Below are 55,660 nucleotides of genomic sequence, written 5' to 3'. Positions count from 1 at the left end.
GGATTTCATGACACCGCTAACGCGGTAGCCACTGTTATCTACACCAAAGCGATGCCGCCTCACCTGGCGGTGTTCTTCTCGGGCGTGTTCAACTTCCTCGGCGTACTGCTGGGCGGCGTTGGCGTGGCGTATGCCATCGTGCACCTGCTGCCGGTAGAACTGTTGATCAACGTGAACACCGGCCATGGTCTGGCGATGGTGTTCTCGCTGCTCGCCGCCGCGATCGCCTGGAACCTGGGCACCTGGTACTTCGGTATCCCGGCCTCCAGTTCGCACACGCTGATCGGTTCGATCCTCGGTGTCGGCCTGGCCAACGCCCTGATCAACGAAATTCCACTGGCCGACGGGGTCAACTGGCAGAAAGCGATCGATATCGGTGCCTCGCTGGTGTTCTCGCCAATGGCCGGCTTCCTGATCGCCGCGCTGGTGCTGATCGGCTTGAAGTGGTGGCGTCCGCTGTCGAAGATGCACAAGACGCCGGAACAGCGCCGCAAGATCGACGACAAGAAGCACCCACCGTTCTGGAACCGCCTGGTCCTGGTGATCTCGGCCATGGCCGTAAGCTTCGTGCACGGCTCCAACGACGGCCAGAAAGGCATCGGCCTGATCATGCTGGTACTGATCGGTATCGTGCCTGCGCAGTTCGTACTCGACCTGAACAGCACCACCTACCAGATCGAACGTACCCGCGACGCGACCCTGCACCTGAGCCAGTTCTACAAGCGCAACGCCGACACCCTGGGTGAATTCCTGGCCCTGGGCAAAAGCGTGGAAGGCGACCTGCCGGAGAAATTCCGTTGCAATCCGCAACAGACCGAACCGACCATCGCCGCCCTGCTCGACACCCTCAAAGGCGTAGCCGACTACCACTCGCTGTCCGCGGAAAGCCGCATCGAAGTGCGTCGTTACCTGCTCTGCCTGGACGACACTGCGAAGAAAGTCAGCAAACTGCCAGGCCTCGCCCCGCGTGAAAAGGCTGACCTGGACAAACTGCGCAAAGACCTGACCACCACCACCGAATACGCCCCGTTCTGGGTGATTCTGGCGGTCGCCCTGGCCCTGGGCCTTGGCACCATGGTCGGCTGGAAACGCGTGGTACTGACCATCGGCGAGAAGATCGGCAAGCAAGGCATGACCTACTCGCAAGGCATGTCGGCCCAGATCACCACCGCCAGCCTGATCGGCATGGCCAACATCTTCAGCCTGCCGGTGTCCACCACCCACGTCCTCTCCTCGGGCGTGGCCGGCACCATGGTCGCCAACAAAAGCGGCCTGCAAGGCGGCACGGTGAAAACCATCCTGCTGGCCTGGGTCCTGACCCTACCGGCCACCGTGGCCCTGTCGGCCGGCCTGTTCTGGCTGGCGTCGAAGGCGCTGGGTAGCTGATAGATTGATGTAGTGAAGAAGGCGTGATTCGAAAGGATCACGCCTTTTTTGTTGCTTCCAGAAATGGGACGCAGAGCGTCCCGGGCTGCATTCCCACGCGGAGCGTGGGAACGATCAAAGCAAAAGCAAAAGCAGTCGCTTTTCGCCTCTAACCACTCAACACGATGAGCGTTAGCTCGAGTACCGCTCTTGACGTGCCGGCCCCATCGGAAGGCTGAGTGGAGGGATTTATCCGGGGGTGGGAGCGCAGCGACCGTGCGGCGAAGCCGCATGCATCGAGAGGAGGTGCAGCGAAGCAAACCGTAGGCGATGCCCCCGGATGAATACCGGAACGAAGGAACGCCGAGCCTCAGCGAGGCGCCGAACGCCGGGGCCCAGCGTTTTGGTTACTTTGGGGCGTTTGCCAAAGTGACCCGCCGTAAGGGCGGAACCCTAAGAAGCCGTTACCGCAGCATCGGATATTCACCCCAAACAACCCAAAGCATGGTCGGCCCAACGGCCGCCAAGACACAAAAAAAAGGGCAACCGAAGTTGCCCAAAATGCCTTGCGTGCTCATCAAACCCGGAAGAATCAAGGCTTCTTGCGCTTGTTCGCATCCTTCCAGATAAAAAATCCAAACCCTGCAAAAAACAGAACCATCAGGCCCACAGTCAGGACCCCGGCAAACACCACGTTATCGAAAAACATGACTGGCCTCCTGGCCCCTGCTTTGCTGCGATGGAACTAAGTTAACCAATCAGGCAGGCGCAGGAATTGACCGGGATCAATGCCGGTCACAGAGAGGAGGAAAGGAAGGGAAATAACTGACCTGCATCAACGGATGCAGGGGAGATCAACGCTTTTTCGGTTTGTTTTTCGGCTTTTTCTTCGGTTTACCCAACGGCATGGCCTGCTCGAAAGCCTGGCGTACTTCATTCAGGCGCTTCTCATTGAGGTCATGAACCCGCTTGGCGCGTTCGGTGTTGAGGTCGATCAGCTTGTCGTCTTGGCTCATGGCGTTCGGTGCATCGCTTGGACTGAATCACAACTGCCGGATCACCGGCAGGACTGCGCCAATAATGCGGCCTGGCGCGAACGCTGACCAGCCACTCGCCTGAACCCTCTACAACATTTCATGTACCGCCCACCGGATTTGCTTGCACAATCGGCGCCTCGCCCTGAATCCGAAGGATCTGCGCCGTGCCCCTGCATCAGGACCTGCCACCGCTGATGGCCTTGCGTGCCTTTGAGGCCGTGGCCCGCCATTTGAGTTTCATCAAGGCTGCCGATGAGCTGTCGGTGACCCAAAGTGCGATCAGCCATCAGGTGCACAAACTCGAAGAATTCCTCGATCAGCGACTGTTCGTGCGCCGCACCCGGGCGATCGATCTGACGGTCGCCGGCGAACATTACTACCGGCAGATCGAACCGGCCCTCGCCGCGATTGCCGCCGCCACCCACGACCTGCGCGGCGAGCGTCCCACCAACCTGCGCATCGGTCTGCTCGCCTCTTTCGCCACTTTGTGGCTGGCGCCGCGTCTGGCGGATTTCAACGCAACTTACCCGAACATCCACGTCGAACTGCTGCCCGCCGTACAACTGGCGGATGTCGACGCCGGCGAGGTGGATCTGGCGATCCGCTACGGCAAGGGCGGCTGGCCGAAAGTTCAGGCCCGCCGGTTCATGGGCGAGACCCTGACGCCGGTGTGCAGCCCGGCGTTCAAGGCCAAGGGCGTGAGCAAAGGGCCGTTGCTGATGGCCAAGTCGTACCAGCCGTTCGAGTGGATCGACTGGCAGCAACACAGCGGCATCGATCTGACTCATGTGCCCAGCGTCATGCTGCACGACTACAACATCGTCGTCGAAGCCGCGGTTGCCGGCCAGGGCGTTGCCATGGGCCGCCAGCGAATGATCGAACGGCGAATCAAGGAAGGCGCGCTGGTGCCAGCCTTCGACACGCCGCCGATGCTCGGCGAGATCGGTTATTGGCTGGTAACCCCGCAACGCCCGCCCACACCGGCGGCGCAGAGTTTCTGCGAGTGGCTGGAGGAAACCGCAAACGCATGAGTTTTTTGGATGCGTCGGATTAAATCTATCCGTTTGTCGCCCTTCGCTCGCACTAACATGCTGAAGCCCTCACTCAGGAGGACTTCCCATGACCGATTCCCTCAGCCAACGCGTACAACAACTCGGCCTGCGCCTGCCCGAGCCGAGCCAGCCGATCGCCAATTACGTCAACCATGTGGTCAGCCAGAATCAGTTGTTCATTTCCGGGCAGATTCCTTTGCTCGACGGCAAACCTGCGTTCATCGGCCGACTGGGCGAAGCGATCTCCGACGAAGAAGGCGTCAACGCCGCTGAACTGGCTGCCTTGGGCCTGCTCGCCCAGTTGAGCCATGCGCTGGGCGATGACCTGTCGAAACTGGTGCGCATTCTGCGCCTCGGGGTTTTCGTGGCCGCCACGCCGGACTTCAAGGCTCAGGGCGTCGTCGCCAACGGCGCCTCGAATCTGCTGGTCAACGCCCTCGGCGACAAGGGCCGACACGTGCGCACCGCGGTCGGCGTGGCGAGCCTGCCGGCCGGCGTCGCGGTGGAAATCGACGCAATCTTCGAGCTCAAGCCGTGAACATCGACGACATCTTGCGTCTGCGCGCCGTCACGCCCGGCTGCGCCCAGGTGATCCACTTCAACCACGCCGGCGCCTCACTGCCAAGCCACGCCACCCTCGATGCAGTGATCGAACAGCTGCAACGCGAAGCACTCGGCGGGCCGATGGAGTCGGCAGACAACCGGGTCCAGGAACGCGCGCGCAATGCGGCCGCCGCCCTGCTCAACGCCCAGCCCGAAGACATCGCCTTCGCCAGCAGCGGCTCGGCGGCCTGGAGCCAGGCGTTCAACGCGCTGGGGCCGTGGCAGCCCGGCGAACGGATTCTGGTGGGTCGCCATGAATGGGCCGGCAATCTGGCGTGCATGGCCGAAGCGGTGAAGGCCGGCGCGCGGCTCGAAGTGATTCCTTGCGATGCCAAAGGTGCGGTCGATCCGCAAGCCCTGGCGCAGATGATCGACGGCCAGGTACGTCTGATCGCCCTGACCTGGCTGCCGGCCAACGGCGGTCTGATCAACCCCGCCGCGCAGATCGGCAATGTCGCGCGGCGCCACGGCATCCCTTATTTCATCGACGCCGGCCAGGCACTGGGACAGTTGCCCTGCGATGTTCAGGCCTTGCAGTGCGACGTGCTCAAGGGTGCCGGACGCAAGTTCCTGCGCGGGCCGCGCGGCACGGCGTTGATGTACATCCGGCCGCAATTCCTGCAACGGCTGCTCCCCGTGCAACGCGATGTACTGTCGGCGCCGTGGGACGGCAAGCGCTTTACCCTGCGTGACGACGCCCGCCGCTTTGAAACCAGCGAGGTATCGCTGGCCCTGCTGGCCGGTCTGGCCAATGCGCTGGAGGAGTACAACCGCCTCGGCGCGATCCCCGTCCGCCAGCGCATCGAACAACTGAGCAGCGGATTGCGCCAACGACTGAAGGCGATTCCCGGTCTGACACTGAGGGATCTCGGCGCGGCCAATCAACAATCCGGGCTGATCGCCTTCACGCTCGAAGGCTGGGACAGCGTGGCGCTGAAGCAGACGTTGGCCGAACGGCGAATCAACATCGGCGCCAATGGCGTGGCCTACACGCCGCTGGACATGCAGGCGCGCGGGCTGACAAATATTGCGCGGGTGGCGGTGAGCTACTTGAACACACAAGAAGAAATCGACGTGTTGCTGGAAAACCTGACAGAGCTGGCCGCCCGACCTCAAATTTCGATGTCGACCCAAAGCCCCTGACGCGGCTGATCTTCCATCAACGGCGCCACCGGCACGGTGTTGTCGGCGTTCAGTTCGGTGCCGGGCACGGCGAGGTGCGCTTCGGGGTCGTCGTCGGCTTCGCGGCGGCGGCGATCGCGTTCCTGCTGGCGGCGCTGCTCTTCGCGCAGCAGATAGCCGTCTTCTTCCGGGTCGCGCTTTTGCAGGTCGATGGTGCTTTCGTTGGAGCTTTCCTGCACCGGCACCACAGGGGGAATATCCGGTCGCTGGCGGATCGGATCCTGCTGGGAGGTGATCGGCACGGCGCTCAGGGGGAGCATCGGTGGCAGCATATGAAGGGTCTCCTGTCAGCAGGTTATCGGCGGCGCCAGGGGTGCCTTGAGCCATCGGTCGCAAACTTGTGACCGGTTTGGCACTCAAGGGTGCCGCAACATCCCGTAAAACCGATGCATGACCTAATCTTCCCTGCAATTGGCCGATTGCGGTTAAAAGCCGGGCCGAGGCTCCTTATCCTTTGGCCTCGGGCCCTCATTCCGTTAAGATAGCCCGCTTTTTCAAGGTGGGAGTCAGGCAGCATGGCGCAGCAGTATCAACCGGGGCAACGCTGGATCAGTGACAGCGAAGCAGAGCTTGGTTTAGGCACCGTTCTGGCACAGGACGGCCGCTTGTTGACCGTGCTTTACCCGGCCACTGGCGAGACTCGCCAGTACGCGCTACGGAATGCGCCCCTCACCCGCGTGCGGTTCTCGCCCGGCGACTCGATCACTCACTTCGAAGGCTGGAAGATGACTGTCCAGCAAGTCGACGACGTCGACGGCCTGATGGTCTACCACGGCCTCAACGCGCAGAACGAAGCGGTCACCCTGCCGGAAACCCAACTATCGAACTTCATTCAGTTCCGTCTGGCCAGCGACCGTCTGTTCGCCGGGCAGATCGATCCGCTGGCGTGGTTCTCCCTGCGTTATCACACCCTGGAACACACCAGCCGCCAGTTGCAGTCTTCGCTCTGGGGCCTGGGCGGCGTGCGTGCGCAACCGATCGCCCACCAGTTGCACATTGCCCGTGAAGTCGCCGACCGCATCGCGCCGCGCGTATTGCTGGCGGACGAAGTGGGTCTGGGCAAGACCATCGAAGCCGGCCTGGTGATCCATCGCCAGTTGCTGTCGGGCCGCGCCAACCGCGTGCTGATCCTGGTGCCGGAAAACCTCCAGCACCAATGGCTGGTGGAAATGCGCCGCCGCTTCAACCTGCAGGTCGCGCTGTTCGACGAAGAACGCTTCATCGAAAGCGATGCCACCAACCCGTTCGAAGACACCCAGCTGGCCCTGGTGGCGCTGGAGTGGCTGGTCGACGATGAAAAGGCGCAGGACGCCCTGTTCGCTGCCGGTTGGGACCTGATGGTGGTCGACGAAGCCCACCACCTGGTGTGGCACGAAGAGAAAGTCAGCCCGGAATACTCGCTGGTTGAACAGCTGGCCGAGGTCATTCCCGGCGTGCTGCTGCTCACCGCCACCCCGGAACAACTCGGTCAGGACAGCCACTTCGCCCGTCTGCGCCTGCTCGACCCGAACCGTTTCCATGACCTGGCCGCCTTCCGCGCCGAGAGCGAAAACTATCGCCCGGTGGCCGAAGCCGTTCAGGAGCTGCTGGACAAGGGTCGCCTGTCGCCGGCCGCGCACAAGACCATCCACGGTTTCCTCGGCAACGAAGGTGAAGCCCTGCTCACCGCCGTCAACGATGGCGACACCGAAGCCAGCGCCCGCCTCGTGCGTGAACTGCTCGACCGCCACGGCACCGGCCGCGTGCTGTTCCGTAACACCCGCGCCGCCGTGCAGGGTTTCCCGGAGCGCAAACTGCACCCGTACCCGCTGCCATGCCCGGACGAATACCTCGAACTGCCCCTGGGCGAACACGCCGAGCTGTACCCGGAAGTCAGCTTCCAGGCCCAGCCGGACGCCAGCGAAGAAGATCGCTGGTGGAAATTCGACCCGCGCGTCGAGTGGCTGATCGACCAGCTGAAGATGCTCAAGCGCACCAAAGTACTGGTGATCTGCGCCCACGCCGAAACCGCGATGGACCTGGAAGACGCCCTGCGCGTGCGCTCCGGCATCCCGGCCACGGTGTTCCACGAAGGCATGAACATCCTCGAGCGTGACCGTGCCGCCGCCTACTTCGCCGACGAAGAGTTCGGCGCACAGGTGCTGATCTGCTCGGAAATCGGCAGTGAAGGTCGCAACTTCCAGTTCGCCCACCACCTGGTGCTGTTCGATCTGCCGTCGCACCCGGACCTGCTGGAACAGCGGATCGGTCGTCTCGACCGGATCGGCCAGAAGCACATCATCGAACTGCACGTGCCGTACCTGGAAACCAGCCCGCAAGAGCGCCTGTTCCAGTGGTATCACGAAGCACTGAACGCATTCCTCAACACCTGCCCGACCGGCAACGCCTTGCAGCATCAGTTCGGCTCGCGCCTGCTGCCGCTGCTCGAAGAGGCCGACGACGGCGAGTGGCAAGCGCTGATCGACGAGGCGCGCACCGAGCGCGAGCGCCTGGAAGCCGAGCTGCACACCGGTCGCGACCGCCTGCTGGAACTCAACTCCGGCGGCGCCGGCGAAGGTGAAGCGCTGGTCGAGGCCATCCTCGAACAGGACGACCAGTTCGCCCTGCCGATCTATATGGAAACCCTGTTCGACGCGTTCGGCATCGACAGCGAAGACCATTCGGAAAACGCCCTGATCCTCAAGCCGAGCGAGAAGATGCTCGACGCCAGTTTCCCGCTGGGCGACGACGAAGGCGTGACCATCACCTACGACCGCAACCAGGCGCTGTCACGCGAAGACATGCAGTTCATCACCTGGGAACACCCGATGGTGCAGGGCGGCATGGATCTGGTGCTGTCCGGTTCGATGGGCAACACCGCCGTCGCGTTGATCAAGAACAAGGCGCTCAAGCCGGGCACCGTGCTGCTGGAACTGCTCTACGTCAGCGAAGTGGTTGCCCCGCGTTCGCTGCAATTGGGCCGTTACCTGCCGCCGGCCGCCCTGCGCTGCCTGCTCGACGCCAACGGCAACGACCTGTCGTCGCGCGTGGCGTTCGAGACCTTGAACGATCAACTGGAAAGCGTGCCGCGCGCCAGCGCCAACAAGTTCATCCAGGCCCAGCGCGATCAGCTGACGCCACGGATCAACGCCGGTGAAGACAAGGTCACCCCGCGCCACGCCGAGCGCGTCGCCGAGGCCCGCCGCCGTCTGGCAGCCGACACCGACGAAGAACTGGCACGCCTGACCGCGTTGCAGGCGGTCAATCCGACCGTGCGCGACAGCGAACTGGACGCCCTGCGCAAGCAGCGTGAACAAGGTCTGGCGATGCTCGACAAAGCGGCGCTGCGACTGGAAGCGATCCGGGTGCTGGTGGCGGGCTAAACCGCCCTGCTCCATCGCCAAAAATGAAAAGGCCCGCAGCGATGCGGGCCTTTTTTGTTTGCCTGATATTTATCCTGCGCGGCTGATTGCCTCTTCGCGAGCAAGCCCGCTCCCACAGTTGGCCGGTTTCCTTCAGGAGGAAATGCGGTCGAATGTGGGAGCGGGCTTGCTCGCGAAGGCGATTACGCAGTCACCGCTGCACCCTCTGGCTCAACCACCGCCACCATCCCGTCCTTCATCCGCTTCGCATCCCGCACAAAACAGCGCGAGGCGAGGAACAGGAACACCATGGTCAGGAACAACGCCACCGGAATCAGGTACATCGCATCATGCAGCCCGACGGCCTTGAACGCCTCGGTCATCTGCTCGGCGCCCGCCGAGGCCATCGCCGACCTGGCGAAGTGATCCGACAAACCACCGACCACCACTGGCCCCAGACCGCCCCCCAGCAAATACAACCCGGCAAAGAACAGCGCCATCGCCGTGGCCCGCAGGCGCGGTTCAACCACGTCCTGAATCGCCGTGTACACACAGGTGTAGAAGTTGTAGGCGAACAGCCAGCCCACACTGAACACCGCGACGAACACCCCGATCTCGATGCGCCCGGCATGCAGCGCCCACGCCGTGCACAGGGTCGAGATGATCAGGCTGAACGCGGCAAACAGCAGTCGCCCGTTAGCCACCCGCTGGTGAATCTTGTCGGCGATCCAGCCACCGAGGGTCAGGCCGATCAACCCGGTCACACCGACGATTACCCCGGTCGCCACCGCCGCGTCCTGCAACGGCATCAGGAAATAACGCTGCAGCATCGGCACCAGGAACGAGTTGCAGGCGTAGGTCGCAAAGTTGAAGCACAGCCCGGCCATCACCAGCCACAGGAAGGTCGGAACCGCGAGGACGCGGCGAATCGGCTTGTCGACTTTCTCCTGGGACACCTGCACGGTTTCCGCCGCGCCGCGCTTGGGTTCCTTGATGAAGAACATGAACACCGCCAGCACCAGCCCCGGCACGGCGGCGATGAAGAACGGCGCGCGCCAGCTGTCGAACGCCTTGACCATCCAGCCGATGGTGAAGAAGGCTAGCAGCAGTCCCAGCGGCAGGCCGAGCATGAAAATGCCCATGGCCCGGGCCCGGCGATGGGCCGGGAACAGATCGCCGATCAGCGAGTTGGCGGCGGGCGCGTAACTGGCTTCACCAATGCCGATGCCCATGCGCACCAGCAGGAAACTCCAGAAACTGCCGACCAGACCGTTGACCGCCGTCAGCGCGCTCCAGGTCGCCAGGCCCCAGCCCATCAGTTTGCTGCGCGAACCGGTGTCGGCCAGGCGGCCCAGTGGTAATCCGGCAATCGCGTAAACCAGAGTGAACGCGGTGCCGACGATCCCCAGCTGGAAGTCGCTGAGGTGCCACTCCATGCGGATCGGCTCGATGATGATCGCCGGGATGGTGCGATCGAAGAAGTTGAACAGGTTGGCAAGGAACAGCAGGAACAGAATGCGCCAGGCATTCGCCGCTTGGGTCGAGTTCTGCATGGGTCCGTCTCTTTATTGTTATTAGGGCTTCACTGCCAACGCATCGAGCCCGGAACCTGCAATCTAGTCACGCTCGTCGGGGCTGTCTGTGATCATTCGCAAGCCTGATGACGGGCCATGGCCGTGTAACGAAACGTAAGCCCTTGAAATGCTTCGAATCCCCCGAAAACCGGGGGTTTTGCGGAAAAATCCGGCAATGAAAAAATACTTTCACGCCCCCCTTCCCAACGCCGTGGCGAAGCCTAGAATGGCCGCCGGATCCGTCCGGATCCTGCCGATCAACCCCTTTGATATCCCGCCCATGTCCGAAGTCAGTCCGTGTCTGAATTGCGGTGCCTGCTGTTCCCATTTTCGTGTGTCATTTTTCTGGGGTGAATGCGCATCCTCCGGCGGGACCGTGCCCGATGAACTGGTCACCCAGATCACGCCCAGCCGGGTCGCGATGATCGGCACCGACCGCAAGGCGCCGCGCTGCACCGCGCTGGAGGGCGAAGTCGGAACAGCCGTGAGTTGCACGATCTACGACAAGCGTTCCAGCCCCTGCCGGGAGTTCGAAGCGTCGTGGGAAAACGGCGAACAGAATACCGACTGCGACAAGGCACGTGCCCGTTTCGGCCTGCCACCGCTGCAACCGCACTGGAACGAAGTCGCCTGAATTCAGGCGCTTCAACGCTTAGAGCCAATCGCTATGACGCTAATGCCGAAATCATTAGCGCCAATGTGCCACTACCGCTTGCACGGCAAAAACCGCCTCTATACTGCAAACATTCGCCTGCGTTGATGACGCAGTAAGGACGTATTCAGAGACGGGGCATGCTATGGAGTGGCTTGGTTTGCAATTTGTTGCCGAGCAGCCGGAGAGCGGGCAGGTCATCCTCAACTGCACACACAATCCCCTGTTGGTGCTGGTGGCCTATCTGGTTGCCTGCGCCGCGAGTTTTGCCACCCTCGACATGGCCGAACGGGTCGCCCATGCTGAAGAGCCCGGTTCGCAACGCCTGTGGCGCTGGATCGGCGCAACCTGCCTGGCCGGCGGCATCTGGGCGATGCACTTCATCAGCATGCTGGCGTTCCAGGCGCCGATCGACATCCAATACGACCTGCCCGTGACCCTGTTTTCCCTGGTGATCGCGTTACTGGCGTCCTGGCTGGCGATGCACACCCTGAGCACGCCCCAACCGAACCTGCTGCAGTACCTCAAGACCGCCATCGTCATCGGCCTCGGCATCGCCGGCATGCATTACGTCGGCATGGCCGCCATCGAATCCGCCGCCACGGCCTACTACGAGCCCACCCTGTTCCTGTCGTCGATCGTGATCGCCATCGGCGCCAGCTTCGCGGCGTTGTGGGTTGCCGGCAACTTGCGCGAAGGCAGTGGCCTGCACATCCAGATGCTCAAATACCTGGCCGCGCTGATTCTCGGCGCCGGCATCCTCAGCATGCATTTCACCGGCATGGCGGCGCTGCAACTGGTGCTGCCCGAGGGGCAATTGCCGACCCTGGCGTCGCAATCCAGTCACTTGCAACTGGGCCTCACCGTCGCCCTGATCACGTTGCTGATCCTGGGCAGCGCGATCAGCGCCGCGCTGGCCGACAAGAAGCTGCAGAACAAGGAACACGATCTGCGCCGGGTCAACGCCCTGCTCAGCCAGCTTGATCAGGCGCGCATGTCGCTGCAGCACGTGGCCAACTACGACGCCCTGACCAACCTGATCAACCGGCGCGGCTTCAATCAGATCTTCGCTGAAAAACTCAGCCAGAAAACCAGCGAAGGCGGGATGCTGGCGGTGATGTTCCTCGACATCGACCACTTCAAACGCATCAACGACAGCCTCGGCCATGACGCCGGCGACGAACTGCTGAAGGTCATCGCCCAGCACATCAAGGGCTCGGTGCGCAGTCATGAAGACGTGGTCGCGCGATTCGGCGGCGACGAGTTCTGCATCCTCATCGGCCTGCGCGACCGCGAAGAAGCGCGCAATCTGGCGCAACGCATCATGCTCAAGATGAAAGAACCGATCGAACTTGCCGGACGACGCATGGTGATGACCACCAGCATCGGTATCAGCTTGTTTCCCGAGGACGGCTCGACCTGCGATGAACTGCTCAAGCACGCGGATCTGGCGCTGTACCAATCCAAAGGCGCCGGGCGCAACGGCGTGCACTTTTTCGATTCCAACCTGAAAAACCGCGCCAGCCTCGAACTGCAACTGGAGGAAGAGCTGCGCCACGCCCTGCGTCAGGAGAACGGTCTGCTGCTGTATTACCAGCCGATCTTCGAACTCAAGACCGGCAAGGTCACCAAGCTCGAAGCGCTGATCCGCTGGCAGCACCCGGTGCACGGCCTGCTCACCCCGGATCGCTTCATCGCCATCGCCGAAAACAACGGCCTGATTGCCGAGCTTGACAACTGGGTCCTGCGCAAGGCCTGTGAAGATCTCGGCGAGCTGTCGCGCCATGGCTGTGAAGAGCTGAAGATCGCCTGGAACTGCTCACCGCTGAATCTGGCCCGGGAAGAGCTGGCCAATGAAATCGAGCACGCCTTGCGCAGCGCCGGGGTCGCCCCGGAACGGCTGGAACTGGAGGTCACCGAAAACGCCTTGATGGGCAACATCGCCAACACCCTGGTGCTGCTGCGGCAGATCCGCGCCCTCGGCGTATCATTGTCGATCGACGACTTCGGCACCGGCTATTCGTCGCTGGCCTATCTCAAGCGCCTGCCGCTCAACACCCTGAAGGTCGACCGCTCGTTCATCCTCGACATCCCCAAGGCCACCGCCGACATGGAAATCGTCCAGGCGATCATCGTCATGGCGCACACCCTGCATTTGCAGGTGGTCACCGAAGGCGTCGAAAGCCTGGAGCAGTACGAATTCCTCGAGCGCTCGGGCTGCGACTTCATTCAGGGCTACCTGCTCAGCCGCCCGGTGCCACTGGCCGAACTGCGCCCGGTACTGGAGGAAATCAATCAGCGCAAACACGCGCACGTGCTCAATCCGCTGAGTCTGGCCCGCGGTACATTTGCACCAGTGTCGCTGGATCCTTCTGCAAAAAGCCTTGCGCCCCATGCAGGCGCATCAGTTGTGCGGCCAATCCGCTGATCGGTGTGGCCGAACCGGTTTCCCGGGAAAATTTCACCGCGGTATCCAGATCCTTGAGCAGCGTGCGCACGTGCCATTTCACCGGCTCGAAACGGCTTTCGGCCATTTGCGGGGCGAGGATCTGCAACGGTCTGGAATCGGCAAAACCACCGGCCAGCGCTTCGGCAATCAGGCTGGCATCGACCCCGGCCTGCTCGGCCAGCGCCACCACTTCGGCGATCACCAAAGCGTTGCAGGCGACGATCATCTGATTGCAGGCCTTGGTCACCTGACCGGCGCCGACGCCACCCATGTGCGTGACGCGCTGCCCGAGTTCGAGCAGTACCGGTCGTACGCGATCAAGATCCGCTGCATCACCGCCCACCATGATCGCCAGGCTGCCGGCCTCGGCGCCGACCACCCCGCCGGACACCGGCGAATCGAGCCAGGCCATGCCTGTCTTGTCGGCCAGTTCGGCGGCCATTTCACGGGTGGCCGTCGGTTCGAGGCTGGAAAAATCCACCAGCAACTGACCGCGCTTCGCCCCTTGCGCCACACCGGCCGGGCCGAACACCACTTCGCGTACCACCGCCGTGTCGGCCAGGCACAGCATCACCACGTCAGCCTGCGCACAGAGCTCAGCGGGCGTCGCCACCCGCCGGGCGCCCGCCTCGACCAGCGGCGCACACTTGGCCGGGTTGCGGTTCCACACGGTCAGCGGGTAACCGGCAGCCAGCAGACGGCGGCACATCGGCAGGCCCATCAGGCCGATTCCGGCAAAACCCAACGAAGGTCGCGTTGACATCATTTAGCCTCCTTTTGATTAAAGATCGCCGAATAATGGCCGATCCATCATCAATCAGGAAAGGATTCCCCCGCGCGACACTCAGGCCAGACCCCTGACGCACGGGCCAAATACGCGCAGAAAAAAGACGCGAGATTCCCATTCCGTGAGGTTCGACGACAGCGGTCGATGAACCAACCAGTCCAGGTAGATGGCGCTCAATGACTTCTAAAAACAATCCGGCCACTGCGGTATCCGATCTGACTCTGAGCCCTGCGGCGAACAGCCCTGCCCCGATGAAGCCATTGCCCCCCTCGCGCCCGCTGGGCACCCAGCAATACCTGTACTTCACCGAAACCAATACCGACCGCATCCTCGACAACCTCGATGGCCTGCGTGACCTGGTGTTCCCGCGCCCGCCGCACCTGGAAGGCGACAACGAACAGCACAACGATCAGGAATTCCCGTCGGTGTGCCTGATCGGCCTCGGTCGCTGCGGTTCCAACATCGCCCTCGACGTGGCGGAGCTGGTGTACAACGCGCGCAAGTTCTACCTCAACGAATTCAACAGCGAAGATCGCGCGGCTGACCGTCGCCTGGCCTCCGACAAAGGCTACGGCCCGGCCCAGTGGATCAAGCAGAACCTGCGGATCGGCCCGAACAAGTCGACCAAACCGGTGTTCCTGGTGGAACCGCTGGTGATGCTCGGCGACCTCGACAAGGACATTGCCGGGCGTATCCGTTTCTCGCGCAAGGGCGAAAAAAGCGGTTTCCTGCGCGACTACAGCAAGATGAAGATCATGGACTTGTCCGAAGTCCACGCCGGTGGCGCCGGTAACGCGCCGATTCTCGGCCAGTACCTGGCGAAGATCATCCTCAACAAGGACACCCAGCGTTTCTCCAGCCCTGACTGGAAAATGATCCACTCGTACCTGATCGACAGCTGCGGCATCAAGGCCAACCAGTCGCGCCTGTATTTCTCGATCTTCAGTGCCGGCGGTGGTACCGGTTCGGGCATGGCCTCGGAATTCGGCCTGGCCCAGCAGCACTCGTACATGAACAAGACGTTCGACACCAAGCCGATGGACGAGCATGACGGCAAGAGCGGTCATTCCTTCGTGTTCGAACCGATCTTCACCAGCGGCATCTGCGTGCTGCCGAACATTTCCGACCACCGCAGCGAAATGTCTGAGGCGCTGCACATCAACGCCGGCCGCCTGCTGTGCAAATACCTCTCGGAAGAATGGGATTTCTCGTACAACTTCGCCAACGAAGACAGCAGCGAAGCCAGCGTCATGGGCCGTATCCGCCCATGGAACGCGATGATGCTGATTTCCAACGACATCATGCGTTACGCCGAAGAGAGCGATGACGGCAACATCCAGAACATTGATGTCAATGCGATGGAGAAGCACGCCAACCAATACATCTCGCAGCAGATCTTCAACATTCTGACGGCCCAGGCGGTCACGACCGACTACGACCAGAACTATTTCCGTCGCGCCGGCATCGACATCGGCGAGACCATTCGCCTGGACGCCAACGACCTGTTCATGAGTCTGGCCGGCCCGGTGGCGATTGCCTACGCCGAATCCGTGGTGCCGGAAACCCCGCCGCCGAGCAGCGACAAGTTCAAGGTGTTCGACAAAGAGCCGCAGCGCCTGAACATCGACGACCTGTTTTTCCGCTCGATCGACCTGCCGCACTTCAATAAAGTGACCCAGGCCATCGAAGGCATCAGCCTGCTGCCGATCGAGTCCAAGCGTTATCGCGCCTCGCTTGAGCAATACAAGAACTCCGGCTACGACGCGGCTGCGCTGCACGACCTGCACTTCTTCAAGAACTGCTCGTCGGTGGTCTCGATCGTTTCGCTGCCGAAAGACTACAAGCTGTCGTACATGGACCTGAACCGGTTGAAGACTCACCTCAACAGCCTGTTCCCCAACACCACGCTCAAGCGCTACGCGCTGGTGATCGGCGCCTCGGCCAACCTGTCGCTGACCACCCTGATCGCCAAGAGCCCGTGCCTGTCGGACGACTTCCTGACGCTGATCGTGGCATTCATCAAGCGTTGCTTTGCCAAGACGCCGTACCGTTTCGACGAGACCCTGGACAACTCGATCCTCGATTTCATCATTCAGGAAGAGTTCGACGAGGACCGCATCGACGACCTGCTCAACGAATTCGAGAACCCGGCGAAGATCCTCGATACCAACTGGTACGCGATCAAGCCGATGTACGAGAAGAAGTACCGCGAGTTGATCAACGACAAAGAGAAGTTTGTCTCGATCAATGACATTCGCCTGTCGCGCGATTGCGTGAAGAAGTCGATCAAGTACCTGCGCGAGATCTACCGTCACCGGATCGGCAAGACCAAGGTTATTTCCCTCAATAACCATACGGGCAAGACTTACTCGGTCTGACATCAGACCGAGGCGCCGCCATCGCGAGCAGGCTCGCTCCCACATTGGAATGCGTTTCCTGTGGGAGCGAGCCTGCTCGCGATGGGGCGCTCAAATTCCCCGATTTATTCAGCCTTTCCAACATCCCGAAACAATTAAGCAGCCGTCAGGCTGCTCAATAAACTGTGCCCGTTACGTTTACGTCACCGTTATGCCACCCCCGCCTGTGGCATTTCTCTACGGCAATCGGCCATCACGCTACTCCGCTACACACTTTTTGCCGGTCAGCGCCCGCACCAATAGGGTGCAACCCGTCAGGTCGCTGCCCTTTCCTGGATCAGGATCCACGGCCGGACCACCACCGCCCACATCTCGGGATCACGCTCGAAAATATCCAGCGCCCGCGTTTCAGACAGCTTGGCGACCTTGTCTTCGGCCAGCCAGGCAGCGACTTTCTCGCCCTGATCCGATGCCACGGCCTCAGCGACCGCGATCAAATCCAGGCTGGCGTCGACCCACAATAGGGCACCCTGGGCATAGAAGCGCTCCAACTCTTTCCAGGTAATAGATGCGGTTTCACCAAGCAGCTTGGCATAGAGGGTGCTAGGTTCTTGATTCATGGGACTGTCCGGAAAAGAAATCGGCGCGAATGATAACGTCGGTGGTCCGGCAGAAAAACCCGGTTGCAAAAGGCCGTACCGAACGAAAAGAGCAGGAACGCCAAGGAATGCTGATGATTGGGGCATAAGCCCTCTGAACGTCCCGCCGCAATTCTGTCTTTTTCTTTCATTAAAGCGACACCCTCAGGTTTTGCCCCCTGGCGCCAGCTTCCCAGGCCAACAACCGGCGCTCTACACTGTACCGGTACAGTTGCCGGGGGCTTTTCCGGAGGGTATCGCCCAGATATCTGTCCCGGTTCTGCTGCTACGGCGTCAGGACTCTAAAAAATACAACAGTAAGAGTGGAGCACTATGACTAAGGCTACTAAGCAGATTTCCAAACTGTTTGCCGCTATGGTTCTGGCCGGGGTTGCCAGCCATTCGTTCGCAGCTGACACCATCAAGATCGGTATCGCCGGCCCTAAAACCGGTCCAGTAGCCCAGTACGGCGACATGCAGTTCAGTGGCGCGAAAATGGCCATCGAACAGATCAACGCCAAGGGCGGCGTCGACGGCAAGAAGCTCGAAGCCGTTGAATACGATGACGCCTGCGATCCCAAACAAGCGGTAGCGGTCGCGAACAAGGTCGTCAACGACGGCGTCAAGTTCGTGGTCGGTCACCTGTGCTCCAGCTCCACCCAGCCTGCTTCGGACATCTACGAAGACGAAGGCGTGATCATGATCACCCCGGCTGCCACCAGCCCGGACATCACCAACCGTGGTTACAAAATGGTCTTCCGCACCATCGGTCTGGACAGCGCCCAGGGCCCTGCCGCCGGTAACTACATTGCCGATCACGTGAAACCGAAAATCGTCGGCGTGCTGCACGACAAGCAGCAGTACGGTGAAGGCATCGCCACCGCCGTCAAATCCACCCTCGAGAAGAAAGGCACCAAGGTTGCCGTGTTCGAAGGCGTCAACGCCGGCGACAAGGACTTCTCCGCGATCATCGCCAAGCTCAAGCAAGCCAACGTCGACTTCGTCTACTACGGCGGCTACCACCCGGAGCTGGGCCTGATCCTGCGTCAAGCCCAGGAAAAAGGCCTGAAAGCCAGGTTCATGGGTCCGGAAGGCGTGGGTAACGACTCGATCACCCAGATCGCCAAGGACGCGTCCGAAGGCCTGCTGGTGACCCTGCCGAAGTCCTTCGACCAGGATCCGGCCAACGTGGCCCTGGCCGATGCATTCAAGGCCAAGAAAGAAGACCCGAGCGGTCCGTTCGTGTTCCCGTCCTACTCGGCCGTTGAAGTGATTGCCGAAGGTATCAAGGCTGCCAAGTCCGAAGATGCTGCCAAGGTGGCTGAAGCCATCCACAAAGGCACCTTCAAGACACCTACCGGCGACCTGAGCTTCGACGACAAGGGCGACCTGAAGGACTTCAAATTCGTGGTTTACGAGTGGCACAACGGCAAACCTAAAACCGAAGTGTCGCCTCAGTAAGGCGCTGCCTGACTGACTGCCAATAAAGCCCACGGCGTGCCGTGGGCTTTGTTTTACGAATGTATTGGGCCGCGCTGGCGTGATCCGCCAGTCTCCCCACCTGAAAATCTCAAAACCGTCATCAGCGGTTCGCTGGCAAAACCCGGATTCGAAGTGGATATAGATCCACGGGACCGGGCGGGAAAATGACTCCACCAGTGAAATGCGTATCAGGTTTTTAGGAGCGCTGTAATGCCTGACATCTATCACTTCTTCCAACAGCTGGTTAACGGCTTGAACGTTGGCAGCATGTATGCCCTGATCGCCATCGGCTACACGATGGTCTACGGCATCATTGGAATGATCAACTTCGCCCACGGCGAGGTGTACATGATCGGCTCCTACGTGGCGTTCATCGCCATCGCCGGGCTGACCATGATGGGACTCGAAAGCGTCCCGCTGTTGATGACCGTGGCGTTCATCGCCAGCATCGTCGTCACCAGTTCCTACGGTTACAGCATCGAACGCATTGCCTACCGCCCGTTGCGCGGCAGCAACCGTCTGATCCCGCTGATTTCCGCGATCGGTATGTCGATCTTCCTGCAGAACACGGTTCTGCTGGCGCAAGACTCCAAGGACAAAGCAATCCCCAACCTGATTCCGGGCAACTTCGCCTTCGGCCCGGGTGGCGCACATGAAGTGCTGATTTCCTACATGCAAATCGTGGTGTTCGTGGTGACCCTGATCGCCATGCTCAGCCTCACGCTGTTCATCTCCCGCTCTCGCCTGGGCCGCGCGTGCCGCGCCTGCGCCGAAGACATCAAGATGGCCAACCTGCTGGGCATCAACACCAACAACATCATCGCCCTGACCTTCGTCATCGGTGCTGCGCTGGCGGCCGTCGCGGCCGTGCTGCTGAGCATGCAATACGGCGTGATCAACCCGAACGCCGGTTTCCTCGTCGGCCTCAAGGCCTTCACCGCCGCGGTACTGGGCGGGATCGGCAGCATCCCCGGCGCCATGCTCGGCGGGCTGGTGCTCGGGGTGGCGGAAGCCTTTGGCGCCGATATCTTCGGCGACCAGTACAAGGACGTCGTGGCTTTCGGCTTGTTGGTTCTGGTGCTGTTGTTCCGTCCGACCGGCATTCTGGGCCGTCCGGAGGTTGAGAAAGTATGACTAGGAATCTTAAACAGGCGCTGTTCAGCGCCTTGCTGGTCTGGGCCGTGGCCTATCCGGTACTGGGTCTGAAACTGACCATCGTCGGCATCAACCTGGAAGTGCACAACACCAGCCCGGCCATTCTGGCGACCATCGCCATCTGCTCGGTGCTGATGTTCCTGCGAGTGCTGTTCAACCAGCAGATCAGCAAGGCGTGGCGTTCTTCGCCGGGCATGCCGCTGATCCCGGCCAAGGCCAGCAACTTCCTGACCCTGCCTTCCACCCAGCGCTACTTCATCATCGCGCTGATCATCGGTGCGCTGGTGTGGCCGTTCTTCGGCTCCCGTGGCGCGGTGGACATCGCGACGCTGATCCTGATCTACGTGATGCTCGGCCTGGGCCTGAACATCGTGGTCGGTCTGGCCGGTCTGCTCGACCTGGGTTACGTCGGTTTCTACGCCGTCGGCGCCTACAGCTACGCGCTGCTGTCGCACTACTACGGCCTGAGCTTCTGGATCTGCCTGCCGATTGCCGGCCTGATGGCGGCGACGTTCGGCTTCCTGCTCGGCTTCCCGGTGTTGCGTCTGCGCGGCGACTACCTGGCGATCGTGACCCTCGGCTTCGGGGAAATCATCCGCCTGTTCCTGCGTAACCTGACCGACATCACCGGCGGCCCGAACGGCATCAGCAACATCGAGAAACCGACGTTCTTCGGCCTGACCTTCGAACGCAAGGCTGCGGAAGGCCTGCAAACCTTCCACGAGTATTTCGGCCTGCAATACAACTCGATCAACAAGGTGATCTTCCTCTACCTGGTTGCCCTGCTGCTGGCGCTGGCGGCGCTGTTCATCATCAACCGCCTGCTGCGCATGCCGATCGGCCGTGCGTGGGAAGCGCTGCGTGAAGATGAAATCGCCTGCCGCGCGCTGGGTCTCAACCCGACCGTGATCAAGCTCTCGGCGTTCACCCTGGGCGCGAGCTTCGCCGGTTTCGCCGGCAGCTTCTTCGCCGCCCGTCAGGGTCTGGTGACGCCGGAATCGTTCACCTTCATCGAGTCGGCGATCATCCTCGCCATCGTGGTGCTGGGTGGCATGGGCTCGCAACTGGGCGTGATTCTCGCGGCCGTGGTGATGATCCTGCTGCCGGAAATGATGCGTGAGTTCAGTGAGTACCGCATGTTGATGTTCGGCGCCCTGATGGTGCTGATGATGATCTGGCGACCTCAAGGTCTGCTGCCCATGCAACGTCCTCACATGGAGCTGCGCAAATGAGCCGCGAGATCCTGAAAGTCGAAAATCTGAGCATGCGCTTCGGCGGCCTGCTGGCGGTCAACGGCGTGGCCCTGACCGTCAAAGAGAAACAGGTGGTTGCACTGATCGGGCCGAACGGCGCGGGCAAGACCACCGTGTTCAACTGCCTGACCGGTTTCTACCAGCCATCGGGCGGCAGCATCCTGCTGGACGGCGAGCCGATCCACGGCCTGCCGGGCCACAAGATCGCCCTCAAAGGCGTGGTGCGCACCTTCCAGAACGTGCGCCTGTTCAAGGACATGACGGCGGTCGAGAACCTGTTGATCGCCCAGCACCGTCACTTGAACACCAACTTCCTGTCCGGCCTGTTCAAGACCCCGGCGTTTCGCAAGAGCGAGCGCGAGGCCATGGAGTTCGCCGAGTACTGGCTGGAAAAGGTCAACCTCAAAGAGTTCGCCAACCGCCCTGCCGGCACCCTGGCTTACGGTCAGCAACGTCGCCTGGAAATCGCCCGCTGCATGATGACCCGCCCGCGGATCCTCATGCTCGACGAACCGGCCGCCGGCCTGAACCCGAAGGAAACCGAAGACCTCAAGGCGCTGATCAGCGTGCTGCGTGAAGAGCACAACGTGACCGTGCTGCTGATCGAACACGACATGAAACTGGTCATGAGCATTTCCGACCACATCGTCGTGATCAACCAGGGCACGCCCCTGGCCGACGGCACGCCGGAGCAGATCCGTGACAATCCTGAAGTGATCAAAGCCTACCTGGGGGAAGCGTAAATGCTGCAGTTCGAAAACGTTTCCACCTTCTACGGCAAGATCCAGGCGCTGCACAGCGTCAACGTCGAAGTCCGCCAGGGCGAGATCGTGACCCTGATCGGCGCCAACGGTGCCGGCAAGTCCACCCTGCTGATGACGCTCTGCGGTTCGCCGCAGGCCCACAGCGGCAGCATCCGCTACATGGGTGAGGAACTGGTCGGCCAGGACTCGTCGCAGATCATGCGCAAGAGCATTGCCGTGGTGCCGGAAGGTCGTCGGGTGTTTGCCCGTCTGACCGTCGAAGAAAACCTGTCCATGGGCGGATTCTTCACCGACAAGGGCGACTATCAGGAACAGATGGACAAGGTTCTCGGACTTTTCCCACGCCTGAAAGAACGCTTCAACCAGCGCGGCGGCACCATGTCCGGCGGCGAACAGCAAATGCTCGCCATCGGCCGTGCGCTGATGAGCAAGCCGAAACTGCTGCTGCTCGACGAGCCGTCGCTGGGCCTGGCACCGATCATCATCCAGCAGATCTTCGACATCATCGAACAGCTGCGCAAGGACGGTGTGACGGTGTTCCTGGTCGAACAGAACGCCAACCAGGCGCTGAAAATCGCTGACCGTGCGTACGTTCTGGAGAACGGCCGGGTGGTGATGCAAGGCACCGGCGAAGCGCTGCTGACCGACCCGAAAGTGCGCGAGGCGTACCTCGGCGGTTGATGGATCGCGCGCGATAACGAACGGCCCTCCGGGGCCGTTTTTTTATGCCCTGAGAATGCCGGCACCTCTGCGGTACCGGCAGCTCAGTGCTGGACACTGCGACCGTCAATAGGGATTGCAATCCATCTTCAGGGCCGTGGCCTGATCGACGTATGGCCGGGCCGGCTCAAGGTTCCAGACCGGTTTGTCCCTCACCGCCCGGCCCTGATAGACATGCTGGAAATGACAAACCATCTGCCGACGCAGCGATCCGCCATTGACGCTGTACTCACGCCATTGCGCATCGTCCTTGTGCTTGTTGTACAGCTCGGCAAACATCCGGTCGGTCTGATCTTCCTTGATCGCCCGGCCGCAAGCGGTAGGCACGACCTGCAACGACCAGGTATTCGGCCCGAGCACAGGGTCGGGGCGCTGACTCCAGGAGCTCGATTCAATGTACTTTTCACAGAATTTCGGGGTCGGTTCGGGTGTGGCCGCTACGCAGGAAAAAGTCGCCTTGGCGGTCGGTGTTTTGGGGAAGTTGATCTTGATCACATTGCGCTCCTTGCCGGTCTTGGCCTTGTAGTCGCGCTGATTGGCCAAGGCATCATTCAAGCCGCGTTGATCGCTGTAGAAGAACGCCAGAATCGGCAATTCATCGGTTTTCGGATTACCCAGGCGCAACTCGGTCTGGGTCTGGAACTCACGAGAGTTGATCACTCGCCGCGCCTCCATGAAGTTGCGGAAGGCATCGACCCGCTCCTTGCTGCTCATGGGGTTGCGCATGTTGAAGCCACATTGCAACTGATCCTGCATCTTGTCGTTGTTGAATCTGGTGAAGTGGGCGACCCAGGCTTTGGCATTGGTTATCGGCGGAACCATAGCCTGGCACACCGCCTCGCTCTGGGCGGTGTTCTGGTTGTTGCCACACCCCCGGTCGTCTCGATAGTCGGTCCAGGCATCGTTGGGGAATGCGCAATAGACGTGCACCGGTGTCTCGGGATTACGCACCCGGTCCACTGGATTGATGATATAGCCGTTCTGAGTACTCATTCCCGGATCGGCGTAGCTGATGGTGTCGGCACGCATGTAGGAAGCAGCGAAAGTGCCCAGCTTCAGGGCGGTGGGACTGGGATTCCAGACATCCCATTGCTGCCCTTTCGCCGGATCGGCACGGTGAGTGCCGCGAATGATCAACCCTGAACAGTCCGACGCCGGGTCCGGCCCGCAACTGGCCACTGTGTTGTTGTACAACTCTTCAACCGTTTTCAGTGTCTCCGCGCACGATTCGGCATAGCTGCCAGTGCTCTGCAACAGCAACGCAAACATACATAACGGGACGAACCTGTTCAGACGTTTTCTCATGGCCTGTATCTCCTTGATACCGAGGGCACACTGAGCACACGCTGATCGGCGCGGCTCCCGTGACAATGGAACGCCGGTGGCACGTCGTTGGCTACTGTCAGAAATTACAGGTTGATGGGCATTTGCGACGAATGGTCGAGCGCGAGATGTGGGTGATGTTCTGGCGCACTGTCAATCCAAAAAAAAATTGTCCGGGCTGTAACGCATCCCGAGGTCGTTTCTCTAGTGGGGCAAGCAAGCGCAATCGCTTGTTCAAACCCAAGTTCAAACCGGAGAAACATCATGACTGCTACCACCCGCACCCTGTCCGCCACCGCCCTGGTTCTGGCCCTCGGTTCCGCCCTGAGCATCGCTGCCGTCTCCACCGCCCACGCCGCTGACGACAACATGGAAAAATGCTTCGGCGTGGCCATGAAAGGCAAGAACGATTGCGCCGCAGGCGCAGGCACCACCTGTGCCGGCACCGCGAAAATGGATTATCAGGCCAACGCCTGGAAGCTGGTTCCGAAAGGCACCTGCGCCACCACCGAAAGCAAAACCTCGCCGACCGGTTTCGGTCAGCTCGAAGCGTTCAAAGCCAAGTCCTGATCCGGGAGCCGCCCGAGTGTCGATCATGATCACATCCCGCGACCATGCCTTGCGCCGCACTCGGGCAGCCCTCACCGGGCTCCCGTCCCGTGCCGGGCTGGGGCTCAAGAGCGAGCACTTCAGCGAAGTGCTCGATTCACGTCCGGACATCGGTTTCTTCGAAGTCCACGCCGAAAACTACATGGTGGCCGGCGGCCCGTTTCATCATTTTCTGGGATTGATTCGCGAGGCGTATCCGCTCTCGCTGCATGGCGTCGGGCTGTCCATCGGTGCCGAAGGCGCGCTGGATGTCCAGCACCTCAAACGCCTGGCGGCACTGATCGAGCGCTATCAACCCCACTCCTTTTCCGAACACCTGGCCTGGTCGAGCCATGGCCCGGTGTTCCTTAATGACCTGCTGCCCCTTGCTTACGACACGCCGACGCTGAACCGCGTCTGCGAACACATCGACCAGGTACAGAACACCCTCAAGCGTCCGATGCTGCTGGAGAACCCGGCGACCTATCTGGCGTTCCAGCGCTCGACCATCGACGAAGCCGATTTCATCCGTGGAGTCATCCGGCGCACTGGCTGCGGTCTGTTGCTGGACGTGAACAATGTCTACGTCTCGTGCATCAACCATCAGCGCGATCCCCTGACTTACCTCGATGCCCTGCCGCTGCATGCAGTGAGCGAAATTCATCTGGCGGGGTTCGCCGAAGATGCCGACAGCCTCGGTGATCGCTTGCTGATCGACGATCACGGCGCACCGATCGATCAAGCGGTCTGGTCGCTGTACCGGCTAGCGCTGGAACGTGTCGGCCCGGTGGCGACGCTGATCGAACGGGACAATCAGGTGCCGGCCTTCAAGGTGCTGTTGGCGGAAGCACAGCAGGCCGATGAGCTGTTGCTGTTCGCGGGAGGTCGGCCATGAGCACTCAAGCCGCATTCAGCGCAGCGTTGCTCGATATCGTTCTGCCCTGCCCCGACGGTTTGTGCAGTGCCAACGGCGCCGATCCAGCCAGCCGTTTCGCGGTGTACCGCAACAACGTGCAGGGTTCGCTGATCAACGCGTTGGCCGACAGCTATCCCGTGGTGAGGCAGTTGGTGGGTGACGAATTCTTTCGGGCCATGGCCGGAGTTTTTGTGCAAAGCCATCCGCCACACAGTCCGTTGATGAGCGACTACGGCCGTGAACTGGCGGACTTCATCAGTGAGTTCGAACCAGCCGCGTGCGTTCCCTATCTGGCCGATATCGCGAGGCTGGAACGCTTGCGCACGCAGGCCTACCACGCTGCCGATGTGTTACCCCTGAGTCAGGAGCGAATCGCCGCTGTATTCGCCGATGCCGATGCGCTCAACGAACTGCGCATCGGCCTGCACCCTTCGCTGCATCTGCTCGATTCAAACTTCGCCGTGGTGGACATCTGGGCCGCGCATCAGCACGACGCGACCCTGGCCGGGATCGATCTGCATCACGCTCAACACGCGCTGATCCTGCGCAACGGACTGGAAGTCGAGGTGTTCACCGTGGATCGCGGCGCCAGCCAGTTTATTCGCCAGCTCAAAGCTGGCCTGTCACTCACGCAAGCGCTGGAATCCGCCGAGGCCTTCGACCTCAGCCAGACCCTCGCCCTGCTCATCAGCCGCCACGTCATCACTCATTTCCACCCAAAGGTGTTGTCATGAACAGTCTCATTGCCCGCGCCATCGCGCTGCTGGAAAAAATCCCTCACAGCCTGATCGCCTTCATCGCGCGTTTTTCCATCGCGGCGGTGTTCTGGAAATCCGGGCAGACCAAGGTCGAAGGGCTGGCCGTCGACCTGATCGATGGCACCTTCGAGTTCGGCTGGCCACGTCTTGCCGACTCGACGATTCCGCTGTTCAAGAGCGAGTACCACGTGCCGCTGCTGTCGCCGGAAATCGCCGCGCACCTGGCAGCGTTCGCCGAACACTTTTTCCCGATCCTGATCCTCATCGGCTTCGCCACGCGCTTTTCGGCGCTGGCATTGCTGGGCATGACCCTGACCATTCAGCTGTTCGTGTATCCGGATGCGTACCCGACCCACGGCACCTGGATGGCGGTGTTGCTGTACCTGATGGCCACCGGGCCGGGAAAAGTGTCGATCGATCACCTGATCGCCCGGCACTACAACCGGTCCAGCGCTTCGCCGCTGAGTTTGAACCAGCCGATCAGGTAATCCGCCAGTACCTGAGTGCGTTTCGGTAGCCCGCCCTGATACGGATGCACCAGATACATCGGCATGCGGCGGGTCTGAAAATCGCGCAGGAGCCAGCGCAATCGGCCGTCAGCCAATTCCGTCTGCAACAGATAGGACGGCAAGCGAGCGATCCCGGCGCCGGCCAGTGCGGCTTTCTTCAACAGGTTGTAGTGATTGCTGGCGAACGGTCCCGACACCCGCACCCGCAGCAGTTCGTGCTGTTGGTGATAGAGCCATTCTTCACGACCGCTGTAATGACTGTTGAGCAGGCAACGGTGCTCGGCCAGCGCCTGCGGCGTCAGCGGTTCGCCAAAGCGCTCCAGATATTCAGGACTGGCGCAGGTCATTTCCTGCCAGGCCAGCAGCGGTCTGGCCACCAGTCGCTCGTCATTGGCGACTTCAGTGCGGATCGCCAGATCGAAGCCTTCGCGGGACAGGTCGCGGTAGCTGTTGTTCAGCTCCAGTTCGATCTGCACCTCGGGGTATTTCTGCGAGAAATCCAGCAACAGGCCGTCGAAGAAGGTTTCTCCCAGCGACACCGGAACCGTCATACGCACCGGACCGGCCATGTCGTCCTTCAATCGTGCCAACGCCTGACGCGCTCGCTCCACCTGGACGACAAGCGCCTGAGCCTGTGGCAACAATGCCGCACCGGCCGCCGTCAGGCTAAGACGACGCGTGGTGCGTTGCAGCAAGACCACGGAAAACCGCGCCTCCAGCTGACTGATGCGCTTGGACAACTGTCCCTTGCTGCACCCCAATTGCTGCGCCGCCAGGGTAAAGCTGCCGGCCTCGATCAACACCGCGAACGCCGCCAGATCATCCATCTCGCTCATGGATTGTTTCCAATTGAAAACCAAAGGTTGCCCATTAGTGCGCTTATCCGCAGAAAAAACCACTCTAGACTGAAACCTCGTTCAATCACTTGAGGCAATCACGATGAAAATTCTGTTGATCGGCGCGGGCGGCACCATCGGTTCGGCCGTGGACAAAGAGCTGTCGCAGCGTCATGAAGTCATTCGTATCGGCCGCAGCAGCGGCGATTATCAGGTGGATATCAGCGACAGCGCATCGATTCGCAAGCTGTTCGAACAGACCGGCAAGTTCGACGCGCTGGTCTGCGCCGCCGGCAACGTGACCTTCGCTCCACTGGGTGACATGACCGAAGACAGCTTCGCCCTCGGCCTGAAGGACAAGTTGATGGGCCAGGTCAATCTGCTGCTGATCGGCCGCGAATTCGCCAACGACGGCGCATCATTCACCTTCACCACCGGCGTGCTCAGCCACGATCCGATCCGCAGCGGCGCCTCGGCTGCACTGGTCAACGGCGCGCTGGACAGCTTCGTGAGGGCCGCCGCCATCGAAATGCCACGCGGTCTGCGCGTGAACTCGATCAGCCCGACCGTGCTGGTCGAAGCCATGGGCAGCTACGCCCCGTACTTCCGTGGCTACAAGCCGGTTCCTGCGGCGGATGTGGCATTGGCCTACGCCAAGAGTGTCGAAGGCTTGCAGACAGGTCAGACATTTCACGTGGGCTAAACCCTTGTGATGAACGGTCAGCCTGCGTAACGTGGCGGCACTTGTCTGGAGAGCCGAAGATGCGTGTTGCCCGTTCCCTGATCGTTGTTGCCCTGCTCCCGTTGTTTGCCGCGTGCCAGTTGTTCGATGGCGCGCGGGAAAGCGCCTCCCACGTCGGCCAGACGCGGATGCAGGGGCAACTGACCGCTGCCGACGGCAAACTGGTGTTCCAGGCCTGCGGCGAGCAGCGCCAATACGTAGTCAATGACATCGGCGGCACCAGCGTCCTGCAAGAGGCCGCCACCCTGGCCGATAAGCAAGGCAAGCTGTTCGCCGACGTGCGCGGGAAGATCGCCGGCGACCGCCTCGACCTGACTCAGCTCTATCGCGTCGAACGCTCCGGCAGCGCCTGCGACGATCCCAACTTCAAACAGCTGATCCTGCGCGCCGCCGGCCATGGCCCGGAGTGGAACGTAAAAGTCAGCGGCAAGGGCCTGGTCATCGACCGCGAAGGCCAGCCACCGCTCGCCGTGCCTTACGTCGAAGAGCAGTTGGGCGACGGTCGTTTCAATCTCAGCAGCGAAGCCAACAACCAGCGCATCGAACTGTGGGTGGCGCCGCAGCGCTGCGTCGACAGCAGCACTGGCAGCGTGCAGCACATGAGCGCCGAGTTGCGTATCGACGGCCAGGTACAGCGCGGTTGCGGGTATTTCGGCGGCTCGCGCAACGACTGATCGTTTTACCCTCACGGGATCCGGCCGATGCGGCTTATAATCGCCGCCTTCAAACGCCCTGGCGCAGTTGTGCGCCCCGCGAACCGGATCCTGTCATGTTACGAATCACCGAACTCAAGCTGCCGATCGACCATCCCGACGAAGACCTGCGCGCTGCCATCGTGCAACGCCTGGGCATTGCCAGCGATGACCTGCTCGATTTCACCTTGTTCAAGCGCAGCTACGATGCGCGCAAAAAGTCCTCCGAACTGTGCTTCATCTACACCATCGACCTCGAAGTGCGCGACGAGGCCAAAGTGCTGGGCAAGTTCGCCGACGACCGTAACGTCAACGTGGCGCCGGATGTCAGCTACAAATTCGTCGGCCAGGCGCCAAGCGATCTGAGCCAGCGCCCTATCGTAGTCGGTTTCGGTCCGTGCGGGATCTTCGCCGGCCTGCTGCTGGCGCAGATGGGCTTCAAGCCGATCATCCTCGAACGCGGCACCGAAGTGCGCCAGCGCACCAAGGACACCTGGGGCCTGTGGCGCAAAAGCGTGCTCAACCCCGAGTCCAACGTGCAGTTTGGAGAAGGCGGCGCGGGCACGTTCTCCGACGGCAAGCTGTACAGCCAGATCAAGGACCCGAAATTCCTCGGCCGTAAAGTCCTGCACGAGTTCGTCAAGGCCGGCGCGCCGGAAGAAATCCTCTACGTCAGCAAACCGCACATCGGTACGTTCCGTCTGACCGGCATGGTCGAGACCATGCGCGAGGAGATCCGCGCTCTGGGCGGTGAAGTACGCTTCCAGGAACGCGTCACCGACGTGCTGATCGAAGACGGCCAACTGGTCGGCGTCGAGCTGGCCAGCGGCGAAATCCTGCACTCCAGACACGTGGTCCTGGCCCTCGGCCACAGTGCCCGCGACACCTTCCGCATGCTCCACAGCCGTGGCGTGTTCATGGAGGCCAAGCCGTTCTCGGTGGGTTTCCGCATCGAGCACCCGCAATCGCTGATCGACCGTGCGCGCCTCGGCAAGTACGCCGGCCACCCCAAGTTGGGCGCCGCCGACTACAAACTGGTGCACCACGCCAAGAACGGCCGCTCGGTCTACAGCTTCTGCATGTGCCCGGGCGGCACCGTGGTGGCGGCGACTTCCGAGCCGAACCGCGTAGTCACCAACGGCATGAGCCAGTACTCGCGTAACGAGCGCAACGCCAACTCCGGCATCGTCGTCGGCATCACCCCGGAAGTCGACTATCCAGGCGGCCCGCTGGCCGGGATCGAGCTGCAGGAACGTCTGGAGTCCCACGCCTTCATCCTTGGCGGCAGCGACTACAAGGCGCCGGCGCAACTGGTCGGCGACTTCATCAACGACATTCCTTCGACCGAGCTGGGTGAAGTCGAGCCATCGTACAAGCCGGGCGTGGCATTGGGCGATCTGGCCCTGGCCTTGCCGGACTTCGCCATTGAAGCCATTCGGGAAGCCTTGCCGGCGTTCGAAAAGCAGATTCGCGGTTATTCGCTGCACGATGCGGTGCTGACCGGGATCGAGACCCGCACCTCGTCGCCGCTGCGCATTACGCGTAACGAGGCGCTGCAGAGCATGAACGTCAAAGGTCTGTTCCCGGCCGGTGAAGGCGCGGGTTATGCGGGCGGGATTCTGTCGGCGGGTGTGGACGGGATTCGCATCGCGGAAGCCGTGGCGCGTGACATTCTCGGTCTCGAGGCCTGACACCGGAAAATTGTGGGAGCGGGCTTGCTCCCACATCAGGTTCCGGGTGTATCAAATATTGGCGCGCAGAACCGAGGCCGGCAGCGCCTCACCCTTCTCGGCACTCGCCGCCACAGCCGCTATCAATCCCTCCAGCTCATAGCCCTGCGCCTTGAGCCACGCCTGATCGTAATAGGTGTCCGCGTAACGCTCGCCACCATCGCACAGGATCGCCACGATCGAGCCCGACTCCCCCGCCGCTTTCATCTGCTGCGCCGCCATCAGCGCGCCGATCAGGTTGGTGCCGCTCGACCCGCCCACATGCCGGCCCAGACGCTGCGCCAGGTAATGCATGGCCGCCAGCGACAACGCATCCGGCACCTTGACCATCGCGTCGATCACCTTGGGCAGGAACGACGCCTCCACCCGAGGCCGGCCGATCCCCTCGATCCGCGAACCGTGGTCCAGACGCAGGCTGGCGTCGCCAGTCTGGTAGTAGTCGAAAAACACCGAACGCTCGGCATCAGCGCACAGCACGCGGGTGCAGTGCTGGCGATAACGCACGTAACGACCGAGGGTCGCGGTGGTACCGCCAGTGCCGGGGCTGGAAATCAGCCAGGCCGGGCATGGGTGCTGTTCGTAGCGCATCTGCTGGAAGATCGACTCGGCGATGTTGTTGTTCGCCCGCCAGTCGGTGGCGCGTTCGGCGTAGGTGAACTGGTCGATGAAGTGCCCGTCGTGTTCGCGGGCCAGGCGTTCGGATTCGGCGTAGATTTGCGTCGGATCGTCCACCAGATGACTCTGGCCACCGTAGAACGCAATCTGCGCAATCTTCTCCTTGGAGGTGGTCGCCGGCATCACCGCAATAAATGGCAGGCCGAGCATCCGCGCGAAATACGCTTCGGAAATCGCCGTCGAACCGCTGGACGCCTCGATCACCGGTGCGCCGGGCTTGAGCCAGCCGTTACACAAGGCGTAGAGAAACAGCGAACGGGCCAGCCGGTGCTTGAGGCTGCCGGTCGGGTGGCTGGATTCATCCTTGAAATACAACTCGATGCCCGGAAACCCCGGCAGCGGCAAGGGGATCAGGTGGGTGTCGGCGCTGCGCTGGAAGTCCGCTTCGATAATCCGGATGGCTTCGCGGGCCCACTGTCGGTTGTCGCTCATGGCTGTCGTTCTCGTTGAATCGGGCAGAAGTGCCTTTACAGGCTCAGCCCCCAAGCTTAGGAAAAAACCTACGGCACCGACAGATACAGCTGAACTTCAATCCCTTGTGCAACTGCTAGGCTCTCCTGCACGTGGGGGCCGATGCCTGTAACCATATATAACAAAAAAGAATATAACTTTTGTTTTAACAACTAACGGTACGGGTTAGGGTGTGCCACCTTTTGACTTTATCGATGGAGAGCGACCTTGCCTCTGCGTAGCACTTTCACGCGTTTCTTTCAGTTGGAAGCTGCCAGCGGTCTGTTATTGATCGCCGCGGCCATCCTGGCTCTGATCATCAACAACTCGCCGCTGTCGTGGTTGTACAACGGCCTGCTCGACACCCCGGTGGTGGCGCAGATCGGCGCATTGAAAATCGCCAAGCCTCTGCTGCTGTGGATCAACGACGGCCTGATGGCGCTGTTCTTCCTGCTGATCGGCCTGGAAGTGAAGCGCGAAGTCCTCGACGGTCAGTTGTCCAAGCCGTCGCAGATCGTCCTGCCCGGTGCGGCGGCGATCGGCGGCATGCTGGTGCCGGCACTGATCTACTGGTTCCTCAACCGCGACAACCCGGCCGCCCTCGATGGCTGGGCGATTCCGACCGCCACCGACATCGCCTTCGCCCTCGGCGTACTGGCCTTGCTCGGCAAGCGCGTGCCGGTGTCGCTGAAGCTGTACCTGATGACCCTGGCGATCATCGATGACCTCGGTGCCATCGTGATCATTGCGATCTTCTACTCCGGTGAGTTGTCGACCCTGTCGCTGGGCCTGGCGGCGGCGTGCATCGCGGCGCTGGTGGCGATGAACCGGCTCGGGGTGGTCAAGCTCGGGCCGTACATGATCATCGGTTTGATTCTCTGGGTCTGCGTGCTCAAGAGCGGTGTCCACGCCACGCTGGCCGGCGTAACCCTGGCATTCTGCATCCCGCTGCGCACCAAGAATGCCGAGCCTTCGCCGCTATTGGCCCTCGAACACGCGCTGCACCCGTGGGTCGCCTACGGCATTCTGCCGCTGTTCGCCTTCGCCAACGCCGGCCTGTCGCTGACCGGCGTGACCGCCGAAAGCTTCACCCACCACGTCCCGATGGGCATCGCCGTCGGCCTGCTGCTGGGCAAGACTCTCGGCGTGTTCGGCCTGACCTGGCTCGCCGTAAAAATCGGCATCGCCGCCCTGCCCCACGGCGCCAACTGGGGCCAGGTGCTGGGCGTGGCGATCCTCTGCGGGATCGGCTTCACCATGAGCCTGTTTGTCGGCTCCCTCGCCTTCGTGCCGGGCGCCAGTGAATACGCCGGGATGGACCGAATGGGCATTCTCACCGGCTCGGTGTTTGCGGCATTGATCGGTTATGCGGTGACGTTGGCGGCGAGCAGAAAGAACACTGCGCTGCGATAGCCGTAGCGAACAATCCCCACGTCTTTAGAGACGAGTCCTACAGCCACGATTTTCCTGCTTCGTTAACGTCGTGCAGCCCCTTTAGAGGGCTGCCGATGCATGAACGAAAGGACAATCAGTGGCTGTTCAAAAGGACATTCCCCGGGTTCCCAACCCACCGCGGGCGACGGGCATCACGTCACTTACCGCTACATGACGGCCACCGAACTGGCCGATCAGCAAGACCGACAAGACAAGTACGACGCCATGCTGGCGAGACAGGATGCCTTCGAGCGCAGCCGTGAGGTGGCGGCGAACAAGCCTGAGCCGGTGCGCGCGGGCTGCGTGTTTGCCAAGTCGTGCAAGCTGCCGGATGCGATCATCGATTACTCGAATCCTTCGGGGATGGTGCCGACAGACAGCCTGAAGGATTACGGCGAGCTGATATTGCTGGGTGGCCGGGAAGCCGATGACAGCGGTGGCGTCGCACTCAAGAAAATAAGCGGCACCGCAATCCCTGCGGGGCTGGGCACTTTTGCCCTTGCCGGTCAGGCGTTCAAGGCATTGCCCGCGATGGCCTCTACTGCCGCCATCAGCCCGCTGCTCGGTTTGGTGGCGATGTTCATGCCATCGAACCTGGGCGATAGCGCGCTCTATACCGAAGACCAGTTACTCGCCCTCAAACAGGCCCGAACCCGTGTGCGCTTGCGCGTTGAACAGCAGGCTGATGGCAGCCTCAAGGGCTACGGCTTCTACACCGGCAAGCAACTAGATCCCCCTAAAGGGAAAAAACGAAGCATCAAAAAGTATTTGTGAGGGATTTATGGGATTGAAAGCCAGACTCGAATGGTATGACAAGGAAACCGAACTGGGCGTAGGAGAGGAATTAACGAAAGACTTCGGTGACGACGGCTCTGTAATCGAATCACTCGGCATGCCCATTGAAAATAATATAAACAACGGCGGATTCGATTTGCTGTTGCACTGGGTGAGTATTCTTCAACCGCACTTTAAGCACGTCATTGATTCATCTTCTTATGACTACCAAATCGCATTCGTCTACCGCGATCACTGGTGAACACCAAACAAAAAACCCCGACCAGTCACCTGATCGGGGTTTTCTTTTACCGCTCGTTTGCGCTTAGTGCGAAACGCGGCTGGTCCCGCCAACAGTCGAAATCCGTACCCGCTCACCCACGCGGAACACTTCATTCTCCTGCACTTGCTGCACATAGGCGCGCATGCTGCCGTCGTCTTCACGTACGGTGATTTCAACACCTTGGGTGCGGGTCAGGCCTTCTTCGGTGGCCGAACCGATCAGGCCGCCGGCCACGGCACCGATAACGGCTGCAACGATGCTGCCTTTGCCGCCGCCGATCGCGCTGCCACCGACGCCGCCAACCACTGCACCGGCAGCGCCGCCGATCGGGGTCTTGGTGCCTTCGATTTTCACCGGACGCAGGGATTCGATGGTGCCCATGCGAATCGTCTGCACGCGACGCGCTTCGTCACGGGAGTAGGAGTCACCGGTCAGGCTCGACTGGCAGCCGGTCAGCAACATCGCCATCGTGGAAAAGGAAGCAACCAGCAGAACAGACTTACGCATAGCATCAACTCCAAAGGACAGGTATTCATTAAACTCCGCAGCTTGACGCCTGTCACGGCGTCGCCCGGATTAAGTTGCTTTCATTCAGGCCCGGTACAGGCGCCCGCGAACTCACCCAACAGTAGCGCCAAATTCCATTTCCTGCGCCGCCGACCCAAGGATTTCCATGGATTACTTCATCATTGTCGTCACCACCGCCGCCGGTCTGTACTTCCATTGGTGGCTGTATGTACGGATCAAACGCTGGATGGATCGCGATCTGGCATTGTCACTGGCCGGCAAGGATGAAGGCAAACGCGCGTTCATGCTCGAACGGCTGGAGCAGGCTCAGGCGCAGAAGATCAAGCGCCGGGACCTGCCGAAGTGGCTCGAAGCCGCTGCGGCAGGCTATCCCGCTCGGTAGACTGCTCAGGGTGCCAGACGTTCAAGAATCCAATCGGCGCCCTGCACACGGTAGTTGAGGCGATCGTGCAGACGGCTCGCGCGGCCCTGCCAGAACTCGATGCGCTCGGGGAGCAGGCGGTAACCGCCCCAGTGTTCCGGGCAGTGAGGCTGAGTGTCGGTGAAGCGTTGCTCGGTCGCCTTGAGCAAGTCTTCCAGTTCACCCCGGCCGTTGATCACCCGGCTCTGCGGTGAGGCCCAGGCGCCGAGTCGGCTGCCCAGCGGCCGCACCTGATAATACGCGTCGGACTCTTCAGGCGAGACCTTCACCACCCGCCCTTCAATCCGCACCTGGCGCTCGAGGGTCGGCCAGAAGAACGTCATGGCAGCGAACGGGTTCGCCGCCAGATGCTGGCCCTTGGCGCTTTCGTAGTTGGTGAAGAAGGTGAAGCCCTGCTCGTCCAGGCCCTTGAGCAGCAGAATGCGGCAATGCGGACGGCCGTCCGCATCCACTGTGGCCAGGGTCATGGCGTTGGCTTCCACTGGCGCCTGTTCGGTTTTCACCGCTTCGGCAAACCACTGGTGAAACAACGCAAAGGGCTCCGCCGGGGCTTGCGCCTCGGTCAGGCCGTCCCGGGTGTAATCACGACGCATATCTGCCAGAGACTGGGTCACGGCGCATTCCTTTTCGTTAGCGGATCACTTTTTGGTGGTATCGGTCGCAGCGACTTTCTTGTCGGTTGCAGAGGCTTTGGCGGGTGCGGTCTTTTTCGCCGGAGCCTTGGCCGGGGCCTTCTTCGCTGGAGCCTTGGCAGCAGCTTTCTTGGCCGGAGCCTTTTTGGTGGCCGGTACAGCGGCTTTCTTCGCAGCTGGCGCCGGGGTCACCGGTTTGGCGGCAGGCTTGACGTCCTGGGCAGCGACCATGGTCACTGGCTTCGGTGCCGGCATGTTGTACTTGCTCAGCAGCGCGACCATGGTGTTCTGCGGGGTCACCAGCAGTTCGACACGACGGTTCAGGGCGCGACCTTCAACGCTGTCGTTGGCGGCACGCGGTGCTTCGGAACCCATGCCGCGCAGCATCAGGCGATCACGCTGCAGACCGCTGAGGCGGAAGATCGCCGCCACGGCCTGGGCGCGTTCCTGGCTCAGCTTGATGTTGGCCGGAGCGGCACCGGTCGTGTCACTGTGACCCAGCACCAGCACGGCGGTTTTCGGGTCGGCTTCAAGGATTTTCGCGACGCGAGTGAACGGGCCGAGAGTCACTGGCAGCAGCATGGCCGGGCGATCCGGGTTGAACGAGCCTTCCACCGGCGCGGTCACGACCAGCACGTTTTCACGGCGCTCGAGTTGCAGATTGCTGTCCTTGATCGCGGTGCGCAGGCGCGGTTCGTAGTCATCCAGCCAGGCTTGAGTGACTTTCGGATCGGGCATCGGCACGACTTTGGCCGTGTCCTGCTCCTTGCCGCCGAACGGCCACCACCATTTGCCGCCCTTGTCGGCTTCAGCCTTGGCGACTTCGACCGGTTTGGCCTCGGGTTTGGCTTCAGCTTTCACTTCAGGCTTGGCCGCCGAGTCGTCGGAGCCAAACGGCCAGTACCAGGGACTGCTGCTCTCGGCCTTGGCCACAGGCGCGGTGGCGGCCGGTTTCAACGGCGCAGGCGCCGGAGCCGGTTCCTTGGCTGCGACTTTGTCGGAAGAACCGAACGGCCACCAGCTGCCGCCATCGGCGTCGTTCTTCGGAGTCTGTGCACAACCGGTCATTGCGAAACACAGGGCCAGGGCGAGAGTTTGTTTGGACGACATTGGAAACCCACAAAAAGAATTAGTGAACAATCAGAGGACTTTCGCCCGGATAAACAGACGCTTTGAAACGAAATTCGCCATGAGGTTCCGGCCCTGGAACCTCGGACGACGCTTTACAGACAAGTGGCAAGTACCCGCGCCAGCTTCTGCGCGCGCGGATCCATCAGGACATACGGCCCAAGGGTATTTGTCACAAATCCGAAGGCCACATCGTGCTCCGGATCAGCAAAACCGATGGAACCACCCGCACCCGGATGCCCGAATGCACGCGGGCCGAGGCCGTAGGTGGCATTCGGCACGTCGGGTTGATCAAGCATGCAACCGAGACCGAAACGCGTGCGGGTCAGCAAGGTCTTGTCCTCGCCGAGGCTGTGTTCGCGGGTCAGTTCGTCAAGCATTTCGCTTTCCAGCAGGCTGCCGTCGAGCAGACCGGCGTAGAACCCGGCCAGACTGCGCGCATTGCCGTGGCCGTTGGCCGCCGGTTGCTGCATGCGGCGCCATTCCGGCTTGTTGGTGCTGGTGAGCACGGACGGCGGATTGGTGAAGGCCCGGGTGGTCATCGCCGTCGGCTCGCGCATGGTCACTTGCAGCAGGCGCTGGGCGGCGGCGTCGCCGGTGTTGCCCTTGCCACGGGCAATGTGCGCCACGCGATGGAATTCTTCGTCGGCCAGACCGACATGAAAATCCAGCCCCAGCGGTTTCGCGACCCGCGCTACGATCGATTCCCCCGGCCCACGACCGTCGGCGCGCCGCAGCAATTCGCCGATCAGCCAGCCGTAGGTGATCGCGGCATAACCGTGACCGGTGCCCGGCGTCCACCACGGTGCTTCGGCCGCGAGGGCGTCGACCATGGTCTGCCAGTCGTACAGTGCTTCCGGCGCGAGCAATTCGCGCAGGGCCGGCAGACCGGCCTGATGGCAAAGCAGTTGGCGCAGGGTGACGGATTCCTTGCCGGCGGCGGCGAATTCCGGCCAGTAACGGGCGACCGGCGCATCGAGCTGCAACTTGCCTTCGGCGACCAGTTGCAGCGCGGTGACGGCGGTGAAGGTCTTGGTGCAGGAGAACAGGTTGGCGATGGTGTCGCTGTGCCAGGCTTCGGCGCCGTCCTTGTCGGCGGTACCGGACCAGAGGTCGAGGACGGTTTCCCCGCCGACCCGGATGCACAACGCGGCGCCGCGTTCCTGGGGATCGTCGAACAGTGCAGCGAAGGCTTCGCGCACCGCTTCGAATTGAAGCTCGTAATGTCCCTGAATCTGCACCCGCAACTCCCCCGCGAAAACGCTCTACAAAGTGGCCCGCATTGTTCCAGCCCGTGAGGCTTTTGGGAACCGCTGCGGGCCGGGCGGTCTTCAGGTTTCGTAATGCTCAGTGACCGTTGCCGGAATGCCCGCCGGTGTGGCCTGCGCCCTGCCCCGGGCCTTTGCCGGCGTCAGCCTTGCGGCCGCCTTCGGCTTCGTGGCCGGCCTTGTCCGCTGCGGCAGCCGCCTTCTGCGCGTCTTTGCTCAACTGATCGACGGTGGCCAGGTTGCTCTTGCGCACGGCTTCGACAAAACCCTGGAACGGCAGATCGGTGACGCCAACCAGACCGAAGTGGCCGTTCTCACCATCGAGCAGGCGCCCGGTCACCGGTTGGTCCAGATACTGGAACCAGTGCACGCCGACAATCGACGGTTCGCTCAGCGCCTGTTTGAGGAAGTTGGCGTAGGCAGGGCCGCGATCGTCTTCCTTGCTCAACGGGGTCACGCCGCCCCAGAACGGGCCACGGTCGGTGGAGCCGAAGTTGAATTCGGTGATCAGCACCGGTTTGTCGAGGTTGCGCAGCGCGGCGAAGTCATAACCGTCCTGCGGTTGCAGGGTGTACATGTTGAAGCTCAGCACGTCGCAATACTGGGCGCAGGACGCCACGGCTTCCGGGGTGCTGGTGGCGAAACGGCCGCCGAGCAGCAACTGGTTCGGCGCGTGCCATTTCAGCGAGTCGGAAATGGTCTTGAAGTAGGTGTCGGCGAAGACCTTCTGGAAGTATTTGAAGTCGGCCTCGATTTCCGGATGCTCCGGGTTCGGCAGCGGCGCCTCGAAACCCGGGTCTTCCATCAATTCCCACGCCGGCAGATCAATCCCCCAGGCCTTCGACAGCCCCGCCTGATTGCGGTATTTGTCGCGCAACTGCTTGAGGAACGCGCGTTTGGCCGGAACGTCGGTGGTCATTTTCAAGGTGCCGTAGGCCAGCGCGTAACGGGATTTCGGATCATCGCCGGGGCCGGCCCAGGCCAGTTCGTTGTCGGCGAAGTAGCCGATCAGCCACGGATCATCGCGATGATCGCGGGCGGCAATCGCCACGGCGCGTTCGGTGGCCATGGCGAAACGTGGATCGAACGGGTCTGGCATGCCGCCCCACCAGTCGGTGCCGGTGCTGATGCTGGTGTAATCGCCGACGATCGACAGCGGCAAGGTGTAAGGCATGCGCTCGGCGTCGCCAAGGACAGGGGCGCTCCAGTTACCGACGGTGTTGAAGCCCCAGGCTTGCAGACGATCAAGCGTGTGGCTGGCCCACTTTTGTTCGTCGACCGTTTTTTTACACGGTGTCGCGACACTTTGCCCGGTTGTCGCGGCCGACTCGGCAACCCCGGATTTCGGCTGTTCGGAGGCGGCTACCGGCGCACTGGCGTTGGTCGCCGCTTCTTCAGCGGCCCCGGCCCTGGCGGCTTCGGCCACTCCGGCCTTGTTGCCGCTGTCCGAAGTGCACGGCTCGCCATACAGGCGCTGAAGGTTGGCGCCGTAGAAGTCGTACCAACGCCCGAAGTTGTAGCCACGACCCTGATCGGCGCCGTTGCCGCCACGGTTATCACCTTCGCCGAAGTGGCTGGCCAGCGGCTCTCCTGGTTTGGGCAGGGATTCGAACATGTACTCGCGACCGGCCACGTAGGTCTGGTTGACCTCCGGGCTGACGGTGTTCACGCCCAGGGAATAGAACGGATGGCCTTCTGGTGTCACCAGATACCAGCGGCCGTCACGCTTTTCGGTGCGGAAGAAACCGCTGGCCTTGAACGCCGGGCCTTTGCTCCAGCCGCCGAACTTGTCCAGCGAGGATTTTTCGCGCTCGGCCAGCCAGGTGTTCAGTTGTTGCTGTTCTTTGGCGGCGGCGGATTTCAGTTGTTCGTCATTGGCGACTTTCTCCGGCCACTTGCCGCGAGTGGATTGGCCATAGGCATCCACCAGATTGCCGTAGGCGGATTTGATCACCTCGCCTTCGTCCTGCACGCCAAAGCGCTCGAGCAACAGACTTTGCGCGGCTTTCGGCTGGTCCATCGACAGGCTGACCGATACCACCTGGCTGCGATCCAGCTCACCGCTGCTGCTCGCCAGCAGGATGCGCTGCCCGTCGATCGTCATCGGCATCACCGGCCCGGCCTTCATGCCCTGGCTCAGTGGCGAGGTCGCGGTCAACGGCACCAGCAAGGTCTGCGCCGGACCGGCCGGCAGGTCCACGCGGCTGACCAGGGTCTTGCCGTCGTTGCTCTGGATTTGCACGTAGACGGTCACCGCCCAGTTCATCGCGCTCTGGATGCGCAGGCTCATCATGCCGGACTGCGACCAGTCCCAGGCACCGGTCTGCGGGGACAGACGCAAGGTCGGGCGAGCCGTCGGGTTGAACGTCACCCGGCGCAGCACTTCACCCTCGGGAGTCTGCTCGGCGTTGGCTTGCGGCAGGTCGGCGTTTTCGGTCGCGACCTTCACCACGTCGGCGGGGCGAACAAAGTTGAACAGGGTCTGCTGGCCGGCAGGTGCCGCGAATAAAGGCGCAGCGAAAACCAGGGCAAAAACGGCAGGCAACGAACGACGAATCATGAGAACGGAATTCTCCCTAACGACCCGCAAGGGCCAATGGAAAAGCAGTGACAGAGAGATAGACAGCGCGGCGGGCAAAACTGCCCACCGATGTCTCAGGATATTTCACGACGGAAAGGAGGCAACGCATTGAGGATCGCCTTGCCGTAGCGCTGGGTGACCAGCCGCCGATCCAGCAAGGTGATGGTGCCGCGGTCTTCTTCGGTACGCAGCAGTCGGCCGCAGGCCTGGACCAGCTTCAACGAGGCGTCGGGCACCGAGATTTCCATGAACGGATTACCGCCACGGGCTTCGATCCATTCCGACAGTGCGGCTTCGACCGGATCGTCCGGCACCGAGAACGGGATCTTGGCGATCACCACGTGTTCGCAGTAGGCGCCCGGCAAGTCCACGCCTTCGGCAAAACTGGCGAGACCGAACAGCACGCTGGAATCGCCGCCATCGACCCGCGCCTTGTGCTTGTTCAGGGTTTCCTGTTTCGACAGGTTGCCTTGAATGAACACTTGCTTGCGCCAGTCACGGTCGAGGCCGTCGAACACGTCCTGCATCTGTTTGCGCGACGAGAACAGCACCAGACTGCCGCGCGAGCCTTCGACCAGTTCCGGCAGATCACGGATGATCGCGGCGGTGTGGGCGGCGGCATCGCGTGGGTCGGCCTTCAGGTCCGGCACCCGCAACACACCGGCATCGGCGTGATGGAACGGGCTCGGCACCACGGCGGTGACGGCTTTTTTCGGCAGGCCGGCACGCATGCGGAAGCGGTCGAAGGTGCCGAGGGCGGTCAAGGTCGCCGAGGTCACCAGACAGCCGTAGGCCACGTTCCACAGGCTGCGGCGCAGGGTTTCGGCGGCAAGGATCGGGCTGGCGTTGACCTCGATGTCGAATAGCGAACCGCTTTCCGCCAGGGTCAGCCAGCGGGCCATCGGCGGGTTGTCTTCCGGGTCTTCGGCGGTGAACGCGGTCCACAGCTCCCAGTTGCCGGAAGCACGGGACAACAGGCTACCGAACAGCGGATACCACTCTTCAGCCTGATTGCTGGCGATGCCGATGTTGACTTCGCCGTCCATGCCTTCCTTGAGCAGATCCGTCAGGCGGGTGAACAGGTCGTTGAGGCGGGCGAAGCCTTTTTTCAGCTCGATGCCCATCTCGCGCATGTGCTCGGGAATCACCCCGCCGATGAAGCGGTGACGCGGACGTTCGCGGCCTTCGACATCTTCACCGGGCTTGAAGTCGGCGATCTGTTCGCAGGCGGTGAACATGAACTGCTGCTGGGTCTTGATCTCCCGCGCCAGCTCCGGCACCTGCTCGATCAGTTTGCCGAGGTCACCCGGCAGCGGGTGCTGGGCCAGCAGTTTGGTGAGGTTCTTGGCGGTGGTTTCCAGCCAGTCGGCGGTGGAACGCAGGCGCGTGTAGTGGGCGAAGTGGCCGATGGCCTTGTCCGGCAGGTGGTGGCCTTCGTCGAACACATAAATGGTGTCGCGCGGATCGGGCAACACGGCCCCGCCGCCCAGTGCGAGGTCGGCCAGCACCATATCGTGGTTGGTGACGATCACGTCGACCTTGCCCATGCCTTCGCGCGCCTTGTAGAAGGCGCACTGGCCGAAGTTCGGGCAGTGACGGTTGGTGCACTGACTGTGATCGGTGGTCAGGCGCGCCCAGTCGGCGTCTTCCAGCGCGTTGGGCCAGCTGTCGCGGTCGCCGTCCCATTTATTGCCGGCGAGCTTCTCGATCATGCTGGTGAACAGCTTCTGGCTGGCCTCGTCGACCTCGATCTTGAAGCCTTCTTCCTCGAACAGCTGGGCGGTGGCGGTCTGTGCGTGGCCTTCCTGCAACAGCATGTCGAGCTTGGACAAGCACATGTAGCGGCCACGGCCCTTGGCCAGGGCGAAGCTGAAGTTCAGCCCGCTGTTGCGCATCAGGTCGGGCAAATCCTTGTAGACGATCTGCTCTTGCAGGGCGACGGTGGCGGTGGCGATCACCAGGCGCTTGCCGGCCAGTTTCGCCGTCGGGATCGCGGCCAGGCTGTAGGCCACGGTCTTGCCGGTACCGGTGCCGGCTTCCACCGCGACAATCGCGGGGTCGCCACTGCGCCGGCCTTCGTCGTCGGTGTCGATATCCCCGAGGACCTTGGCGACTTCAGCGATCATCAGGCGCTGGCCGTAACGCGGTTTGAGGCTCTTGGCCTCTAGAAAACGCGAGTAGGCGCCCTGGATCGTGGTTTTGAGTTCAGTGCTGATCATTGAGTGTCGGGCGCAAAAAACGCTGGATAAATTTTCAGTGGTTCGGATGGGGGGCTATCATACCCCGCGAATCAATCCTGCGCAGATCGGAGTACCCCAATGACACCTTTTAGCCTCGTTTACCCCATCCATGTACTGGCCGCGCTGGTGTGGGTCGGCGGTATGTTTTTCGCCTGGATGGTGCTGCGCCCTGCGGCGATGAAGGCCCTGGACGGTCCCGGGCGCCTGACGCTCTGGGTGGAAGTGTTTCAAGGTTTTTTTCGCTGGGTGTGGGGCGCGGTGATTCTGCTCCCGGTGACCGGGGTGGGCATGTTGCATCTGCAACACATCGCCTTCGACAACGCGCCGCGTTATGTGCAGGTGATGATGGGGTTGTATGTGGTGATGACCGCGCTGTTCATCCGGATTCAGGCCTTGATGCTGCCTGAATTGCGCACGGCGGTGCAGGCGAAGGACTGGCCGGCGGGCGCGGCGGTGCTGGGGCGGATTCGCAAGGTGGTGGGGTTCAACCTGTTGGTCGGGGTGGTGCTGGTGGCGGTGGCGGCTGCGCGGCCGATGTTTTGACCATGATCGCTCCCACGCAGAGCGTGGGAACGATCAAACAATCGATTACAGGCGCTGTACGGTGACAGACCCCGCCGCACCCGCAGGCCCCGGCTGCCCGTCAGCCCCCGGCTTGCCGCTCTTGCCGCCGTCGGCGCGATACACCAGGCAGCCCTTGGATTTGCCACCCGCCCCCGGTTTACCGCCAGGACCGGCCGGGCCACCGGCACCGCCGGCGACTTCGACCTTGATCAGCTCGGCCGGAAACTCGCGCGGTACTTCAAGTCGCACCAGCGCGCCCGGTGCACCCGGCTGACCATCGCTGCCGTTGCTGCCATCAAAACCGTGTCCCGCCTGACCCCAGGTGCAACCCGGCTCCTGACCGTTGGCGCCATCAAGTCCGACAAAACCCGGTGCACCGGTGCCGCCACGGGCATCGACCACCAGTTTCGGCGCATTCAACGCCTTGAACTGCAGATTCAGATTGCGCCCGGCGCGGGCAGCTTTTTCGTAGGTGCCCGGTGCGCCACGGGCGGTGATCTGGCTGCCTTCGGCGAGTTCGGCGCGGCTGACTTTCATCTCCAGCGCCTGTTCGCTCGGCACGATGGCGATACGCGCTTCGTGGCCCAGTTGCAGTTCACCGACACTCAGCTCGGTCACGTTCGAGGGAATCAGCAAGGTGCCGTAGTCGGCGACCACCAGTTTTTCCAACTGCAAAGTGCTGGCGGTGTTCGGCAGACGCATCAGCGAGTTGGTTTCGACGCTGACCACCTGGGCGCAGGCCAATGGACTGATGAATGCAGCGAGCAGGCAGAGTTTACGCATGGGAAGCCTCCGGAGCGGCCGGGGCCGGGATGGTTTGCAGGTGGAATACGCCGAACAGCAGGATGCGGCCACGATCACGCCAGGGGTGCGGACGACCCTTCAGGCTGCGATTGCACAGCAGCACTTCGAGCACGTGGATCGCCAGCAGCAGAGCGCCGGCCAGATTGACCAGCAGGTGCAGCGGATGAACAAACGGCACCAGCTGATTGGCCAGCACCACGCAGCAGAACAGCAGGGTCAACAATCGCCCCAGCCCACAGAACACCTTCATACGCTCCCCCGTGTTGCGAATTATTCTTTGGGCGCACAGTAACGGCTTCTGCAGGGGATAAGCCAGAGGGAAAAATGAAAAAAACCGATCCACCGCCGGATGGCTGCCGGTTCGACGATGATCGTCGACCGACAGCTCTAGCCTGCGGACTACAGACACATGCTAGCGATTGATGTGCAGTTCCACCCGACGGTTCTGCGCACGCCCCTCGTCCGTGTTGTTATCGGCGACCGGTTCACTCTCGCCGCGCCCTTCACTGGTGAGTTTGTTCGGCGCCAGGCCCTGACTCAGCAAATACTCCGCCACGCTGCTGGCGCGACGTTCCGAAAGCGCCTGGTTGTAGGCATCCGAACCCTTGCTGTCGGTGTGGCCGATGACCTTGATGCTCACCACATCGGCATTGCGCAGTTTGTCCATCAACGTGTCGAGCTGGCTTTTTGCGGCCGGTTTCAAATCCGACTTGTCGAAGTCGAACAGCACGTTGCCGGCATCGTTGAGGGTGATGACTTCGGTTTGCGGGGCCGGTTCGGCCGGTTTCTCGGTGACCGGATATTGCGGCAGCGGACAGCCACGGTGGTCGACCGGGGTGTTGGCCGGGGTATCGGGGCAACGGTCGCGGCGATCGAACACGCCGTCGTCGTCTTCATCGCCATCCTGGGCATAGCAGATCAATCCGCCGGTGAGGATCCCCAGCGCAGCGCCTCCGCCGGCCCAACCGCTGCTTTCGAGCGCGCCGAGACCGCCGCCGACCAGTCCGCCAATAAGGCTGCAGATCGGCCAGGTACGTTGATTGAGGGGAGCGGTGCCATCGCTGTGGGTGGCGCAACCGGTCAACAGGCTGCCCAGCAGCAGAACCGGCAAGACGGACCTTGTAAGAACACTCATCGTTAAAGCTCCTGTGTCACCGGCCCATACCGGTTACACAGGAGTAAAGACCCGCATCCGCGACTGCACAAGCCGCGGACGCGAGGGGGCTAGCGTTTGATTTTGATTTCGGTACGACGGTTCAGCGCGCGACCGTCGGCAGTTTTGTTGTCTGCCACCGGCTGGCTTTCACCGGCACCGGTCACCGACACGAAGCTGCTTTGCGGTACGCCGCTTTCAACCAGGTACTTGACCACCGAGTGCGCGCGGCGATCCGACAGTTTCTGGTTGTAGGCATCGCTGCCGACGCTGTCGGTGTGACCGGTCACGGTCAGTTGTGCCGTGCTGGATTCCTGTTTCAGGCGCGAAGCGACCTTATCCAGGACCAGTTTGTCGGACGGGGTCAGCGTGGCCTTGTCGAACTGGAAGTGAACATCGCGGATGACAATGGTTTCTTCCTTGACCACCACAGCTTCTTCGACCACTGGTGCAGGGGCTGGTGGAGGGCAGCCGTCGGCATCGACCTGTACGCCTTTAGGCGTGCCCGGGCACTTGTCGCGACTGTCCGGCACACCATCGCCGTCTTCATCGCCGTCACCGTGAACCCAGCAATAGGCCGCTGCCGTACCGCCGACAAGTAACGCGCCATACCCCGCCCATGCGGAGCTTTCGGTCGCACCGAGCCCCGCACCGACGACACCACCGACTGCCGCACAGGTCGGCCAGTCGGTTTTCTGCAAACCTGCGCAACCAGTCAACACACTGGTTAGCAGAACCAAGGGTAATGCTGTCCGAACTATGCTCATCTAGTTTTCTCCTGAGGGATCGGCTTAGAACCGATTCAGGGAGTAAAGACCGGAGTTTTAATCTCCGCCAGCAATAGGCCATTGCTGTTTGTGCGCCTGTTCACGGGACTTCGACGAATTTGCCGCAAACCCTCAGGACAGAGATCTAGGCCTTGGCGCCCGGGCAGGCTAGTCTTGGCGCTCTGATTGAGGAGCTTCGATGAACGTCGCCATTTCTTCCCGCACGCCGCAGCAGGCATTGGCCGCCCTGCTCGACCGCTACGCCCCGGCACGTCTGCTGCTGATCGGCGCCAGCGAGTTCCCGGCGCTGGCTGCCTTCAAGGAAGCGCACCCGGACACCTGCGTCGCGCACGCCGCGCCCGGTGCGTTACCGGCGGAACTTGCGGCGCGGCGTTTCGACCTGGCGCTGGTGGTCGATTGCCTGGAACATTTGCCCAAGCGCGACGGCCTGAATCTGTTGGGCGGGATCCGCAACCTCAACGCCAGCCGCATCGCCGTGCTGGCGGATCTGCCGGCCAGCGGCTGGCAGGAAACCGACTTTTATTCCCTGGCCCTGCAAGCCAGCGAACGCTTCGCCCGCGACGAACAGGTGCTGACCCTGTTCACCTACGATCTGCTTGACTACAAACAAGTCCCCGACTGGCTCAACTCGCGGTTCTGGGCCAATCCGGAAAACTTCGGGAAATACTGGTGGTAATGCAATGAGTACAGCCATTTGCCCTTGCGGCAGCGGCAACCTGCTGGATGCCTGCTGCGGTCACTATCACGCCGGCCACCCGGCCCCGTGCGCCGAAGCCCTGATGCGCTCGCGCTACAGCGCCTACGTGCTGGGCCTGATCGATTATCTGGTGGCCACCACCCTGCCCGCCCAGCAAGCGGGGCTGGATCGCCAGTCGATCAGCAACTGGAGCGCCCAGAGCACCTGGCTCGGTCTGGACGTGGAAAGTTCGGAAGTGCTCGGCGGCCAGCCGGAGCACGCGTTCGTCACCTTCACCGCGCGCTGGCATGACGGTCAGGGCGAACACAGCCACCGCGAGCGCTCGTCGTTCGTGCAGAACAGCGGGCGCTGGTACTTCATCGACCCGACCGTGCAACTGAAGCTGGGCCGCAACGACGCCTGCCCGTGCGCCAGTGGCCAGAAGTTCAAGAAATGCTGTGCGGGGTATTTCGGCAGCTGAGGCTAGACTGGGCAGCAAAGGGAGTTAAACCATGCTCGGTCATTGGCGCACATTCCAGGCTTTCTCACTGCTCGTGTTTCTGGGGCTCGGCGGCTGCGCGTCATGGTTTACCGACGACGCCCGCGACCCCGCCGTGCACCTGGTGAAAGTCGAAGTGGTGCGCGCCAAGTTGCTGGAACAGAAATTCATCCTGCACTTTCGCATCGACAACCCCAATGACAGCGACCTGACCGTGCGCGGCCTGGAATACCGCATACACCTGGCCGACATGCTGCTGGCCGAAGGCGAGCACGAACACTGGATCACGGTGAACCCCAAAAGCAGCGCGTTTTACAAGGTGCCGATCCGTACCAACCTATGGCCAAAGGTGAAAGAGGTGGTGAAAATGCTGAAAAACCCGAACCAGCAGATTCCCTATCGACTGGAGGGCGAGATGGAAACCGGTTTATTCATCGCTCACTACGTGCACCTGGCGCGCAATGGCGTGATAATCCCCGCCGATTTGATTACGGAGTGACCCCGATGACCCAGCAACCTCATGTCCATGGCCCTGACTGCAACCACGATCATGACCATCACCACCATGATCACGACCATGGCCATGTCCACGGCCCGAACTGCGGCCACGCCCACCAGGAACCGGTGCGCAACGCCCTGAAAGACGTTGGCCGCAACGACCCTTGCCCCTGCGGCAACGGCAAGAAATTCAAGAAGTGCCACGGCGCTTGATGTTTCAGGCAATTATCTTCTTCGCCTGAGATACCGACTTCGCGAGCAAGCCCGCTCCCACATTTGATTGCATTCCGTCAGAAGGAATACGGTCGAATGGGGGAGCGGGCTTGCTCGCGAAGGGGCCGGCCCATTCACCGGAAGCTTTTCAGCCTGCCGCCAGCATGTGCCCGGTGCTGACCACCGTCGCATACTCCCCGTGCAAATTCCCCAGCGACATCGCATGTACCTCTTGCGCCGAACGCAAAGTGCCGAAATAGTCGGCCTTGTCGAAGGTAAAGCACGCATCCTCCGCCACCCACGCGTCAAACCCCAGATTGCCCGCCGTGCGCGCCGTGGACTCCACCGAGTTGTTCGTCGCCACGCCGACAATGATCAACTGCTCGACCCCCGCCTCACGCAACTTCGCCTCAAGCCCGGTCGCACAAAACGCATCCGGCACCTGCTTCTGGATCAGCCATTCGCCGTCCTGCGGCAGAAACCTTTCCTGAAAATCCACGCCTGACTGCTCGGGCCAGAACACCGAATCCGGCGAGCGCGACAGGTGCTGCACGTGGATCACCGGCCGTCCGCTGCGCCGCCAAAAACTCAGCAGCTCAAGAATCCGCTCCTCGGCCGACGGATTATTCCGCCGCCCCAGACGCGGCTGCAGAATGCCTTTTTGCTGGTCGATGATGATCAGTGCAGCGTTGGCCTTGAGCGCCATGGCGATTTTTCTCACGCGGGGTCATTGAATTTCCCGTACTTGAGCATCACCTCCTGGGATTAAGCAAGCTATCGAACGCACACAGGACAACCTGAAGCCGGCGTTTGCTGTCCGCACGTAAGCCATTTTCCTGATTTGGAGCTTTCCATGATCGACCTGTATTACTGGACCACGCCCAACGGCCACAAGATTTCCCTGTTCCTCGAAGAAGCGGGCCTGCGCTACGACGTGCATCCGATCAACATCAGCCAGGGCGAGCAGTTCCAGCCGCACTTTCTGAAAATCGCCCCGAACAACCGCATCCCGGCGATCGTCGATCATGAGCCGGCCGACGGTGGCGAGCCGTTGTCGCTGTTCGAATCCGGGGCGATCCTGCTGTACCTCGCGGAAAAGACCGGCAAGTTCCTGCCCAAGGACCTGCGTGGCCGCCAGGTGGCGCTGCAATGGCTGTTCTGGCAAATGGGCGGGCTGGGGCCGATGGCCGGGCAGAACCATCATTTCAGCCAGTTCGCCCCGGAAAAAATCCCCTACGCGATCAAGCGCTACATCGATGAAACCGCGCGCCTGTACGGGGTGCTGGACAAGCAACTGGCCAACAACGAGTTCGTGGCCGGCAGTGAATACAGCATCGCCGACATGGCGATCTACCCGTGGATCGTCTCGCACAAATGGCAGAGCCAGAATCTGGAAGACTTCCCGAATGTGCAGCGCTGGTTCAACCACATCAAGGATCGCCCGGCGACCGTGAAGGCCTACGCGCTGGTGCAGAAGATCAATCCGCCGAAGGCTTGAGTCACCCGGCCTGATCGTTCCCGCGCGCGGGAACGATCAACGGGAAGAAATAACCGCTCGCCCCGCTTGCGCGGCCCCCTCCTGCTCACTAACGTAGCGGCTTTATTGCGCCCCCAGCCTCTACACCCCCGCAGGAGCTTTGCCATGGCCTCGCCAGCCCTTTCACATTTTCTTCCCCGGTTCGGCGTTGCCGCAGCAGTGGCCGGTGTTCTGAGCCTGACCGGTTGTCAGACCTGGAACGCCCAGGACACCCTCCCGCCGACCTCCGGTGTGCAGCCGCTCAAGGGCCTGGCGCAGAACGTTTCGGTACGCCGCAATGCCATGGGCATGCCGCTGATCGAAAGCAACAGCTTCCACGACGCACTGTTCGCCCTCGGCTACGTGCACGCCAGCGACCGGATCAATCAGATGGTCACCCTGCGCCTGCTGGCTCAGGGCCGTCTGGCGGAAATGTCCGGTTCGTCGATGCTCGACGCCGACCGCTACATGCGCGCCGTCAACCTGAAGAAAAGCGCCGGCGAGCTGTACAAGGCTTCGTCGCCACGGCTCAAGCGCTTCTTCGAAGTCTATGCCCGGGGCGTCAACGCCTACCTGTTCCGCTACGCCGACAAACTGCCGGGGGATCTGGCTTCCAGCGGCTACAAGCCTGAATACTGGAAACCCGAAGATTCGGCGCTGATCTTCTGCCTGCTGAACTTCAGCCAGTCGGCCAACCTGCCGGAAGAAATCGCTTCGCTGGTGCTGGCGCAGACCGTGACCAACGACAAACTGGCGTGGCTGACCCCGTCCGCTCCCGACGAAAACCTGCCGCTGGCCGAAGCCGACAAGCTGCAAGGCATCAAGCTCAACGGGCAGATTCCGGGGCTGACGGAGCTGAGCAACGCCAGCGAACAACTGGCCGCCCTCAACCTGCTGGGCACTCAGTCGTCGAACAACTGGGCCATCGCCCCGCAACGCAGCCGCAGCGGCAAGAGCCTGTTGGCCAGCGACAGCCATGGCCCGCTGGCCGCGCCGTCGCTGTGGAGTTTCGTGCAGATCCGCGCGCCGAAATACCAGGCCGCCGGCGTGACCGTGGCCGGTCTGCCGATGGTGCTCGGCGGTTTCAACGGCAAGGTGGCGTGGAGCCTGACCAGCGTGCTCGGCGATAACCAGGACTTGTTCCTGGAAAAAATCCGTCGTCAGGGCAGCACGTTGTCCTACGAGGTCAACGGCAAGTGGCAACCGGTCGCCGTGCGCAACGAAACCTATTTCGTCAAAGGCCAGCGGCCGATTCGTGAAGCGGTGTACGAAACCCGCCATGGCGCGCTGCTCAACAGCACCCAGGCCGCTGCTCAGGGCGCAGGCTTTGGCCTGGCCTTGCAGACCCCGAGCTTCACCGATGACAAATCCCTCGATGCGTTTTTCGATCTGAGCCGCGCCCAGAACGTGGAACGCGCTTCGGACGCCAGCCGGGAAATCCGCGCCATCGCGCTGAACCTGGTGTTTGCTGACGCCAGCAACATTGGCTGGCAAGTTACCGGGCGCTTCCCCAACCGCCGCGAAGGTGAAGGCCTGTTGCCGTCGCCGGGCTGGGAAGGTCGCTACGACTGGGACGGTTACGCCGACCCGATGCTCCACCCCTACGATCAGGATCCGGCCCAGGGCTGGCTCGGCACCGCCAACCAGCGGGTCATTCCTCACGGCTACGGCATGCAACTGTCGAATTCCTGGGCGGCGCCGGAACGTGGCGAGCGCCTGGCGGAACTGGCCGGCAGCGGCAAACATGACGGTCGCAGCGTGATCGCCATGCAGTACGACCAGACCACCACCTTCGCCGCCAAACTGAAGAAAATGTTCGAGGCACCGGGCATGGCGCAGCCGCTGAAACAGGCGATCGACGCACTGCCGGAAGCCGAGCGCAGCAAGGCGCGCGAAGCCTATACCCGCTTGATGGCGTTCGACGGCAAGCTCAGCCCGACTTCCGCCGATGCGGCGATCTACGAGCTGTTCCTGCAGGAAAGCATGAAGCAGATCTTCCTCGACGAACTCGGCCCGCAAGGCAGCCCGGCGTGGAAAGCCTTTGTCGCCAATGGCGATCTGTCCTACGCCGCCCAGGCCGATCACTTGCTGGGCCGCGAAGACAGTCCGTTCTGGGACGACGCCCGCACCCCGCAAAAAGAAGACAAACCGGCGATCCTCGCCCGCAGCCTGGCGGCAGCGATCAGCGCTGGCGACAGTCAGTTGGGCGGTGATCGCAGAGCCTGGCAGTGGGGCAAACTGCACCGCTACGAGTGGAAGAATGCCAGCGGCCAGACCGTTCGCGGCCCGATCGCGGGGGGCGGCGACCACACCACGCTCAACACCGCGGCGTTTGCCTGGGGCCAGGACTTCAACACCACCCGTGCGCCGTCGATGCGTTTCATCGTCGACTTCGGTCAGAGCGAGCCGTTGATGGGGCAGAACGGGACGGGGCAATCCGGGAATCCGGTCAGCCCGAACTACCTGAACGGCATCGATCCGTGGCTCAAAGGCCAGTACATTGGCTTGCCGATGCAGCCGCAGAACTTTGACCGGGTGTATGGCAAGACGCGGTTGACCCTGACTCCCGGCAAGTAATCCCCCCCCACAGTCTCGATCGTTCCCACGCTCTGCGTGGGAATGCAGCCCGTGACGCTCCGCGTCACTGGACGCAGAGCGTCCCTTGAGGCATTCCACGCAGAGCGTGGGAACGATCATGCGACAGTTCAGAAAATCAATAGAACTTCTGACTTCGCGCCAACCTCATAGCTAACAAGTCCCTCCATTCCGGTAATGCCATGGACCTTGTTATCGCCCGCCCCGAAGGCCTCTACTGCCCTGCCGGGGATTTCTACATTGACCCGTGGCGGCCCGTCGAGCGTTCGGTAATCACCCATGCCCACGGCGACCACGCCCGTGGCGGCAATCAGCATTACCTGGCCGCCAGCGCCGGCGAAGGGATTTTGCGTGCGCGTCTGGGCGCGGACATCAACTTGCAAACCCTCGACTACGGCCAGCGCCTGACCCACCACGGCGTCACCCTGAGCTTTCATCCCGCCGGTCATGTGCTCGGCTCGGCCCAGGTGCGGCTGGAATACGGCGGCGAAGTCTGGGTCGCGTCAGGCGATTACAAGATCGAACCCGATGGCACCTGCGCGCCGTTCGAACCGGTGCGCTGCCACACCTTCATCACCGAATCGACCTTCGGCCTGCCGATCTACCGCTGGCAGCCGCAGGCGCAGGTGTTCGCCGAAATCAATCAGTGGTGGCAGGCCAACATCGAGGCCGGCAAGGCCAGCGTGCTGTTCTGCTATTCGTTCGGCAAAGCCCAGCGGATTCTCCACGGCATCGACGAAACCCTCGGGCCGATCCTCAGTCACGGTGCGGTGGAGCCGCTGAACCGCGTGTACCGCGAGGCAGGCGTCTACCTGCCGCCAACCATCTACGCCGGCGATGTGAAGAAGAACGACCCGATGATGCGCCAGGCGCTGGTCATCGCCCCGCCGTCGGCCGGCGGCAGCAGCTGGATGCGCCGGTTCGGCGATTACAGCGACAGCTTCGCCAGCGGCTGGATGCGCCTGCGCGGCACCCGTCGGCGGCGCGGCGTGGATCGCGGTTTCGTACTCTCGGATCACGCCGACTGGCCCGGCCTGTTGTGGGCCATCGAACAGACCGGCGCCGAGCGGGTGATGGTCACCCACGGCTCGATTGGCGTGCTGGTGCGGCATCTGCGTGAAAAAGGGCTGGACGCACAAGGTTTCAACACCGAATACGGTGACGATGAAGAAGAGCTTTCCAGCGCCACGCCTGCGATGGCCGAGGTGCAACCATGAAAGACTTCGCCGGGTTATACGCCGAACTCGACGCCACCACCTCGAGCAACGCCAAACTGGCGGCGATGCAAACCTACTTCGCCCAGGCGCAACCACAAGATGCCGCCTGGGCCGTGTACTTTTTGTCCGGCGGGCGGCCACGGCAACTGGTTCCGGTGAGAGTTCTGCGCGAACTCGCTGTTGAAACGTCCGGGCTTGAGCCATGGCTGTTCGAGGAGAGCTATCAAGCGGTCGGCGATCTGGCGGAAACCATTTCGCTGGTGCTGCCGGAACACCCGCACACGTCGCAGGCCGGGCTCGCCGAATGGATCGAAGACAAACTGCTGCCCCTGCGCGGTGAAACCCCGGAATACCTCGCCCACCAATTGCCCGCTCTGTGGGCGCAACTGGATCGGCCGAGCCTGATGCTGTGCATCAAACTGATCACCGGCAGCTTCCGGGTCGGCGTGTCCAAATTGCTGGTGACCCGCGCTCTGGCTTCCATGGCCGGGCTCGACAGCAAACGCGTGGCGCAACGGCTGGTGGGTTACACCGACCTGTCGAACCGGCCGAACGCCGCCGCTTACCTGAAACTGATCGCCCCCGAATCCAGCGACGAGCACGCCCAGCGCGGCGGCCAGCCCTACCCGTTCTTCCTCGCCCATGCGCTGGCGCAACCGGTTGAAACCTTCGACGCCCTGCTCGGGCCGCCGAGCAACTGGCAGGTGGAATGGAAGTGGGACGGCATTCGCGCACAGGTGGTCAAGCGTGACGGGAAACTGTGGGTCTGGTCGCGCGGCGAGGAATTGGTCACCGAGCGTTTTCCCGAATTCGACACGCTGCTGCACGGTTTACCCGACGGCACGGTGTTCGACGGCGAGATCGTAGTCTGGAAGAACAACCGCCCGGTCACCGAAGACGCGTTCGATCCGCAGTCGACAGAAGCCCCGGCGGTGCAACCCTTCGCACTGTTGCAACAACGGATCGGCCGCAAGTCACTGGACCGCAAAATCCTCGAAGACGCGCCGGTGGTGATACTCGCCTACGACCTGCTCGAATGGCAGGGCGAAGACTGGCGCAACCAGCCCCAGGTCAGGCGTCGCGAGCAACTGGAGCAGGTCATCGCCCGCTGCAACAACCCGGTGCTGCTGCCGTCGCCGACCCTGACCGGTGACGACTGGTTCGATCTCGCCCGCCAGCGTGAAGCCTCCCGGCGCCTGGGGGTCGAAGGCATGATGCTCAAGGCCCGGGACGCGATGTACGGCGTCGGCCGCACCAAGGACATGGGCGTGTGGTGGAAATGGAAGGTCGACCCGTTCAGCGTCGACGCGGTGCTGATCTACGCCCAGCGCGGACACGGTCGCCGCGCCAGCCTTTACAGTGATTACACCTTTGCGGTGTGGGACGGCCCGCCTGGTTCCAGTGCCCGGGCGCTGGTGCCCTTCGCCAAGGCCTATTCCGGGCTGACCGACGCGGAAATGCGCGAAGTCGACAGCATCGTGCGCAAGACCACAGTCGAAAAATTCGGCCCGGTCAGCAGCGTCAAGCCGAGTCTGGTGTTCGAACTGGGTTTCGAAGGCATCGCCCTCTCCCGCCGACACAAGAGCGGCATCGCCGTGCGCTTCCCGCGCATGTTGCGCTGGCGCCAGGACAAAACCGTGGACGAGGCCGACAGCCTGGCGACCTTGCAAGACCTGTTGGTCTGATCCCTTCCCCCACGCCTCCCCGATCGTTCCCACGTCGAAGCGTCGAACCGTCCGCGTGGGAATGCAGCCGGGACGCTCCGCGTCCCATCCAGCGCCGGACGCAGAGCGTCCATTGAGGCATTCCCACGCAGAGCATGGGAACAATCACGCCCATAAACAGTGCAACTGATTCTCCGTGCCCGTTTTCGTGCACTGACCGGCCCCGGCATGCACTTGCTACACCTTTTAAAACACTTGTTCGGGACTCTGGTTCGGAAATTGCTACTTTCTATAAGTCGTAAGCGCTCCAGTAACAATCATTCCGCGCCACAAGCGCTCATATTGGTTCTTAGGGATTGAATAATGAAAAAAGCATTGCTGACCCTTTCTGCACTGGCGTTGTGCATGGCCGCCGGCTCCGCGCTGGCCAAGGAATACAAAGAACTGCGGTTTGGCGTTGACCCTTCCTACGCACCGTTCGAATCGAAAGCGGCAGACGGCAGCCTGGTTGGCTTCGACATCGATCTGGGCAACGCGATCTGCGCCGAGCTGAA

53 protein-coding genes and 1 pseudogene (2 of these 54 only partly in view) are annotated in these 55,660 nt (G+C 61.9%); 34 read left to right on the top strand and 20 right to left on the bottom strand.

Annotated elements, in window-relative coordinates:
- Positions 1 to 1,386 carry the 3' portion of an inorganic phosphate transporter gene (locus CAG25_RS17800; protein WP_039771417.1) on the top strand. 90 nt of this gene lie to the left of the window's left edge, so the window shows 1,386 of its 1,476 coding nt (coding positions 91-1,476); its start codon lies off the left edge, out of view; it ends in the stop codon at positions 1,384 to 1,386.
- Between the two features lie 571 nt (positions 1,387 to 1,957).
- On the opposite strand, the gene ccoM is transcribed toward CAG25_RS17800, so the two are convergent.
- Together ccoM and CAG25_RS28670 are read right to left on the bottom strand one after the other, a co-directional pair.
- Positions 1,958 to 2,074 (bottom strand): cytochrome c oxidase subunit CcoM, encoded by a 117-nt coding sequence (gene ccoM, locus CAG25_RS28985; RefSeq protein WP_007959205.1) that lies wholly within the window; start codon positions 2,072 to 2,074, stop codon positions 1,958 to 1,960.
- A 145-nt stretch (positions 2,075 to 2,219) separates the two neighbouring features.
- On the bottom strand, positions 2,220 to 2,381 hold the full coding sequence (locus CAG25_RS28670) for a hypothetical protein (protein WP_007959203.1): 162 nt from the start codon (positions 2,379 to 2,381) through the stop codon (positions 2,220 to 2,222).
- 185 nt (positions 2,382 to 2,566) lie between these two features.
- Here CAG25_RS28670 and CAG25_RS17790 point away from each other — a divergent pair, with 185 nt between their 5' ends.
- The 3 genes from CAG25_RS17790 (at position 2,567) to CAG25_RS17780 (ending at position 5,200) form a co-directional block, all read left to right on the top strand.
- Positions 2,567 to 3,433, top strand: coding sequence for a LysR substrate-binding domain-containing protein (locus CAG25_RS17790; RefSeq protein ID WP_085612379.1), 867 nt, complete (start codon positions 2,567 to 2,569; stop codon positions 3,431 to 3,433).
- Positions 3,434 to 3,521: 88 nt separating this feature from the next.
- Positions 3,522 to 3,992 carry a RidA family protein gene (locus CAG25_RS17785; RefSeq protein ID WP_064593972.1) on the top strand — a complete coding sequence of 157 codons (471 nt, stop codon included), beginning with the start codon at positions 3,522 to 3,524 and terminating at the stop codon, positions 3,990 to 3,992.
- Positions 3,989 to 5,200, top strand: a complete 1,212-nt coding sequence (locus tag CAG25_RS17780) for an aminotransferase class V-fold PLP-dependent enzyme (RefSeq protein WP_085612378.1) — start codon at positions 3,989 to 3,991, stop codon at positions 5,198 to 5,200. The genes CAG25_RS17785 and CAG25_RS17780 overlap by 4 nt, the downstream gene beginning before the upstream one ends.
- On the opposite strand, the gene CAG25_RS17775 is transcribed toward CAG25_RS17780, so the two are convergent.
- Positions 5,170 to 5,511 carry a hypothetical protein gene (locus CAG25_RS17775; protein ID WP_007959194.1) on the bottom strand — a complete coding sequence of 114 codons (342 nt, stop codon included), beginning with the start codon at positions 5,509 to 5,511 and terminating at the stop codon, positions 5,170 to 5,172. The two genes, CAG25_RS17780 and CAG25_RS17775, sit on opposite strands and share 31 nt — an antisense overlap.
- Before the next feature lie 243 nt (positions 5,512 to 5,754).
- Between CAG25_RS17775 and rapA the strand changes: the two genes are divergently transcribed.
- Positions 5,755 to 8,601 (top strand): RNA polymerase-associated protein RapA, encoded by a 2,847-nt coding sequence (rapA, locus tag CAG25_RS17770; protein WP_085612377.1) that lies wholly within the window; start codon positions 5,755 to 5,757, stop codon positions 8,599 to 8,601.
- Positions 8,602 to 8,783: 182 nt separating this feature from the next.
- On the opposite strand, the gene CAG25_RS17765 is transcribed toward rapA, so the two are convergent.
- A complete protein-coding gene (locus CAG25_RS17765) occupies positions 8,784 to 10,133 on the bottom strand; it encodes an MFS transporter (protein WP_085612376.1) in 1,350 nt (449 codons plus the stop codon).
- 301 nt (positions 10,134 to 10,434) lie between these two features.
- On the opposite strand from CAG25_RS17765, the gene CAG25_RS17760 reads away from it, so the two are divergent.
- Positions 10,435 to 10,788 (top strand): YkgJ family cysteine cluster protein, encoded by a 354-nt coding sequence (locus CAG25_RS17760; protein ID WP_039771496.1) that lies wholly within the window; start codon positions 10,435 to 10,437, stop codon positions 10,786 to 10,788.
- A 163-nt stretch (positions 10,789 to 10,951) separates the two neighbouring features.
- The gene (locus CAG25_RS17755) at positions 10,952 to 13,234 is read left to right on the top strand and encodes a bifunctional diguanylate cyclase/phosphodiesterase (RefSeq protein ID WP_085612375.1); all 2,283 of its coding nucleotides are present in this window, start codon (positions 10,952 to 10,954) and stop codon (positions 13,232 to 13,234) included.
- On the opposite strand, the gene CAG25_RS17750 is transcribed toward CAG25_RS17755, so the two are convergent.
- Positions 13,125 to 14,021: an NAD(P)-dependent oxidoreductase gene (locus tag CAG25_RS17750; RefSeq protein ID WP_178076479.1), complete on the bottom strand. Its 897-nt coding sequence runs from the start codon at positions 14,019 to 14,021 to the stop codon at positions 13,125 to 13,127. The genes CAG25_RS17755 and CAG25_RS17750 overlap by 110 nt on opposite strands.
- Positions 14,022 to 14,218: 197 nt before the next feature.
- Between CAG25_RS17750 and CAG25_RS17745 the strand changes: the two genes are divergently transcribed.
- Complete coding sequence (locus tag CAG25_RS17745) at positions 14,219 to 16,420, top strand: hypothetical protein (RefSeq protein ID WP_085612374.1); 2,202 nt, start codon at positions 14,219 to 14,221, stop codon at positions 16,418 to 16,420.
- A gap of 293 nt (positions 16,421 to 16,713) precedes the next feature.
- On the opposite strand, the gene CAG25_RS17740 is transcribed toward CAG25_RS17745, so the two are convergent.
- Positions 16,714 to 17,019 (bottom strand): DUF2288 domain-containing protein, encoded by a 306-nt coding sequence (locus CAG25_RS17740; protein WP_085612373.1) that lies wholly within the window; start codon positions 17,017 to 17,019, stop codon positions 16,714 to 16,716.
- A gap of 351 nt (positions 17,020 to 17,370) precedes the next feature.
- On the opposite strand from CAG25_RS17740, the gene CAG25_RS17730 reads away from it, so the two are divergent.
- The 5 genes from CAG25_RS17730 to CAG25_RS17710 all read left to right on the top strand — a co-directional run bounded on the left by CAG25_RS17730 (position 17,371) and on the right by CAG25_RS17710 (position 22,372).
- On the top strand, positions 17,371 to 18,498 hold the full coding sequence (locus CAG25_RS17730) for a branched-chain amino acid ABC transporter substrate-binding protein (RefSeq protein ID WP_085612372.1): 1,128 nt from the start codon (positions 17,371 to 17,373) through the stop codon (positions 18,496 to 18,498).
- Between the two features lie 231 nt (positions 18,499 to 18,729).
- Complete coding sequence (livH, locus tag CAG25_RS17725; RefSeq protein ID WP_085612371.1) at positions 18,730 to 19,653, top strand: high-affinity branched-chain amino acid ABC transporter permease LivH; 924 nt, start codon at positions 18,730 to 18,732, stop codon at positions 19,651 to 19,653.
- A complete protein-coding gene (locus CAG25_RS17720) occupies positions 19,650 to 20,906 on the top strand; it encodes a high-affinity branched-chain amino acid ABC transporter permease LivM (protein ID WP_039771392.1) in 1,257 nt (418 codons plus the stop codon). Before livH ends, CAG25_RS17720 begins: the two co-directional genes overlap by 4 nt.
- The gene (gene livG, locus CAG25_RS17715) at positions 20,903 to 21,670 is read left to right on the top strand and encodes a high-affinity branched-chain amino acid ABC transporter ATP-binding protein LivG (protein WP_007959160.1); all 768 of its coding nucleotides are present in this window, start codon (positions 20,903 to 20,905) and stop codon (positions 21,668 to 21,670) included. The genes CAG25_RS17720 and livG overlap by 4 nt, the downstream gene beginning before the upstream one ends.
- On the top strand, positions 21,671 to 22,372 hold the full coding sequence (locus CAG25_RS17710; RefSeq protein ID WP_003222380.1) for an ABC transporter ATP-binding protein: 702 nt from the start codon (positions 21,671 to 21,673) through the stop codon (positions 22,370 to 22,372).
- 105 nt (positions 22,373 to 22,477) lie between these two features.
- Here the strand turns inward: CAG25_RS17710 and CAG25_RS17705 are convergent, their stop codons facing one another.
- Complete coding sequence (locus CAG25_RS17705) at positions 22,478 to 23,716, bottom strand: DUF2599 domain-containing protein (protein ID WP_085612370.1); 1,239 nt, start codon at positions 23,714 to 23,716, stop codon at positions 22,478 to 22,480.
- A 282-nt stretch (positions 23,717 to 23,998) separates the two neighbouring features.
- Here CAG25_RS17705 and CAG25_RS17700 point away from each other — a divergent pair, with 282 nt between their 5' ends.
- Genes CAG25_RS17700 through CAG25_RS17685 form a run of 4 tightly spaced genes read left to right on the top strand, consistent with a single transcriptional unit; the run spans position 23,999 to position 26,484 of the window.
- On the top strand, positions 23,999 to 24,304 hold the full coding sequence (locus tag CAG25_RS17700; protein WP_085612369.1) for a DUF2282 domain-containing protein: 306 nt from the start codon (positions 23,999 to 24,001) through the stop codon (positions 24,302 to 24,304).
- 25 nt (positions 24,305 to 24,329) lie between these two features.
- On the top strand, positions 24,330 to 25,217 hold the full coding sequence (locus CAG25_RS17695) for a DUF692 domain-containing protein (protein ID WP_085612401.1): 888 nt from the start codon (positions 24,330 to 24,332) through the stop codon (positions 25,215 to 25,217).
- On the top strand, positions 25,214 to 25,972 hold the full coding sequence (locus CAG25_RS17690; protein ID WP_085612368.1) for a DUF2063 domain-containing protein: 759 nt from the start codon (positions 25,214 to 25,216) through the stop codon (positions 25,970 to 25,972). The genes CAG25_RS17695 and CAG25_RS17690 overlap by 4 nt, the downstream gene beginning before the upstream one ends.
- On the top strand, positions 25,969 to 26,484 hold the full coding sequence (locus tag CAG25_RS17685) for a DoxX family protein (protein ID WP_085612367.1): 516 nt from the start codon (positions 25,969 to 25,971) through the stop codon (positions 26,482 to 26,484). The genes CAG25_RS17690 and CAG25_RS17685 overlap by 4 nt, the downstream gene beginning before the upstream one ends.
- On the opposite strand, the gene CAG25_RS17680 is transcribed toward CAG25_RS17685, so the two are convergent.
- Complete coding sequence (locus CAG25_RS17680; RefSeq protein ID WP_085612366.1) at positions 26,433 to 27,341, bottom strand: LysR family transcriptional regulator; 909 nt, start codon at positions 27,339 to 27,341, stop codon at positions 26,433 to 26,435. The two genes, CAG25_RS17685 and CAG25_RS17680, sit on opposite strands and share 52 nt — an antisense overlap.
- A 103-nt stretch (positions 27,342 to 27,444) precedes the next feature.
- Here CAG25_RS17680 and CAG25_RS17675 point away from each other — a divergent pair, with 103 nt between their 5' ends.
- The 3 genes from CAG25_RS17675 to CAG25_RS17665 all read left to right on the top strand — a co-directional run bounded on the left by CAG25_RS17675 (position 27,445) and on the right by CAG25_RS17665 (position 30,466).
- Entirely contained in the window at positions 27,445 to 28,044 is a 600-nt protein-coding gene (locus tag CAG25_RS17675; RefSeq protein WP_085612365.1) for a short chain dehydrogenase, read from the top strand.
- A 59-nt stretch (positions 28,045 to 28,103) separates the two neighbouring features.
- Positions 28,104 to 28,757, top strand: coding sequence for a COG3650 family protein (locus tag CAG25_RS17670; protein WP_085612364.1), 654 nt, complete (start codon positions 28,104 to 28,106; stop codon positions 28,755 to 28,757).
- 95 nt (positions 28,758 to 28,852) lie between these two features.
- A complete protein-coding gene (locus CAG25_RS17665) occupies positions 28,853 to 30,466 on the top strand; it encodes an NAD(P)/FAD-dependent oxidoreductase (RefSeq protein ID WP_085612363.1) in 1,614 nt (537 codons plus the stop codon).
- Between the two features lie 51 nt (positions 30,467 to 30,517).
- Here the strand turns inward: CAG25_RS17665 and CAG25_RS17660 are convergent, their stop codons facing one another.
- Positions 30,518 to 31,612: a PLP-dependent cysteine synthase family protein gene (locus CAG25_RS17660; protein ID WP_085612362.1), complete on the bottom strand. Its 1,095-nt coding sequence runs from the start codon at positions 31,610 to 31,612 to the stop codon at positions 30,518 to 30,520.
- Positions 31,613 to 31,858: 246 nt separating this feature from the next.
- Between CAG25_RS17660 and nhaA the strand changes: the two genes are divergently transcribed.
- The 3 genes and pseudogenes from nhaA to CAG25_RS17645 all read left to right on the top strand — a co-directional run bounded on the left by nhaA (position 31,859) and on the right by CAG25_RS17645 (position 34,100).
- Positions 31,859 to 33,043, top strand: coding sequence for a Na+/H+ antiporter NhaA (gene nhaA, locus CAG25_RS17655; RefSeq protein ID WP_085612361.1), 1,185 nt, complete (start codon positions 31,859 to 31,861; stop codon positions 33,041 to 33,043).
- A gap of 118 nt (positions 33,044 to 33,161) precedes the next feature.
- Positions 33,162 to 33,796 (top strand): annotated as a pseudogene (locus tag CAG25_RS17650) (toxin); the annotation flags it as partial.
- Positions 33,797 to 33,845: 49 nt separating this feature from the next.
- Entirely contained in the window at positions 33,846 to 34,100 is a 255-nt protein-coding gene (locus tag CAG25_RS17645; RefSeq protein ID WP_085612360.1) for a colicin E3-like toxin immunity protein, read from the top strand.
- A 63-nt stretch (positions 34,101 to 34,163) separates the two neighbouring features.
- On the opposite strand, the gene CAG25_RS17640 is transcribed toward CAG25_RS17645, so the two are convergent.
- A complete protein-coding gene (locus tag CAG25_RS17640; protein WP_007969461.1) occupies positions 34,164 to 34,628 on the bottom strand; it encodes a glycine zipper 2TM domain-containing protein in 465 nt (154 codons plus the stop codon).
- Between the two features lie 166 nt (positions 34,629 to 34,794).
- On the opposite strand from CAG25_RS17640, the gene CAG25_RS17635 reads away from it, so the two are divergent.
- Positions 34,795 to 35,031 carry a hypothetical protein gene (locus CAG25_RS17635; RefSeq protein ID WP_039771369.1) on the top strand — a complete coding sequence of 79 codons (237 nt, stop codon included), beginning with the start codon at positions 34,795 to 34,797 and terminating at the stop codon, positions 35,029 to 35,031.
- Between the two features lie 5 nt (positions 35,032 to 35,036).
- Here the strand turns inward: CAG25_RS17635 and pdxH are convergent, their stop codons facing one another.
- The 5 genes from pdxH to dinG form a co-directional block, all read right to left on the bottom strand.
- Positions 35,037 to 35,684 carry a pyridoxamine 5'-phosphate oxidase gene (gene pdxH / locus CAG25_RS17630; RefSeq protein ID WP_085612359.1) on the bottom strand — a complete coding sequence of 216 codons (648 nt, stop codon included), beginning with the start codon at positions 35,682 to 35,684 and terminating at the stop codon, positions 35,037 to 35,039.
- 24 nt (positions 35,685 to 35,708) lie between these two features.
- Positions 35,709 to 36,812 carry an OmpA family protein gene (locus CAG25_RS17625; protein WP_085612358.1) on the bottom strand — a complete coding sequence of 368 codons (1,104 nt, stop codon included), beginning with the start codon at positions 36,810 to 36,812 and terminating at the stop codon, positions 35,709 to 35,711.
- Between the two features lie 113 nt (positions 36,813 to 36,925).
- Positions 36,926 to 38,071, bottom strand: a complete 1,146-nt coding sequence (locus CAG25_RS17620; RefSeq protein ID WP_011332785.1) for an EstA family serine hydrolase — start codon at positions 38,069 to 38,071, stop codon at positions 36,926 to 36,928.
- Positions 38,072 to 38,177: 106 nt separating this feature from the next.
- Entirely contained in the window at positions 38,178 to 40,658 is a 2,481-nt protein-coding gene (locus tag CAG25_RS17615; protein WP_085612357.1) for a beta-galactosidase, read from the bottom strand.
- Between the two features lie 95 nt (positions 40,659 to 40,753).
- Complete coding sequence (gene dinG / locus CAG25_RS17610) at positions 40,754 to 42,898, bottom strand: ATP-dependent DNA helicase DinG (RefSeq protein WP_007952008.1); 2,145 nt, start codon at positions 42,896 to 42,898, stop codon at positions 40,754 to 40,756.
- Between the two features lie 99 nt (positions 42,899 to 42,997).
- On the opposite strand from dinG, the gene CAG25_RS17605 reads away from it, so the two are divergent.
- A complete protein-coding gene (locus CAG25_RS17605) occupies positions 42,998 to 43,462 on the top strand; it encodes a CopD family protein (RefSeq protein ID WP_085612356.1) in 465 nt (154 codons plus the stop codon).
- A 45-nt stretch (positions 43,463 to 43,507) separates the two neighbouring features.
- Here CAG25_RS17605 and CAG25_RS17600 read toward each other — a convergent pair whose 3' ends face one another.
- The 4 genes from CAG25_RS17600 to CAG25_RS17585 all read right to left on the bottom strand — a co-directional run bounded on the left by CAG25_RS17600 (position 43,508) and on the right by CAG25_RS17585 (position 46,207).
- Positions 43,508 to 44,266 carry a collagen-like triple helix repeat-containing protein gene (locus CAG25_RS17600; RefSeq protein ID WP_039771355.1) on the bottom strand — a complete coding sequence of 253 codons (759 nt, stop codon included), beginning with the start codon at positions 44,264 to 44,266 and terminating at the stop codon, positions 43,508 to 43,510.
- Positions 44,259 to 44,537, bottom strand: a complete 279-nt coding sequence (locus tag CAG25_RS17595; RefSeq protein WP_085612355.1) for a DUF1145 domain-containing protein — start codon at positions 44,535 to 44,537, stop codon at positions 44,259 to 44,261. The genes CAG25_RS17600 and CAG25_RS17595 overlap by 8 nt, the downstream gene beginning before the upstream one ends.
- Positions 44,538 to 44,699: 162 nt before the next feature.
- Positions 44,700 to 45,422: an OmpA family protein gene (locus CAG25_RS17590; RefSeq protein ID WP_039771352.1), complete on the bottom strand. Its 723-nt coding sequence runs from the start codon at positions 45,420 to 45,422 to the stop codon at positions 44,700 to 44,702.
- Between the two features lie 89 nt (positions 45,423 to 45,511).
- The gene (locus tag CAG25_RS17585) at positions 45,512 to 46,207 is read right to left on the bottom strand and encodes an OmpA family protein (RefSeq protein ID WP_085612354.1); all 696 of its coding nucleotides are present in this window, start codon (positions 46,205 to 46,207) and stop codon (positions 45,512 to 45,514) included.
- Positions 46,208 to 46,406: 199 nt separating this feature from the next.
- Between CAG25_RS17585 and CAG25_RS17580 the strand changes: the two genes are divergently transcribed.
- From CAG25_RS17580 to CAG25_RS17565, 4 genes are read left to right on the top strand one after another with little or no spacing between them, the layout of a single operon-like run.
- A complete protein-coding gene (locus tag CAG25_RS17580; protein ID WP_011332778.1) occupies positions 46,407 to 46,904 on the top strand; it encodes a DUF6231 family protein in 498 nt (165 codons plus the stop codon).
- A 4-nt stretch (positions 46,905 to 46,908) separates the two neighbouring features.
- On the top strand, positions 46,909 to 47,385 hold the full coding sequence (locus CAG25_RS17575; RefSeq protein WP_011332777.1) for a YchJ family protein: 477 nt from the start codon (positions 46,909 to 46,911) through the stop codon (positions 47,383 to 47,385).
- Between the two features lie 31 nt (positions 47,386 to 47,416).
- Entirely contained in the window at positions 47,417 to 47,902 is a 486-nt protein-coding gene (locus CAG25_RS17570; protein ID WP_064593919.1) for an LEA type 2 family protein, read from the top strand.
- A gap of 5 nt (positions 47,903 to 47,907) precedes the next feature.
- Positions 47,908 to 48,114 carry an SEC-C metal-binding domain-containing protein gene (locus CAG25_RS17565; RefSeq protein WP_007955014.1) on the top strand — a complete coding sequence of 69 codons (207 nt, stop codon included), beginning with the start codon at positions 47,908 to 47,910 and terminating at the stop codon, positions 48,112 to 48,114.
- Between the two features lie 148 nt (positions 48,115 to 48,262).
- Here the strand turns inward: CAG25_RS17565 and CAG25_RS17560 are convergent, their stop codons facing one another.
- Positions 48,263 to 48,820 carry a cysteine hydrolase family protein gene (locus tag CAG25_RS17560; RefSeq protein ID WP_085612353.1) on the bottom strand — a complete coding sequence of 186 codons (558 nt, stop codon included), beginning with the start codon at positions 48,818 to 48,820 and terminating at the stop codon, positions 48,263 to 48,265.
- A 147-nt stretch (positions 48,821 to 48,967) separates the two neighbouring features.
- Here CAG25_RS17560 and CAG25_RS17555 point away from each other — a divergent pair, with 147 nt between their 5' ends.
- The 5 genes from CAG25_RS17555 to CAG25_RS17535 form a co-directional block, all read left to right on the top strand.
- On the top strand, positions 48,968 to 49,612 hold the full coding sequence (locus CAG25_RS17555) for a glutathione binding-like protein (RefSeq protein ID WP_064593916.1): 645 nt from the start codon (positions 48,968 to 48,970) through the stop codon (positions 49,610 to 49,612).
- Positions 49,613 to 49,756: 144 nt separating this feature from the next.
- Positions 49,757 to 52,207: a penicillin acylase family protein gene (locus tag CAG25_RS17550; RefSeq protein ID WP_085612352.1), complete on the top strand. Its 2,451-nt coding sequence runs from the start codon at positions 49,757 to 49,759 to the stop codon at positions 52,205 to 52,207.
- Between the two features lie 200 nt (positions 52,208 to 52,407).
- Positions 52,408 to 53,442, top strand: a complete 1,035-nt coding sequence (locus CAG25_RS17545) for a ligase-associated DNA damage response exonuclease (RefSeq protein WP_085612351.1) — start codon at positions 52,408 to 52,410, stop codon at positions 53,440 to 53,442.
- Positions 53,439 to 55,127, top strand: coding sequence for an ATP-dependent DNA ligase (locus CAG25_RS17540; RefSeq protein WP_085612350.1), 1,689 nt, complete (start codon positions 53,439 to 53,441; stop codon positions 55,125 to 55,127). Before CAG25_RS17545 ends, CAG25_RS17540 begins: the two co-directional genes overlap by 4 nt.
- A gap of 342 nt (positions 55,128 to 55,469) precedes the next feature.
- Positions 55,470 to 55,660 carry the 5' end (the start) of a transporter substrate-binding domain-containing protein gene (locus tag CAG25_RS17535; RefSeq protein WP_011332769.1) on the top strand. The gene runs 592 nt beyond the window's last position, so 191 of the gene's 783 nt are visible here — the first part of the coding sequence; it begins with the start codon at positions 55,470 to 55,472; its stop codon lies off the right edge, out of view.

The sequence above is a fragment of the Pseudomonas sp. B16(2017) genome (assembly GCF_002113205.1).
GTDB classification, from domain to species: domain Bacteria; phylum Pseudomonadota; class Gammaproteobacteria; order Pseudomonadales; family Pseudomonadaceae; genus Aquipseudomonas; species Aquipseudomonas pharyngis.
Note: the sequence above shows the minus strand (reverse complement) of the source record. Positions and strands in the feature narration are given on the sequence as shown.

What these genes read in the sequence shown, in the direction of transcription:
- CAG25_RS17700 (WP_085612369.1), top strand. Translation starts at nt 23,999, where the DNA reads ATGACTGCTACCACCCGCACCCTGTCCGCCACCGCCCTGGTTCTGGCC.
- CAG25_RS17705 (WP_085612370.1), bottom strand. Translation starts at nt 23,716, where the DNA reads ATGAGAAAACGTCTGAACAGGTTCGTCCCGTTATGTATGTTTGCGTTG.
- CAG25_RS17755 (WP_085612375.1), top strand. Translation starts at nt 10,952, where the DNA reads ATGGAGTGGCTTGGTTTGCAATTTGTTGCCGAGCAGCCGGAGAGCGGG.
- CAG25_RS17760 (WP_039771496.1), top strand. Translation starts at nt 10,435, where the DNA reads ATGTCCGAAGTCAGTCCGTGTCTGAATTGCGGTGCCTGCTGTTCCCAT.
- ccoM (WP_007959205.1), bottom strand. Translation starts at nt 2,074, where the DNA reads ATGTTTTTCGATAACGTGGTGTTTGCCGGGGTCCTGACTGTGGGCCTG.
- CAG25_RS17540 (WP_085612350.1), top strand. Translation starts at nt 53,439, where the DNA reads ATGAAAGACTTCGCCGGGTTATACGCCGAACTCGACGCCACCACCTCG.
- CAG25_RS17730 (WP_085612372.1), top strand. Translation starts at nt 17,371, where the DNA reads ATGACTAAGGCTACTAAGCAGATTTCCAAACTGTTTGCCGCTATGGTT.
- CAG25_RS17670 (WP_085612364.1), top strand. Translation starts at nt 28,104, where the DNA reads ATGCGTGTTGCCCGTTCCCTGATCGTTGTTGCCCTGCTCCCGTTGTTT.
- CAG25_RS17575 (WP_011332777.1), top strand. Translation starts at nt 46,909, where the DNA reads ATGAGTACAGCCATTTGCCCTTGCGGCAGCGGCAACCTGCTGGATGCC.
- dinG (WP_007952008.1), bottom strand. Translation starts at nt 42,898, where the DNA reads ATGATCAGCACTGAACTCAAAACCACGATCCAGGGCGCCTACTCGCGT.
- CAG25_RS17550 (WP_085612352.1), top strand. Translation starts at nt 49,757, where the DNA reads ATGGCCTCGCCAGCCCTTTCACATTTTCTTCCCCGGTTCGGCGTTGCC.
- CAG25_RS17675 (WP_085612365.1), top strand. Translation starts at nt 27,445, where the DNA reads ATGAAAATTCTGTTGATCGGCGCGGGCGGCACCATCGGTTCGGCCGTG.
- CAG25_RS17635 (WP_039771369.1), top strand. Translation starts at nt 34,795, where the DNA reads ATGGATTACTTCATCATTGTCGTCACCACCGCCGCCGGTCTGTACTTC.
- CAG25_RS17640 (WP_007969461.1), bottom strand. Translation starts at nt 34,628, where the DNA reads ATGCGTAAGTCTGTTCTGCTGGTTGCTTCCTTTTCCACGATGGCGATG.
- CAG25_RS17615 (WP_085612357.1), bottom strand. Translation starts at nt 40,658, where the DNA reads ATGATTCGTCGTTCGTTGCCTGCCGTTTTTGCCCTGGTTTTCGCTGCG.
- CAG25_RS17545 (WP_085612351.1), top strand. Translation starts at nt 52,408, where the DNA reads ATGGACCTTGTTATCGCCCGCCCCGAAGGCCTCTACTGCCCTGCCGGG.
- CAG25_RS17785 (WP_064593972.1), top strand. Translation starts at nt 3,522, where the DNA reads ATGACCGATTCCCTCAGCCAACGCGTACAACAACTCGGCCTGCGCCTG.
- CAG25_RS17745 (WP_085612374.1), top strand. Translation starts at nt 14,219, where the DNA reads ATGACTTCTAAAAACAATCCGGCCACTGCGGTATCCGATCTGACTCTG.
- CAG25_RS17565 (WP_007955014.1), top strand. Translation starts at nt 47,908, where the DNA reads ATGACCCAGCAACCTCATGTCCATGGCCCTGACTGCAACCACGATCAT.
- CAG25_RS17685 (WP_085612367.1), top strand. Translation starts at nt 25,969, where the DNA reads ATGAACAGTCTCATTGCCCGCGCCATCGCGCTGCTGGAAAAAATCCCT.
- livG (WP_007959160.1), top strand. Translation starts at nt 20,903, where the DNA reads ATGAGCCGCGAGATCCTGAAAGTCGAAAATCTGAGCATGCGCTTCGGC.
- CAG25_RS17720 (WP_039771392.1), top strand. Translation starts at nt 19,650, where the DNA reads ATGACTAGGAATCTTAAACAGGCGCTGTTCAGCGCCTTGCTGGTCTGG.
- CAG25_RS17660 (WP_085612362.1), bottom strand. Translation starts at nt 31,612, where the DNA reads ATGAGCGACAACCGACAGTGGGCCCGCGAAGCCATCCGGATTATCGAA.
- CAG25_RS17580 (WP_011332778.1), top strand. Translation starts at nt 46,407, where the DNA reads ATGAACGTCGCCATTTCTTCCCGCACGCCGCAGCAGGCATTGGCCGCC.
- CAG25_RS17680 (WP_085612366.1), bottom strand. Translation starts at nt 27,341, where the DNA reads ATGAGCGAGATGGATGATCTGGCGGCGTTCGCGGTGTTGATCGAGGCC.
- CAG25_RS17585 (WP_085612354.1), bottom strand. Translation starts at nt 46,207, where the DNA reads ATGAGCATAGTTCGGACAGCATTACCCTTGGTTCTGCTAACCAGTGTG.
- CAG25_RS17600 (WP_039771355.1), bottom strand. Translation starts at nt 44,266, where the DNA reads ATGCGTAAACTCTGCCTGCTCGCTGCATTCATCAGTCCATTGGCCTGC.
- livH (WP_085612371.1), top strand. Translation starts at nt 18,730, where the DNA reads ATGCCTGACATCTATCACTTCTTCCAACAGCTGGTTAACGGCTTGAAC.
- CAG25_RS17740 (WP_085612373.1), bottom strand. Translation starts at nt 17,019, where the DNA reads ATGAATCAAGAACCTAGCACCCTCTATGCCAAGCTGCTTGGTGAAACC.
- CAG25_RS17560 (WP_085612353.1), bottom strand. Translation starts at nt 48,820, where the DNA reads ATGGCGCTCAAGGCCAACGCTGCACTGATCATCATCGACCAGCAAAAA.
- CAG25_RS17750 (WP_178076479.1), bottom strand. Translation starts at nt 14,021, where the DNA reads ATGATGTCAACGCGACCTTCGTTGGGTTTTGCCGGAATCGGCCTGATG.
- CAG25_RS17695 (WP_085612401.1), top strand. Translation starts at nt 24,330, where the DNA reads ATGATCACATCCCGCGACCATGCCTTGCGCCGCACTCGGGCAGCCCTC.
- CAG25_RS17555 (WP_064593916.1), top strand. Translation starts at nt 48,968, where the DNA reads ATGATCGACCTGTATTACTGGACCACGCCCAACGGCCACAAGATTTCC.
- CAG25_RS28670 (WP_007959203.1), bottom strand. Translation starts at nt 2,381, where the DNA reads ATGAGCCAAGACGACAAGCTGATCGACCTCAACACCGAACGCGCCAAG.
- CAG25_RS17775 (WP_007959194.1), bottom strand. Translation starts at nt 5,511, where the DNA reads ATGCTGCCACCGATGCTCCCCCTGAGCGCCGTGCCGATCACCTCCCAG.
- CAG25_RS17625 (WP_085612358.1), bottom strand. Translation starts at nt 36,812, where the DNA reads ATGTCGTCCAAACAAACTCTCGCCCTGGCCCTGTGTTTCGCAATGACC.
- CAG25_RS17590 (WP_039771352.1), bottom strand. Translation starts at nt 45,422, where the DNA reads ATGAGTGTTCTTACAAGGTCCGTCTTGCCGGTTCTGCTGCTGGGCAGC.
- CAG25_RS17570 (WP_064593919.1), top strand. Translation starts at nt 47,417, where the DNA reads ATGCTCGGTCATTGGCGCACATTCCAGGCTTTCTCACTGCTCGTGTTT.
- CAG25_RS17595 (WP_085612355.1), bottom strand. Translation starts at nt 44,537, where the DNA reads ATGAAGGTGTTCTGTGGGCTGGGGCGATTGTTGACCCTGCTGTTCTGC.
- CAG25_RS17710 (WP_003222380.1), top strand. Translation starts at nt 21,671, where the DNA reads ATGCTGCAGTTCGAAAACGTTTCCACCTTCTACGGCAAGATCCAGGCG.
- CAG25_RS17665 (WP_085612363.1), top strand. Translation starts at nt 28,853, where the DNA reads ATGTTACGAATCACCGAACTCAAGCTGCCGATCGACCATCCCGACGAA.
- CAG25_RS17645 (WP_085612360.1), top strand. Translation starts at nt 33,846, where the DNA reads ATGGGATTGAAAGCCAGACTCGAATGGTATGACAAGGAAACCGAACTG.
- rapA (WP_085612377.1), top strand. Translation starts at nt 5,755, where the DNA reads ATGGCGCAGCAGTATCAACCGGGGCAACGCTGGATCAGTGACAGCGAA.
- CAG25_RS17690 (WP_085612368.1), top strand. Translation starts at nt 25,214, where the DNA reads ATGAGCACTCAAGCCGCATTCAGCGCAGCGTTGCTCGATATCGTTCTG.
- CAG25_RS17605 (WP_085612356.1), top strand. Translation starts at nt 42,998, where the DNA reads ATGACACCTTTTAGCCTCGTTTACCCCATCCATGTACTGGCCGCGCTG.
- CAG25_RS17765 (WP_085612376.1), bottom strand. Translation starts at nt 10,133, where the DNA reads ATGCAGAACTCGACCCAAGCGGCGAATGCCTGGCGCATTCTGTTCCTG.